14 protein-coding genes (1 of these 14 only partly in view) are annotated in these 52811 nt (G+C 47.5%); 1 reads left to right on the top strand and 13 read right to left on the bottom strand.

Annotated elements, in window-relative coordinates; genetic code table 11:
- A partial coding sequence (locus tag Xbud_RS13010; protein ID WP_244589952.1) for a condensation domain-containing protein occupies positions 1-1220 on the bottom strand: 1220 nt, incomplete at its 3' end.
- A gap of 1017 nt (positions 1221-2237) precedes the next feature.
- Here Xbud_RS13010 and Xbud_RS13005 point away from each other — a divergent pair.
- Complete coding sequence (locus tag Xbud_RS13005; protein WP_099136459.1) at positions 2238-9830, top strand: TcdA/TcdB pore-forming domain-containing protein; 7593 nt, start codon at positions 2238-2240, stop codon at positions 9828-9830.
- A 471-nt stretch (positions 9831-10301) separates the two neighbouring features.
- On the opposite strand, the gene Xbud_RS13000 is transcribed toward Xbud_RS13005, so the two are convergent.
- From Xbud_RS13000 to Xbud_RS12945, 12 genes are all read right to left on the bottom strand, one after another.
- Positions 10302-11399: an ABC transporter permease gene (locus Xbud_RS13000; protein WP_099136458.1), complete on the bottom strand. Its 1098-nt coding sequence runs from the start codon at positions 11397-11399 to the stop codon at positions 10302-10304.
- A complete protein-coding gene (locus tag Xbud_RS12995; RefSeq protein ID WP_209028465.1) occupies positions 11392-12339 on the bottom strand; it encodes an ABC transporter ATP-binding protein in 948 nt (315 codons plus the stop codon). The genes Xbud_RS13000 and Xbud_RS12995 overlap by 8 nt, the downstream gene beginning before the upstream one ends.
- A gap of 10 nt (positions 12340-12349) precedes the next feature.
- A complete protein-coding gene (locus tag Xbud_RS12990) occupies positions 12350-13936 on the bottom strand; it encodes a condensation domain-containing protein (RefSeq protein ID WP_099136457.1) in 1587 nt (528 codons plus the stop codon).
- The gene (locus Xbud_RS12985; RefSeq protein ID WP_244589950.1) at positions 13933-18942 is read right to left on the bottom strand and encodes a type I polyketide synthase; all 5010 of its coding nucleotides are present in this window, start codon (positions 18940-18942) and stop codon (positions 13933-13935) included. Before Xbud_RS12985 ends, Xbud_RS12990 begins: the two co-directional genes overlap by 4 nt.
- 29 nt (positions 18943-18971) lie before the next feature.
- Positions 18972-25841, bottom strand: coding sequence for a non-ribosomal peptide synthetase (locus Xbud_RS12980; RefSeq protein WP_169923070.1), 6870 nt, complete (start codon positions 25839-25841; stop codon positions 18972-18974).
- Between the two features lie 12 nt (positions 25842-25853).
- Positions 25854-38954 carry a non-ribosomal peptide synthetase gene (locus Xbud_RS12975; RefSeq protein WP_099136456.1) on the bottom strand — a complete coding sequence of 4367 codons (13101 nt, stop codon included), beginning with the start codon at positions 38952-38954 and terminating at the stop codon, positions 25854-25856.
- Positions 38955-39110: 156 nt separating this feature from the next.
- On the bottom strand, positions 39111-39908 hold the full coding sequence (locus Xbud_RS12970; protein WP_099136455.1) for an amidohydrolase: 798 nt from the start codon (positions 39906-39908) through the stop codon (positions 39111-39113).
- A 63-nt stretch (positions 39909-39971) separates the two neighbouring features.
- Positions 39972-41204 carry an SDR family oxidoreductase gene (locus tag Xbud_RS12965; RefSeq protein WP_099136454.1) on the bottom strand — a complete coding sequence of 411 codons (1233 nt, stop codon included), beginning with the start codon at positions 41202-41204 and terminating at the stop codon, positions 39972-39974.
- 112 nt (positions 41205-41316) lie between these two features.
- Positions 41317-42084, bottom strand: a complete 768-nt coding sequence (locus Xbud_RS12960; protein WP_099136453.1) for an SDR family NAD(P)-dependent oxidoreductase — start codon at positions 42082-42084, stop codon at positions 41317-41319.
- Positions 42081-45116, bottom strand: coding sequence for a PfaD family polyunsaturated fatty acid/polyketide biosynthesis protein (locus Xbud_RS12955; RefSeq protein ID WP_099136452.1), 3036 nt, complete (start codon positions 45114-45116; stop codon positions 42081-42083). Before Xbud_RS12955 ends, Xbud_RS12960 begins: the two co-directional genes overlap by 4 nt.
- Positions 45113-49588 (bottom strand): polyketide synthase family protein, encoded by a 4476-nt coding sequence (locus Xbud_RS12950; protein ID WP_099136451.1) that lies wholly within the window; start codon positions 49586-49588, stop codon positions 45113-45115. The genes Xbud_RS12955 and Xbud_RS12950 overlap by 4 nt, the downstream gene beginning before the upstream one ends.
- 203 nt (positions 49589-49791) lie before the next feature.
- A protein-coding gene (locus tag Xbud_RS12945; RefSeq protein ID WP_099136450.1) for a type I polyketide synthase crosses the window boundary here: on the bottom strand, positions 49792-52811 show its end. Its footprint extends 3052 nt past the window's final position; only the last 3020 of its 6072 coding nucleotides appear in the window; the start codon falls outside the window, past its right edge — the gene reads right to left on this strand; it ends in the stop codon at positions 49792-49794.

Raw genomic sequence — 52811 nt, 5'->3', positions numbered from 1 at the left:
TCACTAAAATATTCCTGTCGATAATCTATCGTTATTTTTAGTTCCTGATCATATCCATAATCTTTCAATCGAAAGACGATAGGATAAATATTAAATACTCCATCTATATGATAATACTGATTTTCAGAAACTTCAGAGGCTGACTCAGAAAAGCGCTCATAAAAAATAGATATATTAGGCAAGGAGAGCCTGTGTTGATTAGCTATTCGGATAAGATGAGATCGGGGGAATCTACAGTGATAGTAACTATTTTTCAGCTCAGATTCTATCAATCTAATCTGTTCAATCACACTTGCTGTATTAGAAATGTGACAATGTACTGGATATATATTTGCGCTCATGCCAACAATATATTTTTCTGATTTTTTCTTTCTTCCATGTGTGATCGTGTTAAAAGTTAACCCTTGTTGCCCGGTAAGTTCAGACATCATCATAACGACCAGGCCTGAAAAAATAGAAAGCAAATTAGTCTGATATCTTTTACAAAAAAAACGCAAATCCTCTTTAATTGAAAGAGGTAATATTAACGTTCCATAACTACTTCCTGTGTTTGAGTAACAAGGCGTTAATTGGCGTATCTCTTTTTCTTTTAGAAAATTAATCCAATAATTTTTATCTTTTTCATAGTGAGTTTTATTTAGATATTCTCTTGCCTTGGCTATTGCAGCCAAATATTGTGGAATGTCTGATAACCATGCTATTGATGTTCCATCCTTAAGACATTTGTATAATTTATGGACATACTCATGAAGCCGGTAAAAACCGACACCATCAATCATAATATGGTGGATTTTAGTGAAAAAGTAATACTTTTCATCAGCCAGACGGATCAAGAAAACCTGGTATGGTGTTTCCTTTAAATAATCTATCGGAATTTCAATTTGTTGCCGCATCCAGAGTTTTGCTTCTTTTTCAGGTTCAGCCTGCATGGCAACATCATGAAATATAATTGATTCGGGTATACTCTGTTCTTCAATGTATTGTATCGCTTCATTATCTGAATTAACCGATATGCGCAAGCGCAACATATCAATATGTTGATGCAGCACATTCCACACTTTTTGCAAAAGGTCTATATCAACCTCTTTTTCTATAAAAGTATACCAACCGAGATTGTGTATTGGACTATTTTCATAAAGTGCCTGTTCGTAAAATACATCCTCCTGAGAAGGATGAAGACTATATAAATTCGAATTCAACGCACTTTCAGGTATTCTCATAATAAATTATACGAATGCATTCCGTTCGCAAGTCACTTGCACTCTATGACACAAACGAGTAGATTGCAGCTCTATACCCAACCTAAATCAATTCATGCTTTGGTATTCATGTAATCCACTATTAGAAACCTAACGCTTTTTCACCTATCCCGGCCTATATTATTATTTAATCTGGTAAGTCTCGTTATTATCTATCGTTGCATCACTACAGAGATTCTCGCAATCTTTCAGCATTCTCCTTTATACAAAAATAGTTGATATTTACCAGTGTTAATGGTTAACGCTCTCCATTACTGATGTGAGTTACTTTATATTTCAGTTACTCTGAATAACTATTTATACCCTTCATCTCTTATTTTAATTATAACCATGATTTATTACTCACTATTAAATCAGCACAGTTATTTATCTGTATAATTTTGATTGTCATTTAGATTCAAGTCCACATTATTTTTTATTTAATATAGGGTGTTTTTTAATTATTACGGAGAGAGAAATAAAACAAATTATACAGTTCATAAATTACATACTGACATTTGATTTATTATTCAGAAGGTATAACAGGCAGGTGAATACTGAGGGATGGTGTAATTTTCAATTAAGGAATAACTAAGATATCTATTTTAAAGAAGGGAATATTTAGTGAAGGTTTATTATTCTTGAGGTAATAAAGAATTAATTTTGGAGAAAAACTTATGCTCTCATGCCGCTATTCGAAAATGACGAAAATACAAAATGTTCCAAATAGCATACCGTCATATCGGAACTGGCAAGGGTCGTTATAAAGCCTTTGACGTCATATCCAGATAATAAAATAAACGAAAATAACTAGATAACAAACATCATCATTATAAATCCACCAATTGATTTATAGACGCAATTATTTGCTTAAATCGCAATTGCTAATAGTGATCATTACTGACAATAATTATCAACACAGTTAGATATCCTTAGATATTCTGACTAACTTCCGCGACGCAAAAAGCTTCGCTCAAAAACAGACAAAGGATTACTGTAATGGTTTATATGTCCAAAGACTTCAAAAAATTGCTCAATACTCTGATCGATCGACAGATCAAAGCGACGGGTCGTCAGACCGAATGGTTCAACATGGATGCCGACGAGCGTGCCGACTATATCAGACAGGTAAACGAACGGCTGCAAGAAATGCAGCAAAGTACCCTGAGTGTATTGGCAGCCCAGCATTTTCAGATGCAGGACAACCCTGTTTCTATCGACGACCAGTTGCAGACGCTACAGCAAAGACGGCAGCAGATGAACAGTAAACCTGACACGCCGGCGATCAAGGCCTACAAGCAGCAACTAGAGCGCGATATCCGGTTATACAGCCGCCAACAGACGTCCATGACGCATTTTGAAAGCACCTGGAACAAAGCGTTGACTATGCTCAGTTCCGGCAAGCCCCAGGATGCCAAAAACCTGAGTGAGGGCAAGGCGGACAAACAGGCCAAACTGAATGCCAAGATCCAGCTCCTGGAACAGCGACTAGCCACACAGGTGGCCGACTCCACGTTTACCCCAGAATACGTGGTGCTGTTTTCCGAGCTGCAAGCTTACAGGGACGTCAATGCCCGCTACAACGACTTACTCAAGGCATCCCCTACGAAAGAGGCTGCGGCTCTCGACGCGCTGACCAAGGTGCCCCAAGCCTCCGATGATCTGCCGGTAAATATTTCACTACTGATGATGGAAGAACGTCCTGGCTACATCCGCATGAACGTCGCTCTGGTCAATGCCAGCACCGATGGACGCTTCAAGGACTTCTTTCTGGAGAACGGTAGGTTGGTCGTGCCGACGAATGGGGTACTCAACTTCTCCTTCGGTACCGCAGCCCGCTCCCTGGCCTGGCAACAACAATACCGGCTCAAGAGTGAGCCGCCATCATTTCGCTCGCCGACTTATGCGCCAATTCGTTCAGTGCTGGTCAAAACTGCATTCGTCGAGAAGTACTTCTCCAACTATCTGGTTTCGGAAAGTACCTTGCGCGAAGGCTTCAAGGCGCAGTTGCTGGATAATGGCCGCAAGATGTTGCTGACCAACGTTGACCGCAAAGTGCCGAACCAGATTGGGATTCAGGTGTCTGGTCAAGCTTTGAATACCACTATCACCCGTGAGGTGCCATTGCCAAGAGCCTTGAGTGATCTGATCAACCAGAATGCTGATATCTCCAGCTTCCAGACTATCGACCTGGAGGGGTTTCGCCAGAACAGTCACCACCCGGATCGTGACGGGCTTTTCGTCAATATCCATGAGCTGGAACGCTCGGTTGGTTTTGCCGGGCGCCAGTATTTGCTGGAAATGCCACCGGGCAAAACCCCGAGCAAAACTCACTTGTCCGCAACGCCCTTTGTGGTGATGAGCGTTGATGGCGACAAGATCAGCAGTAGTCACTTGAGTAAGACACAGGCCGCCGAATTGTATCAATACAACGCCGCATTTTTCGAGAAGCTGGATCAATTGCGAGACGATGGTGCGAAAGCCAGTCGTTTGTTTGAAGGCAGCAGCGAACGCACAGCGTTCGAGCAGCAACTGGTGCGTTTGCTCGAACGCAACCATATCACCCCCGCAGGGGTGTTGGAATCGGAGTACACCTCTGACAGAATGCGCGATATCAAGGGCAATAACCTGAACAAGTCACTGTGGGAACAGGCGTTCGCCGCTTCGGTCTGGCAGAACGTCAATAATGACCCGCTGTTGTTCGGATTAGCGGCGAGCTTGGTGGAGAACCCGGCTATGGACAAGGTTCTGCAAAATGGCTATGTGCAAAGTGACATTGCCCAGGCCAAGAAGCTGTTGGCACCACTGTACGAACAGTGGCGTATTCAGGCTGTCGAAGAGGAAACCCAGCGGGTCGCCAGCGCCAATATAGCACAGCATCCAAGCAACCCGAAAATACAGGTTTTCGATCAGGCTGCGGTTGAGCGCTTGCTGGATAGCAAGTTGCTCACCCTGTTGTTGGCTGATCCCAAGGTTCTTGAGAGCAATGATATACAACTGTATCTGACGGTTGAAGAGGCGCGAGAGGCACTGTTGAGTAATGAGGGCAGGAGCCTGCGCAAACAGGTCTTGTTCCATGTTCTGCGTCCGGTAGCCGATAGCTTTTCCAAGCTTGCAGTCCCGGTAAATCCCCATGCTGAGTTGATGTCGGAAAAAGGTGACAACAAGGTCATAATCAATAACCGGCTGAATCAACCAGACCCATATCTGATCCTCAATACCGGCCCTGAGGAGCTGGCGTATCACGATGGTCCGTACCTGCTCAAGGACGATAAGTACCGCAGCTACAACCAGTTTCGGCCGGATCCCAATAATAAGGCTACACTCTACATGAATGACCTGGATACCCCGTTCGTAGGCGGGATTTCAGGGACCACCCAGACTGTCAGCAATGTCTTACCGGAATTGTTCGGTCGCACGTTGAGCGTTAAGGAGTACTGGCAGTTCCAGATGGCCAATGCGGCCTTCATGATCCGTAACGGCTATCACTCGTTCTTTGAAACCTTCTATGTCGCTGCGCGTTACGAACCGAAGAGTGCGGACAGTATCGGCAAGGACATGTTACAGATGTTCGACAACTACCGCGCTGAAAGCAAAGAGAAAGCGTTGCAGGGTGAATTGTATAAGGGAGTGATGGAACGAGTCTTGCCGATCATCAATCAGGGCTTGCCAGAGGCTAAGAAGTTCCATTCACCGCTTTTTACCCGCTCTGGTCCAATGCCGGCGCTACCGGAACAGGAGAAAGGTCGCTACCATCATGAATCAGAGAGCATTGCTCCGTTCGATGAAAAACCTGTCAGTAACTGGGAAAAGCCGGTAGTTGAGGTTCACCATGAGGGTGGAATGTCCCGCTTTGATGGTCAGCTGATTATTCAGCTTGAAAACGACCCTGTAGTAAGAGCAGCGGCAGCAAAATTGGCGGGAAAACACCCTGATTCGGTGCTAGTGCAGCTGGATGCCCGGGGTCAATACCAAATGGTTCATGGTGACCTGACTATCCTGAAGGATAAAGAAAAAATCCGCTGGCAACTGGTTGGTCATAGCCGCAATGGTGAGGATAAAATTAATCACCAGACGCTGGCCAAACGCACTCCGGAAGATCTGGCGTCACAACTCAGCCAGTTCTGTACAGACTCCGGCGTTAAAACGCCCCCTGAACATATCAGCATGGTGAGCTGTTCACTGGCTGGTGAGAACCAGCAGGAAAGCTATGCGCTAAAGTTTGCTCAGTCGCTTGACCAGCGTATTCGTCCACTTTCTGTTAAGGCTTATACCACTCAAATTACTGTCAGCCCTGAAGGCCGGAAACAATTCGTGGAAAACGGTAATAAAGTCACGCTTGCTTTTAATCCGGAGAATAGTGTATGGGAGAAAACAGTAACGCCAGGTAAATCAGTCCTTACAGGGGATATGGTTAACCCGCCACTGGGAAACAAAACGGCTCCGGTTCCAGACAATGTGCAGGTTGACATCCGGTTGCTGGAGATGCTTAACCGTGCAGAGGATTTTCAGCAGGCCACGGAGCAGCTGTACAGCAAAAACGCACTGTCCGCAGAAGAATGGCAGCCAGTACTGGGCAGCCTCAGGGAGAGTGAGTCCCAGCCGGGAAGTTATTCTTTACAGTTTATTAATACGGCACGGTCTGAGCTTTCTCCCCAGACATTCACAACGGATGACCAACGTATTATTGATTTTATTCATTCTTATGATAAAGATCTCGAGACTGTCAGCAAAACTCACGAGTATACCAAAGGGAAACTAACCCTGCGTACAGGTATCCCTGAAGTAGATGCTGTTCACGGACTGAATTCCGCCTTTATGATTAAGACGCTGATCCCTTGGTTTGCCGATAGAAACCGCACCACCGTAGCCAGTGATGGGGTGCCCAATACAATGCCCTCTACGTTAGAGACCGCACTGCGGGTGCACACTTATGTTAACCTGGCGCAGATGGCTCATGGTGTGTTGGAAGACAGCGCCAAACTCGCCAATTTGTACAGGGCGGTGACCAATGAAGGCCGGGAAGTGACCAGCAGCCTGTTTTCATCGCTGTCTCATGTCAGCATTGGTGTCGGAGCGGGTTTAAATATCATCAGTGTGGTACTGGACGGCATAGAACTGGCGCATGCACAGAATGAATCCCAGAAGGCGGTTTATGGTACTCAGCTGGCGTTTGACAGTGCTGGCCTGGTTACAACTGGCGTGGGTATTGGTGCCGGGATCTTCGGTGCCCCGATTGTTGCTGGCTTTGCCTCCTCGCTGGCAGTACCACTGGCTGGTTTGGGTATTGGTTTTACGGCTCTGGCCGAGGCGTTCGGCAAGGTAGCCAGTGATGCAGAGGCGGTAGGTAATTATTTTGCCGATCTGGACGCAGCTTATCGGCAGGGTGGATACCGGCAGACGGAAAAAGTGGCAAAAGATGGCAGCCGTTATGCGGTGATGGAGCCGATCCCCGGCGCCGTGATCCGTCAGCTCGATTTACGCCACGGTCACCTGACTTTTGACAGTCAGTATCTCTATCGCAACGACCCGACCTACTCATGGGGTTCGGGTAGGAGTAATTACTTTTTCTGGTGGTCCGGCAGAGCGGCTGATACTGATAAAGAGCATGCAATTAATATCCGCGAAGGCATCGGTCACAAACAGGCGCAGGTCAACTTCCATTTCCGTCCTAGAAGCAGCGATATACTGATCCTGCCAGTTACCATGAAGTCCTACATTAATTACGAATATATGACCCTGCCCTTCGTCACTGCCCGCAACGACCGCGGATTTGATGTTCTGCGACGACTGGAAGAAGACGGACGATTCGACTTTGATTTTTATGCTTTTCCCTCAGAGCGCGTGGTACGCCGTATAAAGCCGGAATTTGTTGCGACGCCGATTGACATCATTCTGGATGATGAAGACCGGGATATTGTCATTCCGCAGTTGCCGGAAGATGTTCACGGGTTCTTGTCCTATCAGCTGACTGGCGGGAAGGGCAAATACCGTATCAGCTTGCAGGAGGGGGTTTCTCTGTCCTTGCAGGGAAACATCAGTACCCACTGGATACTGGATGCCCGTCATATCGGCTCTCATGTTAACCCCAGTCTCAGCAAAAAAGATAACAGACAACTACTGCATATCGGCAGTATAAAGATAATCCTGCCTGAAGAGTCGGATAATATTTCCATCATGAGTAATGCAGGGATATTTTCTGTCGAGCAGAACAAAGAGAATCCATGGCAGATAACAGAGATCTCAACGGATGCTGACCAGTTTAACAACCTGCATGCGTTGCATGATCATCTCAGGCAGTTAAGCAATTCTGAACATCACAACAGGCCATATTTAGTGGTGGAACACTACCAGCACTCACCGCAAAGCCGTCCTGTCGGCCGTGCATTCTATGAGACCGGTCGTGATCGTATGATTTACACCAACGTCCCTGACGCAGCAGATTTTCTCAGCTATGCAGAGCTGGCGAAAGTTGAGGATAATAAGGCATGGTTTTACCGGGATGCCACGCTCTGGCAAGTGGATATTGTCAGTGGCGAAGTTCTGCGGCAGTATCTGCCGATAAAATTTCCGGGGAGTGATCAGGAGAAAATCAGCAGTCATGTGATGCAGGGCAATGACCAGCTCTGGTTTGTGGTGGAACAGCAGCTGGATGAAGGCCGTATCTCGTATACTTATCAGGTGGCAGAGGAAGCACTGAAACTGGTGGCAGTTGACGGGAATACGTCCATGCTGGCTGGCCTGAATAAAATCAGTGAAAAAAACTTCGTCTCCCTCGATTCCAGTGACGGTGAGTTTAATGGCCTTCTGACACCACTGGCGGAGAATCAGTGGTTCACCGGCGATCTCTGTGCGCCGGAACGTCAGGTTAAAGGCAGCCCGTCGGAGGTGATCAGCCTTTCTGGGCGAGTAGCTGGTGTGGATAGACATTACTGGTTACAAACTGATGGAAAGCAGTTGCAGCATGTGGTCAAAATGAACCGGATAAATCCGGATCAGGAGGATGCCGGCATCCTGGATGAGCTGAAAAAGAAAAATTCGGATCGGCTGGCCCTGACGGCTGATTTCACCCTTGTTTTCACCACAACCGGTGATAAACCGGGTTATTATTTTTACAGCCATCAGAGACATCGTCTTTATTTTCAGCGGGATAATGGCCTGTCCGGCACTCCGGCCAGCAAGGTAGCTGTTGATGATATCAGATCCGTATCCATAGCGAACAAGCAGTTGGTTGCACTTTCCAGTAGTGGCCTGTTGTGGCTGGCAGATGATCAGGGCAGTATCCGTCTGATCGGGGTGACGGCAGACTGGTTTCAGCAATTTGACCAGAAGGATAAGACAACCGCACTGACAGCCAAACTGAGTCAGCTGGCGCAGGATAATCCAGATCGGTTCAGCACCCTGCTGCTGCTAGGGTTGCAGGATAGCAATGGAAAACCAATCAGTGCCTGGTATGACAGTACGGCAGGTCGGGTGGTGCAGGGCGGAGTTGGTCTCATTACAGAACACACTCTGACCTATCTGGGTTTAGCGGAGGATGGCAGTCAGGCATGGATTTTTGACACCGATAACCATCAGTTATATCGTCAGCCACTGTCGGCGGAGTCTGACCTTAAGTTGAGTGAAAAGCGGGTGCTCTCTGAGGAACCTGCCGCAGCGGAACTCTGGCTCCCCAGCCATCAATACCGTAGTGCAGTTCGTCAGGGCAATGCACTCCGGCTGGAAACCCCGGACGGCGCGGTCTTACTGCTGTCAGCTGATGCCAAGATGACAGACCGCCCGGTGCTGATTGCCTGGCATATTCAGGGTCGCCCGGACAGTCAAATTGCCTCAGCCATTGTGGCGCTCAGGAATGAAGTTGAATTACCGCAAGCCGTTAGACTGTTTTCTGAGCGTGGTTATCCTGCTTGGTATCTGCCGAAGGAAGGTAAAACACTTTGTTCCAGCATACTTAACTCGGATCATGTTCTGCATTACTTGGGTCAGGTTGCCGGGCAGGAGGCCAGTTATATCCATGACCAGACTACCGGAGAATTGTGGCAAGTCAGCGAAGGAAAGTCCGCCCCAGTGGGGAATTACCGTTTTGTTAACCGAACACCGGAGAGTCTGGTGTTACAGGTGGGTCAGGTTCCTTTGGATGAAAAAATCCGTCTGCCGCAACTGGCAGGCATCGATCGACTGGTCATCACCGGACATTCAAAAGAATCGTATTACTGGCTTTCCCCCTCCGAGGCGCTGACTCACTATCGGCATATCACGATAGATGACCGGGGTCAGGGTTCAGTCATCCGGTTTTCTGATACCTGCATAGCCAACCTGTCACTCTGGCGCAGTGACCAAAATCTAGTGCTGCTTCATCAGGCATCAGAAGACACCAATATATACATTGTCAATATTGAACAGGCGGCTAAACGCGATATGAAGCTTGAAAGCACCGGAACTCTGACGCTGAAGAGGACGAAGATAATTGACTTACTGGGAAGAATGGCCGAACTGACGAAATTAAACCCCGATGTCAGCCGTTTCGAGCTGGTATCAGAGGAAGGTAAACTCAGGATAAAACCAGCTGAGCGTATAGAGAAGCCAGAGTAGTTTTCATCTATTCCGGCGCATTCAGTACTTATACCCCGGTGTAGCGCTCTACCGCAGTTGCGATAGAACTGGAGTTGGTGAAAAAGGCTCCAGGGCGCAGTGTTAAGCAACTGGTCGATCTAATTGACCAGTTGCCCAATGTTGATCATTTCAAACTCATCCTCCAATTCATCATAAGCCTGCTTCACTTCTGGATTTTGCAAAAACTGATAACTGATGACATGGATGGCCTATTGGCCTGATGAGAAACCTAACATAAAAAATGGCTCTTTGAAGCCGAACACTTTTTAAGGTTCATCAGGCGCGAAACTCATCAAGGCGCGGGCATCCTTGCCTATAGTGACCATAGATTTATAGATGGATAAAGACTAATCTGAATAACAGCAATGGATTATCTGAATTTAAAAAATAAGCGGCCGCCAAAGCAGCCACTTATTTTTAAGTAATACCTACAAACCTGATACCATCCAATTAATACCAGCGAAAAATTCGCATTCCTAATATAAAGGCGATAATCCCAATCACAATTAACGCAATTGAAGCGGGCACAACTTGTAATAGATCCCCACCTTCAATAAATACCTTGCGCATATTATCTGCCAGAATAGTTAACGGCAGGTATTCAACGATACTCACCATCCATTGTGGAAAGTGTTTGTAACTGAAAAAGATCCCTGATACCAAAACCTGTACCAGAATCGAAACTTCCAGCAATCCATTCGCCGTCTGGGCTTTGCGCGCGCGGGATGCTACCAAAACCGCTACACCGGAGAAACAGATGTTTCCCGTGAACAGTAAAAGCAAAAAGGCGTAAAACGATCCCTGTATTTCTATGTCGAAGTAAATTTCGGCAAACAGGTAAATCATCAATATTTCAGCGAAGTTAATGATCAGACAGGCCAGAATGTGTGCCATCAGAAATGTGGATTTACGCATCGGTGTGATGCACATCTGACGTGTTACCCGTGCAATGCGTTTCTCTGCCAGTGCCCAACCGACCGCGATCAGACAGGTTTCCATAATTGCCATCGCCAACAATCCCGGCACCAGGAAATCCAGATAACGTAACCCCGGTGTTTCCAGTATGAAGAGGTTTTCGTCTGCCTGTTTTCCCTCCTGTTGATTGAGCAGGTAGTAAGTCAACAGTGCATTACTGTCCTGCGGATCAAGGTAGTGAACCCGCTTGCCTTCTGCATTCTGTTCAATAAACATCTGGATATCACCACGTTTCAACCCCAGAACTACAGCATCGTGATCAGAATAATATTTAATGCGATATTTCACCTTCACCAATTTATCACGTTTGATTTCATCCTGATTGATAATGCCGGAGATAATGTGCTCATGTGCTGCAAGCTGCTCTCCCCATTGTTTGATCTTATGCTGTTCCCCAATTTCTGTAGGCAGGACGATACCGATATCCCTTTCCGGGATATCCTGAGATGAGAATGAAACGCCTAATAACCAAACCAGCAACAGCGGAAAACCAAATGACCAGAACAGTATTTCCGGTTCACGGAGATATTGCCGGAATTGGGTTTTCATCAGATTGACCAGTGCACTATTCATGGAATCTTCTCCCTGCCAGAATCATGAACAAATCATCTAATGTTTTTTTCCTGACCATAAACTCATTGATATCTGCATTGACTTTTTTAGCAAACTCAAAAAGATAGGCTACAAAACTGGCAGAGTCGTTAATCATCATACGAACCTTGTGTTTTTTCTCATCGTACTCATAACTTAGTACCTGGCCGTGTTGACTCAGTACCTGCAAACGTTCAGGAAATTGGGTGCTCAGTTCAATCAGGTCGCCGTTACAGTGTTTTTTCAACAATTCATCCATACTGCCCTGTGCAATGATTTCCCCCTTGTTCATGATACAAATGCGATCACATAAGTATTCAGCCTCTTCCATATAATGGGTTGTCAGAATCATTGTTGACTGTTTTTCCCGGTTAAGTTTACGCAGAATATCCCATGTATCATGGCGGAAACGCGGATCAAGCCCGGTCGTAGGCTCATCCAATATCAGGATTTCCGGCTCATTCATAATGGCGACACCCAGTGCCAGTCGCTGACGCTGTCCCCCCGATAAACCCTCCACATAGGTTTTGTGTTTTTCCGTCAACTCAACCAACTCCATAACATCTTGTACCCGTTTACGTGAACAGCCATAGAAACTACCGAACAGAGTCAGAACTTCTTCCACTTTCAGTTTATTGATGAACAATGTTTCCTGTAAGACACCACTAAGACGTTGACGCAAGTAATGTGCGTCATGCTGCCAGGTTTTTCCCAATACCTGTACAGAGCCTGAATCCGGTTTTTTCAGGCCTTCCAGTATCTCAACCAGTGTCGTTTTCCCCGCACCATTCGGGCCAAGCAGGCCAATAAACTCCCCACGATACACATCCAGAGAAATACCTTTCAGTGCTTGATAATCTTTGAAGTGTTTCTTGACTTGGTTAAACTCAATCACTTTCTCTTCTTGATTCTGAATACCCATTCTCTGTATCTCATATGGTGATAAATTGGGAAAGGGAGGATAGTTTCGCTTTCAGCAACCCGGTAAAACGTGTGATCCCGTCTTGATTGAAACAGCAACAATTGATTTGCATAATTGGTTTCCCATCTTCAGAGAGTGTGACGTAAATATTGATGGAATCATTTTCCCATCGAGTGGATATTGATTGACTGGATAAGGTTTGTTGTTCACGATGTTCACTTTTCCAATAGCCACTCAGACGCAATCCACCCGGTTTGTTATCAGCTACCGTAGATTTGAACGCATCCTGCAATATATTGATGTTAATCGTTGGTTGCGAAATTTCCACACTGTGTTTGTTTCGGCGGATGATGGACTGCGGCGGTCTCGGCTCCATAAACAGAAAATCAGCCAGAAAGCTCGGGTAAAGTTGAGCACGCCGGAATATTTTGCTATAGAACCAGCTACCTGTTCGGATTGCCAGAGAATACAGCCGGGGACTGTTGTGCCAACGCTGCTTAGCCATAACACCAACAGGCAGGCTCCACGGGCATTCCATATGATCATAGGCACACAAAATATTTTCCCTGACCTGTTCCAGCAAGGCGACCGTTGCCGCCCCCTGTTCTGCTGCTTTAGTTGTGATCCTGTCCATGTTGATAGGCACTGGCATGATACGCAACATGGGTGCCATCAGCGTCTCACTTCCGGGTTGGTCCCGGCCTTCCAGCACCGAATTGAGTGAGAAACGTGACTGCCCTGTCATTTCATGAACAACCTCACCAATCAATGTCAGAAAGACCATCTGTAACGTTGCTTTGTGCCGTTTCGCCAGAACGTCCAGCAATGCGTAGCTATCATCGGGAAATGGCAGATAGAACTCATGATCGATAAAGTTCTCCTGATTAAGATCACTGGCGGGAAAACGTGCATAGGAATATCCCATCAAATGACGCCGCCAGAAAACCAGATCCTGCTGCCCCTGACGTTGATAGATCTCCCGCTCATAGCGTACCCATTCATCAATCTGCATCTGATCCGCCATGCTTTTAGCTAGGCTTAACGGATTTTTCTTCCCCTGACACCTTTGTGCATAAAACCACCATAGTTGTTGTTCAAACAGGTACATGGCTCCTCCATCTGCCACAATGTGAGGAAAACATAAAAACAGCAGATGCTTTGATTCCTCCAGCCGGAAAAGCTGCGCCCGTAGATGAGGTGGCGATTTCAGGTCAAATGGTGTATTCAGGAATTGCCGGGCATTTTTGATAATGAACTGCTCCTGCTCATCGGCATCATACCCTGACAGATCTTGTAGGGGTAAGTCGAACTCCCGGACATGGCAAGTCCGCTGCATCGGCGCATAATCCAGAATTTCCGTACGCAGGGAGATATGCGACTGAATCAGGTTATTGATGGCTTGTTCCAGCAAGTTTATCCGCAAGTCCCCTTCAATCAAAATACCTACCTGATTGTTGGCTGTATCCCCAAGTGCAGTGGATACAAACCAGAAACAGAGCTGAGAATACCCCAACGGGAACCAATTTCCTTTCCCTTTATTTTTTCCAGAATGATGCGCAGTCAGAGCTGTCTCGCGCTTCTGAGTATAGGCGGTCATTTCCTTCCCTCCGGGTTATCTGTCAGATTTTCCGTTTTCTGCCTGTTGCGCAGATTGACCTGTTCAGCTAATTGCTCAATGGTGGAGTGTTCATAAATAAAACCTACGGGAAACGTTACTTGCAGCCGTTGTTTAATTTTTGCGATGATCTGCACCGCCATGAGCGAGTGACCATGGAGTTCAAAGAAATCATCAAATACGCCCAATGGGCCAATACCCATTTTTTCCTGCCAGATATCAGCAATAATCTCTTCTGTCTGGTTACGCGGCGGTTGATAATCGACACTCAATACCGGGCGGGGATACAATTTCTGTTCATCTGTTTTCTGGGTAGCGGTCTTCTGTGTGGAAGCTGCGTCACTTTGCCATGAGCTTGTCTTCGCCCCATTTGGATCTTGCCCTGACGCAGTATTTTCTTCTGATCCGTGGTCAATATCCGGCAGCGGTAAGCCACGGGTAGAAATAGCATAAACACTGTCACCATGGGCCAATAGTGACTCCAGTAATTGGCAACCTTCTTCCGGCAGGATACCGTGTTTAATACTTTCCTGTTCCTCATCATCCTGATACCACTGGCGCAAGCTATCCACCGCCATTCCAACTTCACGCCATGAATCCCAGCCAATGGCAAGGTAACGGGTATGGTTTTTACTGCCTGAGTTTTTCTTGCTTGAGTTTTTATTGACTGAATAGTGTTGATGACGTGACAAGGCATAAGCATCTTCAAAAGCATTCGCTGCACAATAAGCAACTTGCCCCATTGATCCCACGGTAGATGCCAACGATGAACACAGGACGAAGAAGTCCAGTGGTTGACGTTTAAACCAGTTATCCAATACTTGTGTTCCCACCACTTTTGATTGGAAAACCTGAAGCGAGTCTTCGAGTCTGCGGTTTTGAATCAGTCCGCCGTCCGCAATACCGGCACAGTGGAAAATACCGTTGATCTGTCCATGCTGGAGTACAACATCTGTTAGCGCTTTACCGACTCTGGCCGCATCCGCTAAATCGGCTGCAATGACAGAAACAGAAGCCCCCATCTGTTGTAACTGTTGCAATAAACGGATATGACGTGACCGTTTATTGTCGGCATCATGATTTTCCAGCCAGTCTGACCACTCATTTTTAGGTGGCAATTCACTGCGGCTAATGAAAATTAAATGAGGCTGATAACGGCTCGCCAGATGCGTGGCTATCGTGGCGCCAATGCCACCAAATCCCCCAGTGATCAGGTAGTTGCCTCCCTGTCTGAATAATGGCGGTGACGCAACCGGCTGTGTGACGGTTTCAATCAACGGGACATAACGATGTCTGCCACGGAGTGCGACGATATTGTCTTGTTCGTTCTGTTGCTCTGTATTCTGCTTTTCCGATTGCCCGAGGATCTCCGTCAGCAATGTTGACATCATCGTGTTGGCCGGAATGGGATTGAGTAAAGGCAGTGACCATCGGGTAGCGGGCAATGCAATATCAATACTCTTACACTGTACCTGCTCAAACTCTTTTGGGATCACGCGACAAGGGCCAATAAGCAACGCCTTAGCAGGATCATTACAATCATGTTCAGTAATGGCATGCAGTCGGTTAGAGAGAATGTTTATTCTTAATGGGCTAATTTTTAAGACATCTGTTTTTAAAACATCTGCTTGCAGTCCATCCTTTGTTTCCATTCCATCGGTTGAGAAGCTATCCGATGAAACGTTATCCACCGCAAATTGCCGGGCAATATGCAGTAAGGATTCATAATTTGTGAAAGCTGTTTTCAATGCAATGGAGGGCGAACGAGTTATCGACCAGGCATGAATAATGTTATTCACCCGCACTTTCTGCTGCTTAAGCAAATCTGCCAGAGCCTGATAGTCTTCACTGTGCTGCGGATTAATCGTTACCTGACGGGAAGTGGTATCAGTATGGAAATGCTTGCCCTGTATCACCCGCCAGACTTCACCCCCCAATTGTGTCAGTGCAGTCGTTAACCGCTTTCCTATCCCGGCCCGATCCATAAAAATCAGGAAAACCTGACCGTTCAAACTGACATGATCCAGCATTGGTACGGTCATCTGTTTCCAGCGAACCTGATGGCTCCACTGTTCCAGTGGTAATCGTCCATTATCTGGTACAAATTGGCTGGAATGAAGATGGTTGTGATATGAATCATCACCAACCAATGTATCCAGACTGTAACGCTGATGCTGGAATACGTATCCGGGCAGAGGGAGGCGATGACGATTCTGTTGCCGATAAAACGCAGCCCAATCTACAGATATCCCCTGCTGCCACAACTGCCCCAATATATTCAGCAAATGCTGCCGATCCTGAATATCTTGTTTGATCCCACGTGTACTGCTGAGCACTCGTTGATATGCCGATATCCCCGTACTCTGTATTTTTGCCAGTCCGGCCAAAGTACTGCCCGGTCCGACTTCTAATAAGACCGGTGTTTTTGGCGATGAGGCTTTTTGAGACTGAACTTTTGCAGACGCCATTTGTTGGGACAACAAGCACGCAATACCTTGACTGAATGAAACCGGCTCACGTAACTGACGAACCCAATAATCCGGAGATGTTGCCTGTTCAGCGGTGATCCATGTTCCTGTTACACAAGAGATAAATGGCAATCTGGGCGCTGATAACGATATGCCATCAAATGACTGCCTGAACGGTTCCAGACAACCATCCATCATGGCACTGTGGAAAGCATGGGAAGTATGCAGCGCTTTTACTTCGATGCTATTTTCAGTTTCTTCCGCAAGACGGCCTTCCAGCGCTAATATGGCGTCTGTTTCGCCGGATACGACACAAAGCTCAGGAGCATTATAAGCTGACAGTGTTACGCCTTCGCTGAGATAGCCCTGTAATGTTTTCGCATCAAGTCCCACCGCCAACATTTTACCGGCAGGCATCTGGTTCATTAATCCTGCCCGCCTGACCACAATCTTCAATGCATCCTCTAAGGTAAATACGCCAGCAAGGCAAGCGGCTACATATTCACCTATACTGTGACCGATACAGGCTGTCGGGCGGAGCCCCCATTCCATCAGCAACTGGCTCAAAGCATATTCAACGACGAACAGAGCGGGTTGGGTATAGCGAGTTTGATACAGAACCGATGTTTCATCACGCTGAGTGGAGTCGAAGATCAGCGTACGGATATCTCGTCCCAGTAAGGGAAGCAGGATCACCGCACATTTATCAACGGTTGTTTTAAATTGTGGCTCCTGCTCATAGTATCCCTTCATCATGCCGGAATACTGAGCCCCTTGCCCACTGAACATAAAGACAACTGATGAGGAAACTGTACGTACTGTATTTTCCTGTACCACATTTTCCTGTGCTGTCTGGGATAAATAATTGTCCAGCGCCGCAATGGCGCTTTTGTGATCATGGCATACCAGACTATGTCGGTAATCCATTTCGTGACGTCCGATATGCAGGGTGTACGCGATATCAGCCAACAGCAATTGAGGCGATTTTTCCAGCCACTGACGAAATTTCAGCATATTTGCCCGTAATGCTGCCGGAGTTTTGGCTGAGAAACAGAGTAGCTGCTGCGAATGAGCAGGGCCTGATGAGGGAACACAGGGTGCCTCCTGTAAAATCATGTGGGCATTGGTTCCTCCGATGCCGAAGGAGCTCACCCCTGCGCGACGAACACTCTGACTCTGCCATTCCTCTCCTTCTGTTGGAATATAAAATCTTGAGCCTGTCAGATTAATTTCCGGATTCAAGCGGGTAAAGTTGACCGCGGGTGGCAGGTAGCGATGTGTCAGCATCTGTGCAACTTTCATGACTCCCGTTACACCCGCAGCAGAATCTACGTGCCCCAGATTGGCCTTCACAGAAGCGACTGCACAACGTATCCGGTCGGTTAACGGCTCTCCGACTAATTGCTCTTGAGATAGTTGCTCCTGAGATAATCGTTCCTGAACTCTGACAGCCTGTTGATCATAAGCATTAAGCAGAGCTTTCATCTCCATAGGATCACCAAGATGAGTGGCTGTGCCATGTGCTTCTATATAACTGATACTCTCTGCCGGAACATCTGCCGCCAATAATGCGCGCTGAAGTACCGCAGTCTGGCCTGCCACTGAAGGCGCGGTAAAACCGATTTTCTCCGCCCCATCGTTATTTACCGCAGAGCCTTTGATAATCGCATAAATATGATCGCCGCTGTCCAGTGCATCCTGTAACCGTTTAAGCACCAGAATCCCGACACCATCACCACCCAATGTACCGGACGCTTCCGCATCGAAAGTACGACAATGTCCATCATGGGATAGAATGCCACTACCATCAAAGTGATAACCGCTGTGGGATGGAAAACCGATATGAACACCGCCACCTAGCGCGATGTCACATTCTCCCGCCAGCAAAGACTGACAGGCATAGTGCAAGGCCACCATTGAACTTGAACAGGCAGAGCCGATAGTAAAACTCGGCCCCCGCAGGTTAAGTTTATAAGACACCCGTGTCGAAAGCAGGTCGTTATTATTGCCAAATAACAACACGTCCGACAAAAAGCGCCGCATTACAGTGGGGTAATTCAACAAATAGTGCAGTAAATAGCTGCTGCCGGAACTGCTGGCATATACACCGATTACCCCGTGGAATTTCTCCGGTGTATAGCCGGCATTTTCCAATGCCAGCCATGCGGTTTCCAGAAACAGACGCTGCTGTGGATCAATAGCCTGCGCTTCCCGTGGCGAATATCCAAAAAATTCCGCATCAAAATCTTCCGGATGGTCTAATACTGAAGCATTGCGAATGAAGTCGGCTCGCGAACGAGCCTCCATTGATATTCCTTCTGCATCCAGTTCAGCATCACTCAGCGGCCTGATGGATTCAACGCCGGCAGCGATATTCTGCCAGAATTGTTCAATATCATTAGCACCGGCAAATTGCCCGGCCATACCAATAATGGCAATTTCAAAACCATGCATTGATTCCATTGGTTGTGTCATCTGAGAGTGATCCACCTGAACTTTATTAACTTCGGTGTTATTCATAATCCGCTATTCCTCTTCCCGTTTGCCCGCTATTCCTTTGCCTGTTTCTGCTGCATTTTTTTCTGCATTTCAGCCAGACGTTGACGACCATCAGCGATATTGCTCTGACTCACCTCGTTATTTTTCTGTCCTGTGTTCATGGCTGATGACGATAGACTGTGCTCATCCTGTTCACGCCCGCCGTTGATAAACTGAGCAAGCTGGTGAATAGTGGAGTAATTCAGCAAATCGATAATGGACAGGCGGTTATAACCCAACGCATGCAGTTTCAGATGGACACGAGCCAGTAGCAGTGAATCGCCACCCAGATCGAAAAAGTTTTCATCACAATCAGGGAATTCCATATCCAGAACTTCGGCCCAGACTTGCTGAATGGCCTGTACAGTCGGATCGGATGATAATTCCCATTGTGTGTTTTCTTCTTCCGTAGCCTCCGTAGTAACAGCTGCTGTAGTCGTGGCATTTGTAGTCGCTATATCTGTAGTAGCAAAATCTATAGTAGCAATAGTTGTCGCAGTAAGCGGAGTTTCCCCATTATTCGAGACATCATGGTGCGGCAGCCGCGCAATATCGATCTTGCCGTTGTCATTCAGTGGCAGAGAAGACAGTGCCCTAAAATAGGCCGGGATCATGTAGCGTGGTAATCTTTCCGCCAGATAACTGCGCAATTCCATCGTATTCAGTGTTTGTCCGGCACGAAGAACAACATAAGCAGCGATCCGTTTGCCCCGGTTTTCCTCAATCACACGAACAACAGCACGTTCAACATCAGGATGTTTACACAACACGGCTTCAATTTCGCCGGTCTCCACCCGATAGCCTCTGATTTTGTTCTGGTTATCAATGCGTCCCAGATATTCAATATCGCCATTAGGAAGATAACGCCCACGGTCTCCGGTTTTATACAGCCGGGCGGAAAGGGATTTATCGAACGGGTTTTCAATAAACAGGTCTTGATAAAGACTTTCCTGATTCAGATATGTCATTGCCAGACCATCGCCGCCAATGTACAACTCACCCGCTGTGCCAATAGGTACTGGTTGATGGAAGGTATCAAGAATATAGACCAGATTGCCTTCATTCGGTTTGCCGATTGGTACACTGTTACCTTCTGTGGCACGGTAACAATGGCTGGTGGTGAAAGTGGTATTTTCTGTCGGGCCGTAGCCATTGATCAGAAGCAGCTCAGGGTAGCGCTCCTTAATACGGGCTGCATGCCATGATGACATCGCCTCCCCACCGGAAATAAGTTGTTTTACTGTTTGCAGTGTTTGTGGCCGCTCATCAACAATCAGATTAAACAATGAAGATGTCAGGAACAGACTTTCCACTCCCGACTCCTTAATGATTTTTTCCAACAGGAGTACAGAAATGGCACCCTGCGGGTAGATCACTATAGAACCGCCATTCAGCAACGGTCCCCAGATTTCCCATGTTGAGGCATCAAAACTGACAGATGCCAATTGCAGGCAACGACCAAAGGTTTGGAAGTCAATATAACTGACATCTTTGACCAGACGAATAATGCCTTTCTGCCCGATCAATGCCCCTTTAGGTTTACCGGTAGAACCTGATGTATACATGACATAGGCCGGTAAATTGGCTTGGTTTTCGGCGTGATGGCTGAGATTGTCCGGCAGATCGGTGACCGGCATCTGTGCCAATGCGGACTGCTCTTCATCCAGCCACAAAATAGGGGGAAGATGAGGTGAAATCGAAGGCAACAACCTGTCTGTTATCCGCCTGTCAATAATCAGCAGATCACATTGTGTATCTTCGATCTGCTCAATCAGACGGATATCGGGATCTTCGGTATTAAGTGGCAGGTAAACCGCGCCGAGTTTTACCAGCGCCAGCATCGAAATAACCAACTCGATACTGCGTCCCAGTAACAGAGCAACATACTGCCCCTGTTTTACCCCTTTTTGTGCCAGTAAATGGGCCAGTTGGTTGGATTGTTGGTGTAACTCCAGATAACTGAGTTGCCGATCTCCGTATTCAACCGCGCATGCTGAAGGAGTACGGGCAGCCTGTTCAGCAAACAACGCTGCCAGTGTTTCTTGCCCTTGATAGCCCGGCGCTCCCTGATTGAAACTTTCAATCTTCCGTTGTTGGATTATCGGCAGGAAGTGGCTGGCACAGTGCAGTGCCTGTGGATCTGCCACCATAGCAGCAAATACAGCGGCATAGCATTCAGCCATGTTCGCCGCTAATCCACGGCTGATTTTATTTTCGTCATAATCAAGCTGGACAGAGATTTGATCACTCGCCAAAGCAGACGAGAGAGTCAGATGCTGAAAATGTACATCTAATGTAAAGTGAGTGCCCTCATAAACATCCTGAGTATGCAGCCTGTCCACAACCTCCAACCCTACTTCCGGCACCATCTGATCGTAAATATGGAAATCAATATAATTAAACAGGACTTCATCCAACAACGGTTGCTGACCGAATTGACGCTGAATTTCCGCTAGCGGGTAACGACGATAAGGGATCGCTTCAATTTCGTTAGCAAAGACTTGTCGGATCAGTTCATGCCAGGAAACGGGTGTCAAAATCTGGCGGAACGGCAGGATATTAAGGAACAGGCCATACAGGTGATCGCCGCCCTGAGCTTCCGGGCGACCATTGGCAGTGATCCCTGTCAGGATGTCATGCTCTCCGCTGAAAATACTCATCACTTTGATATGTCCGGTCAGCAGGATACTTTTCAGCGGCACACCCAGTTGTTGCATCAGGTGGCGCAATCCCTGATAGACAGTACTGTCCAGTATCAGCGAAAAGGATTTCAATTTCGGACTGGTTGCAGATGCGACAACATCATTAATCCCGTCCGTATGCTGTTTACGGGGTAATTCAAGGATAGTGCAATCATCCAGTTTCTGAGCCCAGTAATCTTTTTGTTTCTCATCAGCAATGGCCGCTTGTTCCAGTGCAATAAAATCACGGTATTCCAGCGATTTTTTATCCGGTGCCTGCCAGCTGGCTTGTCCTGTTAACGTGGCATAGCGATTGAACACTTCCACGATCATGGTGTTATAACTCCAGCCATCAAAGACCGGGTGACATTCGGTCATCGTAAACTGGAATGAGTTATCCGTACGTAATTGAATGAAGAAACGCAACAGTGTCGGATTCAGCAGATCAAATGGATTGACCCGTTCCGCTTCCAGTAACGCTTTTGCCCGCTCATCCTGCTCTTCTTCTGACAAATGACGCAAATCTTCAACAACAATGGGCAATTCAGCAAACTGATAAACTAACTGAAGAGGTTCGCTGTAATTTTCCATATCGAACGCAGTGCGCAGTACATCATGAGCCGCCACGGTCTGAGCTGTCGCCTCTATGAATGCCTTCTCATCAAACCGTCCATTCACGCGCAGATGGGAAGTTCCGGTACAGTGATACACATTGGCATCAGGAGACATGTTCATGTGATAGAACATACCGGCCTGCATCCGGCTGAGCGGATAGGCATCAATGATTTTTTCCCGGTTTTCCCCTAAACGCTGGCGATCTTTCTCTGAAATCTGACTGAACGGAGCAATTCTCTGTACCGGCTGTTGATGTTCTTTATTCGGTTCATTCGCCCCGCGTTCATCAATCAGGGCTGCCAGTTCTGCTATAGTCTGGTGCTGGAACAGATCCACCAGCGTCAAGGGCCAGCCACGATTCTGGGCTTTACCGGTCAATTGCACACCACGCAGAGAGTCACCCCCTAAGGCAAAAAAGTTATCGTGAATACCAATCTGGGATACTGGCAATGTTTCCTGCCATAACATCAGCAATTCTGTCTCTGTTTCATTGCGTGCTTCCTGATATTCACTGGCTAGCTGCGGCCGTACTTGCTGCGGTGCAGGTAACGCCTTACGATCAATCTTGCCATTACTGGTCAATGGCAGAGCATCAAGGAAAATAAAGGCCGATGGCAACATATAGTCCGGCAGTGTCCGTTTTAACTCAGCTCTTATTGTTTCAACTGATAACGTTTCAGCGGACGATATAGGACTTGAGTGAGAAGCCGGTACGATATAAGCCACCAGATGAGAAGCCTGATTACCTTCATATTGGTGAGCCATCACGACAGCCTGTTCTATGACGTCAATGCGTTTCAGGGCTGTTTCAATTTCGCCCAGTTCAATACGGAATCCGCGGATCTTCACCTGATGATCGGCACGTCCAAGGTATTCCAGAGAACCATCGCGCCGTAAACGGGCCAAATCCCCACTCCGGTATAACCGCTGTCCGGCCTCCGCCTGTGGGAAAATCTGCCGTTTGTCGATAAAACGTTGTGCTGTGAGTTCAGGACGGTTCAGATAGCCCCGTGCCACACCCGCTCCACCGACGTACATTTCTCCCACTGCGCCCAACAGGGACAATTTGCCCTGTTTATCCAGCAGGAAAATTTCCAGATCATCCAGCGCTTCACCAATCGGGCTTTTGCCGCCTTGCAAGGCATCAGCCTGCCTAATTCTGCGGTAAGTCACATGCACTGTGGTTTCGGTGATACCGTACATGTTGATGATTTCAGGCTTTTCATCCCCGTGTTTTTTGAACCAGCCCAGTAAATTAGCCGGCTCCAGCGCTTCACCGCCCAAAATCACATAGCGCAGTGACAACGAAGGTTCCATTTCGTTCTTTTTCGCTTCACTCAACTGATCATCTGCCGTAATAAAGAGCAGGAAAGCAGACGGTGTCTGATTCAACACCGTGACTTTTTCTTGTTGTACCCATTGATAGAAGTGCCCCGGTGTACGGCTGACCCAATAAGGCACTATGCTCAGACGACCCCCGTACAATAGCGCCCCCCATATTTCCCATACGGAGAAATCAAAAGCACAGGAGTGGAAAAGTGTCCAGACATCATTTTCTGTAAATGTAAAATGGCGTTCACTGGCACTGAACAACCGCATGACATTGGCATGGGATATTTCCACCCCTTTCGGGACACCAGTAGAGCCTGAGGTATAAATGACATAAGCCAGTGCATCCGGTTGATAAGGCATATCAGGGTTAGCCAGAGACATGGTCTGGATAAAGGTTTTTTCCGTGTCGATGCAGAGATAGTCCACTTTTTCGTGGTCAAACAGGGTTCGGTATTGGGGGATACCAATCACCAACTGAACATTGGCATCTTCAACGTAGAAACGCACCCGTTCCGGCGCGTGGCTGCCATCAATCGGCAAATAGGCCAGTCCGGCTTTCAGTACAGCCAGAATAGCCACCAGCATCTCCTCATCACGCTCCAGACAAAGACCAACCCGCGGTGTAAGCTCTGTGGTTGCTTCTATTTGCCGTCTGATTTGCAGAATATAATGTGCCAGTTGGTTGGCACGCTGATTAAGCTGTTCATAAGTCAGCATCCGGCCATGATCAGCACTCAGGGCAATAGCCTGCGGACGACGCAATACCTGTTGTTCAAACGCCTGATGCAGAGTCTGTGTCACCGGATGATGACTCAGTTGGCGCGGCCATTCATGCAGAAGCCAATGTTTTTCAGCCTCATTGATACACTGATAATCCGTCAGCGCGGTTTGGGCGTTCCGGGCGATTTCCTGCAACAGGAAGTGGAAATTCGTCTCAAATTGCCTGATGGTCGCTTCATCGAACAGATCACTGCTATATTCAAACGCACCCTGCAATTGTTCTGCGCCATCGGCCGTTGACACTTTTTCCATGGATAAGGTCAAATCGAATTTGGCGTAATCGCCTAATAAAGTGAATGGCGTCGCTTTCATTCCATCAAACTGCCATCCGGCAGAGTCAGAACCATCGAAAGCGAACATCACCTGAAATAACGGGGAGTAGCTCAGGTCACGTTTGGGATTGATCGCTTCCACCAGTTGTTCAAAACTCACCTGTTGATGCGACAGACTGTCAAGGACCGTATCAAAAACCTGCTGCTGCAATTCGGCAAACGTGGCGTGGGGCTCCAGTTCAATCCGGTAAGCCAGCGTATTCACAAAGAAACCGACAACGCCTTCCAGTTCCAGTTGTCCACGTCCTGAGACCGGAGAACCCACAACCAGATCGGTTTGACCGCTATAACGATAAAGTAACAGGTAAAACGCACTTAACAGGGTGGAGAATAGCGTCTTATTCTGTTGTTGGGCCTGTTGTGCCAAGGCGTTAGTCAATTCAGCCGATAAAGTGAAGCAGTGAGTTTTACCCCGCAGGCTCAAACGATTAGGGCGTGGGTAATCAAAAGGCAGAGCGATGGGTTCAACACCGGACAGTTTTTCTTTCCACCATGCCAGCGATGTATCAAATTCAGTATTTTCATGCTGTTGGTGCTGCCATTCCGAGTAATCAATGTACTGAATAGGTAACGGCGGCAGTTCAGGGACATTGCCCTGCCGACGGGCGTTATAACACGCGGTCAGTTCACGACTGATAATACCGGCAGACCAGCCATCAGAAATAATATGGTGTAGTACCATCACCAGATAATGGCAATCTTCTCCGTGTTTATCTCCACAACGATACAGGGTAAAACGCAACAAAGGAGCCTGTTGTAAATTAAATGGCTGCTGGTTATCCCGCTGTAAGCGTTGCTTTTGCTGTTCTTCACTCAGCATGGACAAATCAACCGTTACCAGCGGTAAAGAGATCGATTCATGACAACGCTGATAAAGCGTGCCATCTTGATAAACAAAATCTGTACGGAAAGACTCATGCCTGTCCACCATATCGCTGATAGCCTGCTGAAGTGCCGGTATATCCAATTTCCCCTCAAGCACCAGCGCAGTCGTAATGTGATAAATAGCCGATTGTTGTTCGAGTTGTTCATGCAACCACAAACGTTTTTGCGCTAGGGATGCCTTAAATTGAAATGTATTTTCCTGCATAAAACCTCCGGCAAAATACCCTTCACTTTGCAGGTGTCGGGCATATTTCATTGTTATCGTTCTTTATTTCCGTTCCCGTGCGACACGTTTTATGGTGTTTTGAGGGCTTGTGTTATGAGAGATCGTGTTGTGACGAACGCTATCTCCCCCGGTCATACGAGACTCCAGTAAATGAGCAAGCTGTTTAATTGTCTGGCATTGCAAAAGTTCAGCCAGAGAGATCCTGACTGCCAGTTGCTGTTCAATACGGGCAGCAATGCGTAAGGCGTGTAATGAGTGCCCTCCTAAAGCAAAGAAATTCTGGTCACATCCAATCTGTTGTTGTTGCAGTACCTCACTCCAGATATCCCTGAGACGGCTTTCCAGCGGTGTTTGCGGGATATGTAAAACGCTGCCCTCCTGTTTTTTCTGCTGTAATGCTTTCTGCTGCAACTCAGACAAATATTCCGGCAAACGCACCAACAAAGCCTGATAATCAATCTTGCCATTCGTGGTTTGAGGCATCTCATCCAACAGTACAATGGCGCTCGGCAGCATATGCGTGGGCAATTGTCTGCTGAGAAAATCAAGTATTTGTTCTGACATCTGTCCTGAAAATGGCTCTGAAGATACAGCATTGGCTTTCGCTGCTGATTTAAGGGACACGCAAGCTATTAGCTGTATCTCGCCCGGTTTGTCAGCATTAGCAAGTCCTGAATAAGCCAGCACAGCACTTTGCTGAACGTGGGGATGCTGCATAAGTTGAGATTCAATCTCTCCCGGTTCAATACGATAGCCACGCAGTTTGATTTGTCGGTCACAACGACCGAGATAGAGCAATTCACCATCCGGCAAGGCGCAGACCCGATCTCCTGTGCGATAAATCCGCACTTTTTCGTGTGGCACTTCCTCTTGTGACATACCTTCTTGTGAGATGCCCCCCTGTGGAATTGATATCGTGATGAATTTTTCTGCGGTTAATTCAGGGCGATTCCAATAACCTCTTGCCACACCCAATCCACCGATATACAACTCTCCTGCCATGCCGAATGGGGTTGGAGACAAATCTTCATTAAGTACAAACAGGCGAGTATTAGCGATTGGCAGACCAATCGGCATCGTGCCCTGTAAGTCCTGATGTTTATCTGCACGATGAACACAACACCCGACAACCGTCTCTGTGGGGCCATATTCGTTGAACACACCAATATCTGCTACATCAGTCAGCCATTCCTGTACTGTTTCACAACTCAGCGCATCTCCCCCGATTACCAATGAATGGACACGGGATTTCGCGGCAGCATCCAGATATTCCCCCAAAATGCCAAGATGGGCAGGCGTGATTTTCAACAGATGCCCACCCTGCTTTTGTGTTAATGAGGACTGTGGTAATGAAGACTGTGGTAATGGTTGCTGTAATATCTCCGCCATTGAAGCGATATCCGCATCATCCCGTATCACGGTGATGGTGCCGCCATGCAACAGAGGCAGATAAAGGCTGGTTAATGTGGCATCAAAACTGACGGATGAATGGAACAAGCTTTGGGTATTCTCAGTTACCTGATAACGCCAGCAAGTATCGGTCAAGTAGTTAATCAGACTACGATGTTCAATCATGACGCCTTTCGGCATTCCTGTAGAGCCGGAGGTGTAAATCAGATATACCAGTCCATTTTCATCATCAGTCACGGGCGGTAAAGATTGTTGCGATAAAGAACACGTCGGAACAGGCTCTGGTTCCTGATCCAGTGCCAGTACAGCAATTTCAGGAACAAGAGCCGCAGCCAACGCCTGATGGGTCAACACCAGACAGCTTTGGCTGTCAGACAACAAATAAGTGACCCGCTCTGGGGGGTAAGAGATATCAATTGTCACATAACAAGCCCCCATTCTGCTGACTGCCAGCATGGCAGCGATATAATCCAGACTGCGTGGCAAATAGAGCGCAACTCTGTCGCCCGCATGAATCTGACTGTGATGCAGGCGGAGGCTGATCTGTTCAACCTGCAGCTCCAATTCCGCATAACTGACTGGCTTCTGTCCATCAATCACGGCAATCTGTTGGGAAGAACGTTGCACCTGACGGGCAAACAGGCTATACACATTACCCGCAAAAATCGGCAATACCGGCCCCTGCCATTGGGTCAGCAATTGCTGTTTCTCCTGCTGATCCAGTAATGCAATATCTGTCAACACACCAGCCATATTATTCATTAACTGGGTCAGAATGCGGATAAAGTGCTCTGCCAGACGAGCTACGATAGTTGCATCATACAGACCCGTGTCATAGACCAGCTCGCCATGCAGGTTGTCAGAGAACGCCGTGACCAATACCAATGGGTAATTCGTGCTTTCCGTGGCCTGTGTGAATTGAAACAGGTTTTCCTGTGCACCGGATTGCGGATAATTTTCAAACACCAGCAAGGTATCAAATGTCGGCAGACCACAAGTGGATTTCAGATCCGCCAGCGAGATATCACTGAATTTTTCATGTTCCCGCTGCTGCTGTTGAATGGCACTCAGCCAATTGACAACGGGTTGATTCATATGACTGGTGATATGAATAGGCAATGTACTGATTAACAGTCCCACCATTTTATCGATCCCGGCTAATTCTGCCTGACGGCCGGATACTGTCATGCCAAACAGACATTCATCCTGCTGGCTGTAACGTTGTAACAGTAATGCCCATGCCCCCTGAATCAGGGTGCTGATGGTTAAACGGTGACGACGTCCGGTTTCTGCCAACTGACCGGAAAGTTCTGTAGACAGACTAAATGAATGTCGCTGTTTCAACTGACTGGCTGTTCTGACCGGGTGAGCCGCGGGCAGCGGTGTTACTGCATTGACATCAGCTAATTGCGCCTGCCAATAATCCTGACATGCTTTACGGCTCTGCTGTTGCCAGCGAATAAAGGATTTAAATGCCGGAGCAGGTGACAAGATATCAGCCGGACGATAGTAGAAGGACTCAACCGTTGTTAATAACAGTCTGACTGACCAGCCATCAAGCATGGCATGATGATGGCTGAACAGAAGTTGTATTTGTTCAGCCGGGAGTTGCAGTACGGTAATACGGAATAACGCACCATGTTCCGGTATAAACTCTTCCGCCAGATCTGCCGCCAACAAATTTTGGCGATGCTGTTCCACATCAGCCGGATTATGCAGCCGTAGATCATGTTGCCGCCAATCCAGCTCCTGCTGAGGCATCACGATTTGCAATGGCTCACCGGCAAGGCTCATTTCAAAACGGCTGCGCAGGATAGGATAGTAAGCCACCGTCTGCTGCCATGCTTGCTGTAGACGGGTAATATCCACACCATAAGACTGATTCTCATCAGATTTTTTATCAGATAAAGTAAAACACAACTGTTCGTGATACAGCCCGCTGCCTTGCCCAGCCATAGAGTGGAACAGCATTCCCTCTTGGGTATAAGTCAACGGGTAGATATCTTCCATCACGCCATACCGTTGCTGCAACTGGCGCAATGTTTCGGCATTCAAACGGGTAAGCGGGAAATCAGATGGTGTATAAGTGGTCTGAGTCTGTGCCATACAATGTTCAGTCAGCCGGATAATCTGCTCTTTCATCGCCATTGCCAACTTATCAATGGTTTCATGCTGATAACACTGGTGGTTATACCCCCACTCTATCTGCAATTGTCCCTCATCAATGTAGCAATCCACTTCCAGCGCATATGACCTTGAGTTATCCGCCGCATGACGATGCGCCAGTCCGATATCCTCAGCGCCCTGTAATGGTGTCTGATGGAAGGTACGGGTAAATTGTCCCAGATAGTTGAAGCAGACATCTGCCGCGGGGATAACGGGCAACTGATTATTGGTGGATGTCTGGGTATAGCGGGAATAGCGCAGTGCGCCATAACCTGTTCCGCTATAAGGCACCTGACGCACCGCTTCTTTTACAAGCTGGAGCAGTTGATCAGGCGGACAAGATGCAGGTAGTGACAGCAACAGAGGATAAATGGCCGTAAACCAGCCGACTGTCCGGCTGACATCCACATTTTCATGCAGGCTTTCCCGTCCGTGTCCTTCCATATCCACATGCAGTAATTCAGAACCACTCCAGCGTTGCAGTGTTGCTGCCAGCGCTGCCAGTAACAAGTCACCAACATGGGTACGGTAGGCGTGTCCGGTGTGCTGAATCAGATTTGTGGTGGCTGTGAGATCCAGTGCTAACCGGTATTTAGCCGACTCTTTAACTAAGCCGGGGAAAGGTTTTTCTCCCCGATCACAGGGCAGCGGAAGTACAGTTTGATTCAGTTTTTGTTGCCAGAAATGATATTCATCCTGTGACTGTTCAGATTGAGCATAATCCGCAAGGTGAGATGACCACTCAATCAGAGAGGCACTTTTTGCCATCAGACGCGGGTTTTCCCCTGCCAGTAATGTCCGATAGTAATAACTTAAGTCCTCCGTGATAATGCGCCATGAAACACCATCTATCACCAGATGATGAACTGCCAGCAGCAGATAATCCCCTTCTGTGGTAATAAAATGGGTTGCGGTTAATAACGGACCATGTTCAATATTCAATTGTGCCTGACGTTCAGCAACAGCCTGTGCCAGAGCTTCCCTTGCCGGGTTTTCTGTGATCTGACATTGTTCTATCTGCCAGTCTGTAACAGGTTCTCCTATCTGCCCATACCCCGGCCCATACCCGTTTGCCAATGCGAAACGAGAGCGCAAGCCATCATGTTGATTGACCACCAGAGCCAGTGCCCGCGCCAGAAGTGGTATGTCGGTTCCCTCCTCCAGTGCATACAGATAAGACTGGTTATAGTGGTGCGGATTAGCATGATGATGTGCAAAGAACCAATGTTGAATTGGCAGTAAAGCGTATTCTCCCTGCACGGGTTGACTATTGTCCTCAGCGTTGCCATCAACATTATTTACTTGTGTCACCACAGCGGCTAATCCCGCAATAGTAGGATAATCAAACAGCATTTTCGGCGCGATCCGCAGACCGATCTCCCGTACTCTGAACACTATTTGCAGGCTGAGAATGGAATCTCCTCCCAGAACAAAAAAATCATCATCAATCCCCAGATTTTCCTGATCCAACACTTGTTGCCAGATTTCTGTCAGTTGTTTTTCCAGTGCCGTCACCGGCATCCGGCGAATAGTGTGACGGAGTTGCTCAGTTAAAGGGATTTGTGTCAGAACCTTACGATCAATTTTGCCGTTAGCTGTGAGTGGTAATGTTTCCTGCAAGATCCATTGGGTAGGACACATATGTACCGGCAGTCGTTGATTCAGTTCCTGCCGCACATTTTCCAGATCTGCCACAGCAGGTGTGTTCATCACCAAATAGGCCACCAGATGCTGGCGTCCATAAATGTCCCGCATACCCGCTGCCGCCTGAGCAACGCCCTGACAAGCTGCAAGCTGAGCTTCGACCTCTTCCAGTTCAATCCGGTAGCCATGCAGTTTAACTTGCTGGTCTTTACGACCGAGGAACAGTAAATTTCCGTCTGGCAGGTAACGCGCCAAGTCTCCTGTCCGATAGAGTTTTTCCTGTGATAAAGGAAAGAAAGGATCGGTGATAAATCGGCTTTCAGTCAGATCAGAACGATTGAAATAGCCCAGACCCACTCCAGCCCCACCAATGTACAGTTCACCCACTGAACCGAACGGCACCAGTTGCTGACACTCATCTAACAGATAAAGCCGGGTATTAGCTATCGGACGACCAATCGGCAGTGCACCATCCCCTTTTACGTCTCCGGCCAGTATGTCGTAAATACAGCAGCCCACGGTGGCTTCCGTCGGGCCGTATTCATTGATGATCCTGACCTGCGGAGCATGTTGCCGCCAGAAACGCAATGCGCTGGCAGAAAGGCTTTCTCCACCAATCACCAGCAGTGGTATCCGGCCTGCGTGTTCCGGCAATAATTGCTGGCTAAAGAGTTCCAGGTGAGCGGGAGTGATTTTCGCCATTGCCAGATCCGGCAATTGTTGCCATGCCTGTACCAGTGCCGGAATATCATCCTCTTCAGGCAGGATAAACAGGGTTTGCCCCTGTAATAACGGCAGGAACAGGCTGGTAATCGTCGCATCAAAGGAAATAGAGGCATGGAAAGTATTTCCCCGTTTAGTCAGATCACCATAATGTTCACAGGCATGTTGCAGATAGTTTCCCAAGCCCCGGTGTGGAATGATGACCCCTTTTGGCCTGCCGGTAGAGCCAGAGGTATAGAGAATATAAGCAGGTTGTTCCGGTGAAATCGCAATATCAGGATTGGGGATAACAGCCTGATTGTCTGTTACTGGCTCTAAGGTAACTGGTTCTAAGGTAAATTGCCCCGGCGTCAACAATACAATATGATGCGATGGCAACGCTAATCTAGTGGCCTGTTCATGAGTCGTAATCACCTGTGCCACTTGTGCATCTTCCAGCATAAAACGGGCACGTTCTGCCGGATAGGTACTATCAACCGGTACATATGCAGCTCCGGTTTTCAGTACCGCCAGAATCGCTACCACGAGCATGGCTGAACGTGGCAGGCAGATCCCTACCTGTGAACCCTTACCAATCCCCTGGGCCAGTAAATCACTCGCCAGCCGATTAGCGTGTTGGTTAAGCTGGTCATAACTCAATGCTAACCCTGTTTCATATTGCTCACACAGGGCAATCGCCTGTGGTGTTCTGCACACCTGTTGTTCGAACCATTGATGCACCACCGGGTGCAACAGAGGTTGTGCTGTGGCATTGAGATCACTCAACTGCTGTTGCCGTTCCTGTGGTGACAACATTGCCAACTGATAGACAGGCTGGTCTGGCGCACGACACAGGCTATCCAGCAAACGGGCATAATGTGTCACCAATTGCGCCACAATTTCGGGTGCAAAGCACGCCTCACGATATTCGACCGACAATAACAGGTTATCCGCTGTTTCCTGTACAAACAGGGTTAAATCGAATTTGGCTTCTGGATTGTCTATTGGCTGACTGTCTATAGCGTAAGTACGAAGTTGTTGATTGGCCTGTTGCTGGTGCGCATTAAACACAAACATGATCCGGAACAGAGGAGCAAGCGAACGTTTCTCTGCTGGCAGAACAACATCCACCACCTGTTCAAACGGAACGTCTTTGTTAGCCATTGCCTGATTCAGCGTCTGTGCACTATCAAACAGAAATTCAGTAAACGGACGGTTGATATCGACATTCTGACGTACCGCTAAGGTGTTCAGCAGAAGCCCGATAACCGATTGCAGTTCTGGCCTGTCACGCAGAGAAACAGGTATGCCAATAACGATATCTCCCGTTGTGTCACCTTCACTGCTGTAGCGCTGCAACAAGATCTGGAAAGCCGCCAATAACAGGGTAAACAGTGTCGTATCCTGCTGTTGTGCCAACCGGCACAGCGCTTTGGTCTGCTCAATGGACAGCGGCAGGCGATGGTAAGCGGCTTTCGATTCTTCAACAGGTGCATGATACTGCTGAGGTAATGTCACCACTGGCGGTAATTGCTGATATACCTGACGCCAATACGCTAATTGGCTATGCCAAATTTGTTGCGCTTCAGGGCTGCGCTCCCATGCTGCAAATTGCAGGTAATCAGGAACAGATGCCTGCTGGATGCTCTCTTCTGACAGATTATTTTCTTCTGGAAGACCATTCGCTTCTGACTGGTATAGCGACAGTAATTCATCATCAAGCTGTGCCAGTGCCTGTTCATCTACCAAAATATGATGCAGACAGACAATCAGGGCACTTCCCTGCCGTGCATCCGTCACCAGCAACAGGCGGTACAATGGTTGTCCAATTAGCTGGAACGGTGTCTGCATCATACCAGCGGCTCGCTGCTGTAACTGCCGCTGCCACTCCTGTTCATTCTGTACTTCAATAATTTCATGCGGGCAGGCCGGTGACTGCTCACTGTAATATTGCCGGGGCGTGGTTCCCTCCATCCGCAGACGCAGATTGAGCGACGGATAGCGACGGAACAGCAAGTTTACGCTTTTCTGTATCCGTTCAACCTCCACGTTAATTTCAGCCACATTACCGTCATTCTCCTTGCCGGCAAGCGTTTTTATACTGGCAAAGGTTTTGATACTGGTGATGTGGTAACGACAGCTATCAGGATAAAGTTGGTCAAGGAACCACATCCGTTGTTGAGCAAAGCTCAATGGTGCATCGTGGATCACAGACAGATTTAATGAACCCGTACTGGCTGTTGAATCTACTCTCTCAGCCAACCGCATTGGAGTTCGGCAGATAAAAACATCGCTGACTTTGAAATGCAGCCGGAACTGGCTGGCAAGTATAGCTACCATTTTGGCTGCTAATAGAGAGTGCCCACCTGCGGCAAAAAATGAGGTATTACGGCCAATCGCCTGATGCCCCAATAAAGTCTGCCAGACCTGGATAATCGCCCGTTCTGTTTCATTCTGAGCGGGTTCAACAATGGCTTCGCTCGCCTGCTGCATCGGTGTAGAGAAGCGTTTTCTGTCCACTTTATTATTCGGTAATCGGGGGAATTCGTTCAGAAAGACGTAGCAGGAAGGGCGCATAAATTCCGGCAGAGATCTCCCCAAATGTGACTCGATCTGTGACTGGTCAAGCGTGGTATCAGGTTGGGTGAGTATATAAGCAACTATAGCACTGGCATTCAGGTAATCTTCCCGCACCATCGCCACCGCATCAGAAATAGCCGGATGCTGACGCAGAGCGCTTTCAATTTCTCCCAGTTCTATACGATAACCCCGGATTTTTATTTGTTGGTCAATACGTCCCAGATAATCAATATTACCGTCTGCCTGATAACGAGCCAGATCGCCGGTACGATAAAGGCGGGCATCAGGCCGGGAGCTGAACGGATCGGGGATAAAACTGCGTTCAGTCAATTCTGGTCGGTGCAGATAACCTGTAGCGACTCCAACACCGCCAATGCAAAGTTCACCGGCGACGCCAATCGGTAATGGTGCGCCATATTCATCCAAAATCCAGACCTGAGAGTTGGGGATCGGACGGCCAATGTGAATATGGTCATCGTCCATCGTCAATTCAGCATTGGTTGTCCCTACTGTTGCTTCTGTCGGGCCATAGGAGTTAATAAAGCGGCGGTTTTTGACCCATTTATGCAGCAGATCCACACCACAGGCTTCCCCGGCTACTAACAGTACCTGCAAATCAGGTAATTCAGCTTCAGGCAGTGCGGCTAGTGCCGATGCAGGCAATGTGACATGAGTAACACGTCGCGTAATAAGTTGTTCCAGCAGATCTGGGCCAGGCATGATTGCGAGACGGGGAGCCATTAATAATGTGCTGCCAGTACAGAACGCCATCAGGATTTCCCAGATGGAGGTATCAAAACTGAAAGAGGCGAACTGGAGGATCCGGCTGTTCGGTGGTACAGCCAGAAATTCAACTTCTGTTTCTGCCAGATTGCACACACTACGGTGTCGGATAGGCACGCCTTTCGGTTTGCCGCTGGAGCCTGAGGTATAGATGATATAGGCGGTATTTTCTGCCCGGACATCTACCCGTGGATTTTCAACACTGAATGCTGACAGTTGAGGCATCAGGGTCTCAAGGGAGAACAAAGGAAGGTTGCAATCCTGATAACGTGCCATAAATTGATCTTGTGTCACCAGCAGATGCAAGCCGGCATCTTCAATCACATAACGACTGCGATCCAGCGGATAATCAGGATCAATCGGTACATAAACTCCACCCGCTTTCAGGATAGCCAGAAAACAGATCACCAGTTCCAATGAGCGTTCGACACTTAATCCGACACAAACTTCTGGCCCTACCCCTTGTTGGATCAGAAAATAAGCCAGTTGGTTGGCACACTGATCCAATTCAGCATAAGTCAGCGACTGCTGACCGAATTCAACTGCAATGGCTTCTGGTACACGCTGCACCTGACGCTCGATAAGCTGGTGAATGCCGATATTATCGCTGAATGGGCGTTCAGTCTGGTTCCACTCAGCCAATTGCTGTTGCTGTGCAGGACTGAGCAGAGAAACCCGCCCGATGGCCTGTTGCGGTTGTTCGATCAAGTGCGGCAGAAAATGGCAGAAGTTTTCCACCATGCGGGAAATCGTCTCTGGCAGAAAACGATCACTGGCATACTCAAATATTCCCTGTAATTCCCCCTCTTCACGCCACATCTCCAGTGTCAGCTCATACTTGGCGATTTGCATATCCCACTGGCGTAACGGAGAAAGTTGTACAGCCCCCATTCGTTTACCGGTAACCGGTATATTCTGGTAGGTAAACAGAGTCTGGAACAGCGGAGAAATCCCCGGATGATGATTATCTTCCCCATTATTTTGTAATAAATTGCCTTTTAGTAGAGGTAGTAATTGGCTAAACGGCATATCCTGATGCGCAATGGCATCAATAAAAGTGGATTTAACTTGGGCCAGCAGTTGTTCGAATGATTGGCTGGTATCAACCTGATTGCGCATCACCAATACGTTGAATAACAGACCAACCGGCTGTTGCTCCTCACTGTAGTGACGGTTGGAAACGGGTGTTCCCAACAGAATGTCGCTCTGACGTGAATAACGTGCCAGAAATGCAATAAATCCGGCCTGTAAGATCAGATAAGGAGTGACACCATACTGATAGGCTAATGTATCAATCTGTTCATGGAATGCGGTGGGCAGGCTGAATGGCAAACGCCCTCCCTGATAACTACGTATGGCCGGTGTCGGAAAGTCATAGGGTAATTGGATCAGCGGTAGTGTTCCTGCCAACTGACGCTGCCAGTATTGACGGGCTGCTACGCCCGCAGTCCCATTGATCCGCTGATGCTGGAGGCGTGCATGTTCCCGTTGACCATAACGAGCGGGCTGGATCTCAAGTGCTTTCCCTGCTTGCAGCAGGCTGTAATTTTCCAGTAACTCATCCCACAGTCGTTTCACTGACTCGTCATCCACAATTAAATGGTGGAAGACCAGTACAATCAGATGACTATGTGGCCGGAGTGTCAGCCCTGTCATGCGTAGCAATGGCGGCTCAGTTAATTCAAATGGCAAGGTCGCAAATTGGCTGATAATGTTTTCTGCTTGCGCTTGAGCCTGTGAGCCATACTGGCTCAGATCCTGCCAGATTACCTTCGCAGTAACCGGGCTGGCAGAAAGCTGTTCTGCTACCTGCGCAATGATATCCCCTTTTTGCATCAGAAAACTGGTTCTCAGTACATCATAACGAGCGATCAAAGCGTCAAGGGATTGTTGTAACCGCTGATGATTCAGTGCTCCCTGCCACTGGACAGCATAGGCCATGTTATAGATCGGGCTGGAAGAAGCAGTCTGTTGGATCAGGTAAATACCCTGCTGTTCATAGCTGGCAGTATGCGGGATTACCGTTATCTCCTCTGCTATCCCTTCTGACCGCTCATCAACATTCAATATTGCTGCACACTGGGCAAGCGTGGGGTGCTGGAACAGTTCACCAAAACGCAAACTCAACCCCATTTTTTCCCGCACTTGTGCAATCATGCGAATTGCCTGTAAGGAATCCCCTCCCAGTGCAAAAAAACTATCGTCACGCCCGATTTGTTTGATATGCAACAACGATTGCCAGATAGCTGCCAGCTTTGTTTCCCGTTCTCCCTGTGGGATAACAATATGCTGTCGGTTTTGGTATGTCTGGCTGACAACTGGTGCTTGCAGTGCCTTGCGGTCAATTTTGCCATTGGATAACAGTGGGAACAGTGACAAGAACTGATAGTCAGCAGGGCGCATAGCGGCTGCCAGATTGGGGGCCAGATAGCTATCTAATGCTTCTGCCGTTACTGTCATTTCCGGTGCCAGACGGATAAATGCCACCAGCCGCACACTTTGTGACGGTTTATGCGACTGTTCAAACGCCTGTACAATCGCTTGTTGTACCGCAGGATGTTGTTCAAGCAGACTCTCTATCTCTGCCGTTTCAAGGCGCTGTCCATTGATTTTGATCTGAAAGTCATTACGGCCAAGCAGGATCAGATCCCCCTGCTCATCAATACGTCCCAGATCACCTGTCCGGTAAACTGGCTGACCAGCCAGTTCCCCTTTTTCCGGGGTGATAAAACGTAAGTTATTTTCAGACTCGGCTGACAAGTAACCCGCACTCATAAAGGGAGTGCTGATCCATACTTCCCCTTCGGTGCCCGCCGGAATTGTTTCGCCCTGCTCATCAACGACGACAATGGTGGTATCGTCTATGGGTTTACCGACAGGGATCAGCGCACGTTGAACATCTTTCTCTGTAACACGATAGTAGACTCTCGCCAGTGTAGTTTCTGTCGTCCCATACAGGTTGATTAATTGGGTGTGTTGCAACTGACGCTGGTAAAACAGCTCTACCAGTGATCCTTTGAGCATTTCACCCGACAGAACGGCATACCTCAGAGATTGCAGGTCATCACTGGATTGCGGACACTCCAGCAGAACTTGAAACAAAGAAGGAATAAGGTGGGTAATGCTGATCTGTTGCTCACGTATCCAATTCAGCAATTCTTGCGGCGAATAACGAATATCGTGGGCAGGAGGAATGCACAGTGTTGCCCCGTTGAGCAAAGGCAACAACATATCACGCAGGAAAGGATCGAACATCTGGTTTATTAATTGGCTGACTTTGTCAGCGGGCGTCAGATTCAGTTCACGGCTTTCCCAGCGGATAAAATGCAATAAGCTGTCTTCGCGCCCTAATATGGCTTTAGGTTGCCCGGTTGAACCCGATGTAAAGTAGACATATGCCGGTTTGTTATGATGGATACCACTGTTGTTATGTGTACTGGCAGGCTCTCCCACAAATAACGAAGGAATTGAATGGTTTTCCTGTACTTCATCAGCCAGCACCAGCGAATAATCTTCTGACAAATGCTCCAGCAGGGGCAACCATTGACGGCAAGTGATAATAGTTGCACCACGGAATTGTGCCAATAATGTGGCAAGGCGCTGTTCCGGTAACTTAGGAGATAATGGAACAAACACTTTGCCAGTTTTCATGATGGCTAATGCTGCCGTTATCAGAGAAATACTCTCTTCCATCAACGTTATGACGTACTGACTCTCAGCCTGATGATGCAGCGTATGGCTGAGTCTGGTAACGCGCTCTGACAAGGTACGATAGGTCAAGCTTTCGTTTCCCTGTGTCACCGCGATATTTTCCGGGAAACGTACAACGATTCGCTCAAATTTGGTTGAAATCACCATTAGCCATCTTCCTTCAATAAAACACGATTACATGACAAAATAGCTTTGATACGTGACAAAACAGCCCCGGGCGTCATGCCAGAAAAGGCATATCCCCTAAATCCATTCTTTCAACACTTATTTCTGCAATTTCCTGCAAAATCTAAATTCGGAACGTCACTCCCTCAAAATGCTTTCTTTTAGAACAAAAGGATCCGCATCTTTCAGGAAAGGGAAGCGTTCTCTGACATCCCGCACATGAGCAAGAGAGATAGTCATGGTGTTTACTGCCTCGTTATCCCGCTCGTGCAGTAAGATTTCACCCAACGGATCGATCAACATGGAATCACCTGTATAGTCGAGTTGATTACCATCCTGCCCCACACGATTGACCCCGATAACATAGCTCTGGTTTTCAATTGCACGAGCCTGCAACAGGGTACACCAGTGCAGAGAGCGTCTGGCAGGCCAACTGGCGATATAAAGCGCTACATCGTAGTGACCATTGATATTGCGTGACCAAATCGGGAAACGCAGGTCATAACAAATAAAAGTGGCAATCTTCCAACCTTTGAAATCCACAATCAGCGGGGCATTACCTGCTGTGTATTCATGATCTTCCTGAGCGAAAGAGAAGAGGTGTTTTTTGTCATAGTGAGCAATGGAACCGTCTGCATTGACCCACAGCAAACGGTTATAGAAATGCTGGTTTTCAGTGATAATCATACTGCCGACAATCGTACACCCCTTCGCGGCTGCCTGCTTTTTCATCCACTGGATACTGGGGCCATCCATCGTTTCAGCAATGGCTTGTGGCTTCATACTGAACCCTGTAGTGAACATTTCCGGCAAAATGATCAGATCACTATCAGTCACTTGCGCAATGTGGCGTTCGATATATTCACGGTTTTTTGTTGCATTTTCCCAAACCAAATCGGTTTGAATCATCGTTACCTTAAGATTCTGAGCAGTCATTGCAAACTCCGTTTCAATATATGTTTTGTATATATTTTGTTATTTATTTTTTATCAACATTCATTACAGGTCAGCATCAAACAGATGTTCCAGATAACCACTCTGTGCCGACATTTTGCGGATTTCGCCCTTTTCTCCCTGCTGTTGAGGAGGCGGAATGAAATCGGATTCAATTAAGTAGTTGAAATAACGGAAAAGCAGTGTTTTATCTGATGGTGGGCATTGAATACCGCTGCCACTGAGTAAATCCATTGTCATCTCTGTGGCATATTTGGCTTTTTCATTCATTTCTATGCCGCTATGAGCGAGTGCCAATATGTCAGTAAAAACTGAACGGTAAGGTTTCCCATTGAGATACAAACAGTTTTGTGCCAACGCTTCCATGTAGTCATCGTTGTCAACGGTTTCAATGTGATAACCGAATTCCCTCAGGAAGAAAACAATATCGTTGAAAGTGATTGGGTCGGGAGCCGTCAGATGAAGGGTTTTTCCATTAAATTTTTCGATATCTAAAATGGCATACAATGCTGCTTTCGCGACATAATCCACCGGAGAAATATCAAAATCTTCCTGTGAATTGAACGTGAGCCCGGTCTCCACCAATGCCCTGATCATTTCATAATAAATGCCTTTGACTTTAGTTTGCCGCAATGGGTAGCTGCCATCGGTACTATCGCCCCAAATATTGCCCGGACGCACAATGACCCACTTAAGACCTTTTTCCCCCGCACGATGGACAGCCTGTTCCGATTCAAATTTGGTACGTTCATAATCCATGTCATCAAATCTCTGCCCCACATCAAGATCCGTTTCATGCAGGACAAAACCGTCACTATATAGATGTTCTCCCGCTACACTAAAGCTGGAGGTATAAAGCATCGGTATATTGCCCTGTAGGCAGAATTCAATGATATTCTGTGTTCCCAACACATTAACAGGCGCAAGCCGGCCATAAGATGCCACTAAACTGGTCCAGGCAGCACAATGGATCACTCTGTCAATTTTGCCGGTTAATTCTGCGTAAAGCTCTGCTGTCAGCCCAAGATCTGTTTTCGTAATATCACCCAATACAGGAATAATACGGTGAAGCTGGTCTCGACTCCGTTTTTCCTGATCGTAGGTGAACAAAAAATCTGCCAAACGCGCCAGTGCCTGTGAATTATTTTCAGCTCTTATTAGGCAATATACACTGGCATCAGTTGTAGTCAGTACTTCAAGTAAGACCCTGCCCCCCATGACACCTGTTGCGCCGGTAACTAAGATGTTTTTGGTATCTTTTTTGGTATGGTTGAGCATGTTTATCCCCTACACCTAATGATTAAATGTGTTACTTGCTGTTTTTTCATACCTGTTATCTTTCAGGTAGCAGCTTTACTGGCTGCCCCCTGAGATCTATCGGTATACGCTCTTATATGGTGCCAACACGCATTCCACCATCCAGTGAGATCACTGCGGTATTGAGATAATTGGTTTTACAACTCGCCAAAAATCTCACAACTTCAGCCACATCATCTGATGTTCCCCAACGCCCAACAGGCACAATCGAACGCACAATCTTATCTTCTGCCGCAGATTCCATCGGACCAGAACTGACGAACTGCTCCAGCATGTCAGTTTTGCAAATCCCCGGAGCAACGGCGGTGACACTGATATTCAACGGTCCCAGCTCACGCCCCCACGATTCTGTAGCAGAAATTAATCCCGCTTTTGATGCACCATAAGCAGCACTTCCCGCCGCTCCCCAAATGCCAGCAACGGAAGCGATATTGATAATGCGCCCATATTTCTGCTGCGCCATATGGCGAACAAAAATCGTTGTACAGTTGAAAGCACCGACCAGATTGACATCGATCACTTTGACGGACTCCGGCAACCCTCTGCCCGACAGACAGAAAGCCCGGTGGATAATGCCTGCATTGTTCACCAGAACGGTGATCGTCTTGCCTAATGTTTCCGTGATCTGTTGCTCCGCCCGTTCGACGGAAGCAATATCAGTCACATCCATTTCAAAAATTGCCAGGGATTCAGGGTGCCCGAGGCGCTCCTGAAGGAGCGCCAGTTTTTGTATGCTGATATCCGTTGCGGCCACCAGATAACCAATATCCAACAGTGTTTTGGTGATCGTGGTGCCGAATCCCCCTGCCGCACCGGTTACAACAGCAATTTGCCGACTCATCCAACCAGCCCTTCTTTAAATGTGATATCAATCACCTTGCGGGCATTTTCCATTGCATCGAAGATCCGCTCTTCGAAGAAACGTACATCATCCTGTGACATCAACAGGTTAGGGTACATGCGGGACAACGGAGAGAACTGGATACCATAGCGTTTGGAAATTTCACGAATGATGATGTCGCAGAATTTAACCTTATCGCTGTAACCTTCAGAAGAGTTGACTGGCGTGTCCTGAGAGTGATAAACCAGTGCGGTCGGCATTCCCTGTACAACCAGTGGCAGGTCAACAGCTTCTGCGGCTTTCACAAAGACATTGGAAATCTGGCGCATAACGTCACCCATGCGTTCATAACAGCCGGGATCTTCCTCAATCAATCTGAAAGTTGTCTGGATAGCAGCCAGCCCAAGCGGATAACCATTGAAAGTTCCTGCATGGATGACTTTCCCACGGGTGTACAGATTCATAATGTCACGGCGACCGGCAATAGCGGAGATTGGTATAGCACCACCGCCCAATGCTTTACCGAAAGTTGCCAGATGAGGGGTTACACCCAGTATTTTCTGTGCGCCTCCCAGTCCCAAACGAACACCGGTGATGATTTCGTCGAAAATCAGCACAATGTTATATTTCTCACACAGTGCCTTGGTTTTCTCCAGATAACCTTCAACAGGGAAAATACCCCCGCCGTTAATGCAAAGCGGCTCCATCAGAACAGCAGCGATTTCATTGTGGTAACGCTCTACGGTGGCAGTTAATATATCGATGTCATTCCACGGCAGCATAAAAGACTGATCGGTAATGACTTTAGGATCACGCCCCAATGTATCTAACAAGTCACCTTTGAACTGCTCTGGCACCGGGTAAGTCAGATCCTGCTTCTTGCGCCAGCCCATAATGTTGTCAGCATTGCCATGATAGTGACCGTGGAAACGAATAAAACGGTTTTTGCCAGTAAAGGCACGGGCAAGACGCAGCGCGTTTTGTACCGCTTCTGTTCCGCTCAGGCAAAAACGGACCATTTCAGCACAAGGGATGTGTTTGACCATCGTTTCACAAACACCGACTTCCAAATCACAGGTGTCAACGGAAGTCACTTTATTCATGTATTCGATCAACGAACTGTTGTAAGCCTCATTATGATGCCCAACCAGTAATGCCCCAAATTTGCAGAACAGATCCAGATGTTCATTACCATCCAAATCCCACACACGGGATCTTTCCCCACGATTAAACGGGATCACCAACGGACGTTCAGGATCACCAAAGTTATAGTGTGACCCGCCGGGCATCAGATCCCAGCATTTTTTATAAAAGCCTTTTGAATTGTCCAAACATAATTTTGTTGAAGCATCCATAGATTCTTTACTCCTCACCTTTGATTCTTGCTCATATTTTTGGTCGGGTTGTTCGTGATCGGATTGTTTTTGATCAGATAGCTCGTGATTAAGCAATACATGCCGTTTCACTTGTTCAGGTACAACAACATTGAATAATTCGAGTAATGCTATACGGGTCAGATAGGCCGCCCCATTCATCAATAGTTTGGCGATATCACTAACATGTCTGTTTTCAACCGCTTCAAATGGAGTGCCTTTCAGCCATTCGTTCATGGCACCCATGGCCGCGCCACACCAGATTTGGTAATCCATATTGCGTACAGGATCACCAGTAATCGCCCAACGGGACGATTGACCGAGATACCACTGGAAGACCAGCGCCATTTTTTTCTTCGGCTGTTTTTCTGCTTTGGTAATGGTGTCGGGTTGGTTGAGGGTATGGAAATAGTGGATAGTTTCCTGCCAGATATCTGACAGTGGTTTATGAAACACCTGTTTTTCCAGCAGGGTAATTTCTTGTTCAGGTATGTCATCCAGGCTGTCGTATTGTTTATATAGGTTGTACAGTTTCTGTGCCCGCACAGCGTACATACTCCCCTGTTTCAACACCTGTACTTTGGCACCCAGTTCAAACATATCCGCTGACGGAGCAGTGGCAACATCGTTGATCCGGGCTTGTGCCAGCATTTTTTTCACCGCATCAGATGTTCCCGATTCCACACAGCTCTGGTTGATTGAACCAGTGACAACATAAGCGGCTCCCAGTGCAAAAGCCGCCAGAATGGCATGAGGTGTTCCCAAACCACCCGCAGCGCCAATCCGTACTTGGTAGCGATTATGGGCGCCGTTTTGGGTTTCATCTGCGATTTCATCCCGTAACTGCACAATGGAACGGAAAATACAGGCCAATACACCTTGATCGGTATGTCCGCCGGAATCGCCTTCTACGGTGATGTCATCTGCCATTGAGACTTGTCGTGCCAGCTCTGCCTGTTCCGGGGTGATAAGCCCGTCTGTCAGTAATTTTTGTAGCATGTTTTCGGGAGCCGGACGCAGGAAGTGTTGTGCCACTTCCCGACGGGAAACTTTGGCAATCAGGCGGTGGTGACGCAGGATTGTGCCATCAGGCTGTTGGGTCAGACCACTGACACGGTAATAGACCAGCGCCGGGCTGAGATTGATATAGGCCGATGCTTCAATTACCCGCACCTGATTTTCTATACACAGACGCACGCAAGCCATTTCCCATTCAGGATTGCCGGGGTTGTGCAGCAAATTAACTCCGAATGGCCCTTCCGGCAATGCCTGCCGGATACGTGCAATTGCTTCTGCGATCCGCTGGATACGTAAGCCACCGGAACCAAAGATCCCCAGAATGCGCTGTTTGCCTAACGCGATAACCATCTCTTCCGAGTGGATACCGTTAGCCATCGCACCGGCATAGTAGGCGTAATCCACGCCATAATCCGCCATGAAGCCGGCATCTCCTAAACTGCCTGCCGTTATTGCCGGCAGGCTACCCAGAACGGAAGCCTTTTCTGCCACCGGCTCATCTGCTGATAATAGTGAAACGGATGTGCCGGATTTTATAACCCGCAGTTCGGCAGCCAAATCTTGCAAATGGGAGAGGCTTTCCATCAACAGATGTGCTTTTGGCTGGTGACCCGATAAATTGACAGATAAGTGCTGATTCATTTTGTGGCGTCCTGTTCCAATTCTGCTACACCTGCTCCGGTCATTTGCTGGGGCTGACGACGGACATACCGCACTCCCATGTTGTCACTTATCCCCACCACACTGCCGCGGTATAAAGTTTCTGCAATGAAAAACAGGGTGACAGATTCCAGTTTGTCGTTTATGTCCGTATAGCGGGCTTCAATGGACTTACAGGTCAACCGGTATTGCAGCACATTCCGCTCACATTGCACTTCACCACGGAATTTGGCATTGGTTGTATGATCGGTCAGCGTCTGTACTTCCAGATCAGGCAGGGAATTTAATCCAAGATAGAATAGGTAGAATTTCATCAATTGTTCCGAACCTTCCACCAGCAGGGTTCCCGGCATAACAGGATCATTTTTGAAATGCGCCTTAAATGCCCAGTGTTCAGGATCGATATCAAACTCACCCACTATCTGCCCCAGACCAAACATTCCCCCCATTGTGTCAACGCTGAGGATCCTACTTAACATACGGGTATCAGGTGTACACAGATTTTTGCCATAGATACGACCATATTGGGAACCGAAACAGGCCGTCAGATCACCATTCATCACGTAGGTGATGTCCTGCTCGGTGAATGTTGTCCGGCCACAATGCAGCAGTTCCTTATGTAAGAATTCGGCATATGACGGCTCATGTTGTGATTGTTTGTTTTTTGATAACAGCGTGAACGGTTTTGCCGCTCCGGCTGGTTTGGCTCTGGTAAAATAAGCTCTGGTATCAAATTCCCCCGCTTTCTCAATTTCTTTACGGCTAAAGAAACCGGAAGCCGCTACCAGTCTGAATACCAGACGTTCCCCCACGTAGCAAAGGTATTCATAATTCGCCAGAAAACGGCCACCTATCCGTATAACTGAGGTGATATTGACACGTCCGCGCAATACTTCGCCTGCCTTTGGCATTTCGCTGTAAATTGTCGTGCTGCAATCCACTGCCCGGTAGCAAAGCTCTCCTTTGAACATCATGTCACAGCCTATAACTGTAAACGCCACGATCATCGCATGAGATGACTCCAGCGCGACAAAGGAAGGAACATGATCATTCACGACATACCACGCATCTTCGGGAATATCGTACTCCCATTCAATGTAGCAGGGCTCCAGTTTGTCTTTTACAGCAGAAAGCGCCGTAATGCGGGAAACAAACATAAACGGTGGCGATGGCATACGGGTACGTATCGGATAGCTGTCCACTTCCGCATAATCAGGCCCCAGAATCTTCTCCACGCTGCCGTCGGTCAATTCCAGTAATTGTTGTTCGTCAAAAATTACCGGCAAAGTTATCTCTGATTTTTTCGGCATAACCGATTTGGGCATAGCCTTTGTAACAACAGGTTGGATAACTGGCATGGGTTGCGAATTTATTGACGGTGTACCCGGCATTTCTACCAAATGCTGTTTTATCAATTGATAAAATGTCTGTTCCAATTGCAGATAACGCAGTTGGGTATTGGCATTGCGGATGAAATGGTTAACTTCCATCGACAGTGGCATTTTCTGCGCTGTTTCTGCCTTGCTTAGTTCTGCCTTGTTTGGCTCGTTTGACGGTACAGCAGCCGCAGCCAACGCTGCGAAACGATCCACGGTCTGGGCGTTGAGAATGAATTCCTCTACTGTTTTTTCTCTCGCAGTATAAACTGTCACTTTCAGGCTGGGCTGATCTGACGCCGGTAGCCTGGTTGGACGTGCACGTTTTCCGTTCTGGGGTTCACTTAAAATCACATGATTGTAGGAGCGGTCGATACCCAAGTGACTGATTGCAGCACGACGAGGGGCTTTGAACGGCGCTGGCCACGCCTGAGTTTGTACTGGTAAGTGGAATTTTCCCTCTGCATAATATGCCAACTCCTGACGATGAGGGTAATCCGGCAATACCGGTAAGTATCGTTGTGTCAGTTGCAGGGCCGATTTAATAATGCCGAACAGGCCAGCAGATGCAAACAGATGTCCGTAATTGGCTTTCAGAGTACCGATAGCCGTCGTTGGTTGCCCGTCTGTCGCACCATAGACCCGCCCCAACGCAGACAATTCAGTTGCAATCTCTCCAGATTTGCCGCCCGCATACAACTCAACATAACCGACCTGATCTGCGCTACAACCGGCTGCGGTCAGGCTTGATTGCGCGGCTGCCACAATGGCATCTTCATTTACTGTGAAATCAAGGGAGTGATCAGGCAAATAGCAAGTACCAATCCCATCCAACACGGCATAAATCGGTGTATTGTCACTAATGGCATCCTGCTCGCGTTTGAGAACAATCACTCCGCCACCATCCCCGACTATCTGATTTCCGTGCTCAGACTGGTGATCCCACAACACATTTTCCAGAGTGCCGCCGAAACTGGTACAGGCAACTATCACTGCATCCACATGTTGTCTGGTCAGCATAAACTGAGCCAGTTCCAGTGCTTTAAACGGAGAGTTTTCTTCACCATAAAGCGTAAATGCCGGGCCATTTAGTTTCAAATGTGCCGCCAAACGGCTCGCCACAATATTACCAATCCCCCCGGTAATACCTTCGGGATAAGGTTTCGGGAACAGGCTATCTTTTACGATCTCCTGCAAAGCAAGGGTATCTTCTGCCGACAATTGAATACCTTGACTATTCAGGCTCTGTTTCAATTGCCAGCTAATTTCATTACGTACCTGATAACGCAGACAGCTATAGTCGATACCTCCCGCCACAATTACGGCAATATTACGCTTACTGCCATCCAATCGATAACCGGCATCAAGAAATGCACGTTCCGCGATAGGCAACAGGAACAGATGACAACTTAAGTGTGCTCCGACAACATTCGGTGGCAATTTGAATTTCTTACAGTCAAATTCAAATGTTTCGATATAGGAGCCTAAAGGTGGCTGACTCACTCCACGCATTGCCAACACATCAGAGCGTTCCTCCATGCCAATCCAACGGGTTTTCGGCAGTGGATAAAAGTGCTGAGTGCCTTGCTGTAATACCTGATCCAGCGTCTGGTTATCCTCAGTTTTCGCCATATGTACGCCAATACCGACAATAGCCAGTGGATCAATTTTCTGCGTTTCTTCTGACTGGAATGATACACAGGCAGCCCGTCGTTCAGGGGTATCCTCACTGACAACCATATGCCCGTTGACACCACCGAAACCAAAGGCATTAATCCCGGCGCGTTTAGGGCGCTGACTTTCGGGCCAGGGCCTGGCTTTCCGCACAATATAATCGATATTGAGCTTCCCTTGGGGTGTTGAAACCAGTTGATTGACCCGTGGCGTGGCAGGGATCAGGTTATGCTGCATAGCTAACAAGACTTTCAGCAGACTCCCCATACCTGACGCAGTGAGCATGTGACCATTGATAGCTTTATTAGCACCAATTAATGGAATTTTTCCCTGTCCATCAAGATTATGTTCACCAAAAAAGGTTTCAATAGTCGATAGCTCGATTTGATCCCCGATATTAGTGCCGGTTGCATGACACTCAATGTAATCGATGTTCCGCGAACTATTCCGATAAGCACGTTCCAATGCAACATTTTGTCCTTGCTGATCGGGTACTAACAAATGCTTAGTACCCGCATCGTTGGACAAGCCAATAGATTCAACTATGCCATAGATTTTATCGTTATCACGGACAGCATCGGCATAACGCTTGATAGCAACGACGCCAACACCTTCACCGGCTTTTACGCCTTTGGATGCTTTGTCAAAAGGAATAGACTCACCCTTTTCAGGGAAAACCTGCAAAATATTAAATCCGTGGTCGATATAGATATGGTCTACATGGCAAATTGACCCAACCAGCATCATGTCTGCCTTGTGGCTGAGAAGATAATCAGCGCCCAGTTTGATGGCATACAACGCTGACGCACATGCAGCATCAAGGCAATAACGGGGACCTGCCAGTCCAAGTGCCAATGCCGCAATTGTGGCATTGTACCCGCCGGTTATTAAATTCTGGTCAGAATGATTATCTTGTGGCCAGAATTGATTAAATTGAAAATCCGGTCGCCCAATTAATTTTTGAATATAGGGTTGTAATATTTTGTGATAGAACGGACTCATTAATTTTTTAGTTGAATGAGTCGGCATACCGATACTACCGAGAATTAGTCCTGTTTTTTGCAATACATTTTTATGCTGGCGATAGCCACTGTCGTTTAATGCCTGATCTGCTGCATAGATTGTCCATTTAAATAGATCATCCAGTGTATTTAATTCTTCTTCCGGCAAGTTATATCCTTTGCCATCAAAATGAAAATCACGAACGTGACCATTATTGACATAATTAATGGTGTCAGGTGTACCGGCAACCGGAGAATAATAACAGGCCGGATCAACCCCCAATTCCAGAGCCGATAAAGGTGTGGAACAATCCTTTTCGTGTAACAGGTTATCCCAATATTTTTCAGGGGTATCTGCTCCGGGAAATAAACACCCGACCCCAATAATTGCAATATGTTCCATAAAGGAGAGACTCCTTAATATGATAGCGTTCCCCTGAGCGAATATTTTCACTCAGGTATATTAGCAACCTGAATTTTATTATTTATAACTCATGATTATTTTTCGTTATTCAGCATAATTCTTTCACTATTTAATTTATTCATTATTTAATGACTCCATTATTTAATGGAGTCATTCTTTTGTGATTTTTATACTTTCACTTTTCAAATTGCAGCGTTATTGATTACATTACGTAATTTATTAGGTATCGTTTTTTTCGGAGCCATATAAGTTTTCCCTCCAATAGTAATTTGACGCGAACGGGGATCACTAAACTCACGTACAAAACGTTTTATTCCCTCGTCAAGCGGAATAATCACCATGTTCTGAGCCTCATAAGCCCGTTTGAGAACATCGCTGACCATACCGCCATCCCACGGCCCCCAATTCACTGAACGGATTATCTGGCTATTTTTGCCACCGAAAGGCAGGTAGGCAAATTTGTTCAGCGTCTCGTTTGCCAGTGAATAATCGGTTTGCCCCGCGTTACCAAAGAAGCCGGAAACTGATGAAAACAGCATGATATGGCGCAGAGATGTGTAATCCAACCCACGACATACGTTTTCAAGCCCTTTGACTTTGGCATTAAACACCGAATGTAAATCCGCCAGCGTTTTCTTTTCGATCCGCTTATCCGCCAGATTTCCGGCACCATGAATTAAGCCTGTTATTGGCCCAAACTGCTGCCGGGCTTGCTCCAATACCCTCTTCACCTGTTCCTGAACAGTGATATCGCAATGCAGATATATAACACGCGCCCCTGCTTGCCTGATCGCCTGTAATGTGGCGTTGATTTCGTCAATATGGATAAGGCGGCTCAACATACTATTGACCTTAACCGGTGTCGGCTGAATCCCTTGTCCTTGCAGATGGGCAATAGCTGCCGTTTTGCGTTCAGCCAAGGTTGTTTTGCCTACAGACCATTCCGGCAACGGTGTAGTCATATCGGTACGTCCGAGCAGAATAAAAGCCGCCTGACTCTGTTTTGCCAGTTCAATAACACAGTGTGCTGTAATACCACGGGCTCCCCCTGTCACAACTAGTACATCATGGGGACTGACCTGCATGGCTGATGCCGCTGATAATACTTTTTCTTCCTTCAGCGCCAATGTCATGCGTTCACCATTTACACTGCGTCCAATTTCTGCCACATCAGTCCGGCTATCCTGAAGCTCTTCTATCACTACCTTTGCCACGTCGCTGTCTTTCATTCTGGCATCAATGTCTACGGTGCGGCAGAAGACATTCCCCCATTCAATATTCAGCGATTTGGTCAATCCAGTGATGCCCGCAGAAACAATCGGTAAGTATTCACGCCCGGAAGTCAGCAGTTCACCATCCCCCCGCATAATTACCATGAAGTATCCCGGCAGTTTCCCGTCACGGGTAAGGCTGCCTTGCAGGCGTTTTGCCAACAGGAAAGTGGTTTCAACTGAGCGGTAATCCTGCTCATTGAATACATCAGCCAATGCCTTAACCCCCTGTTTCAGAGCCTGCAAATAGATGACTCCTTCAATAGTGCCATGTTGCTGTTCAATATCTGCCAATACAGCATCCAGCACAGATTCGTCACCCATTGCGGCCTGATTTTGCTTCAGTGACAGAACGACCACTTGCTGTCCCCGCTGTTCCAGTACTTCCACGATGTTCTCTACAACCGTCTTATCTGCGACCAGGTTATCCACACTGGTTGTTCCCTCTTCCACCACCAGCCAGCGTTTGGGGGATGAAAAAACATCCTGCAAACAATCCGGCATTGGCAGAGGTTGTTTCACCACCGCAAAACGGGAAACGGGCGAGTCTGCAAAGAGCTTTTCTTCATCTTCTTTATTTAGTGCAATATTATGATTCAGTTCAGGCTGAACCGCAGAGGACACCATCCGTTGCGATTCAGCTAGCGGCTTTTTTACGTTGTAGCCCTCAGATGAAGCCGTTGTCGAGGTGACAAATCCCAATGACCGCAATTTGTCGGATGCCCCTCCACTGCCTTCCGCAACAACAACTTGCTCTTTTTCATGGTGTTCTACAGGTGGCTGTACCTGTTCTGGCTCAGATCCGAGCCCCTTGTTATACAAGGCACTCACTGCTTCATCGATCATGTGCTTGAAGAAGTCACTCATCTTAGCAATAGTGCTCAACGAATCGACTTCGAAGTTTTCCATATCTTTATTTCTTGCTGTCTCACTATAAAGCCCCATGTTCGCAGAGAATGCATCAAACATCGCCCCGAAGATTTCCAGCCGCTTAATGGAGTCAATACCCAGATCCGCCTCCAGATCCATCTCTGAGCTGATCATATCCTGCGGATAACCGGTTCTTTCACTGACAATGTTGATCAATTGGCTGATGATGCTTTCTTCAGTGATCCGCTCAAGATGTTTAATCAGTTTTTCTACTTCAGGATCAAGTACTTTCGCCTGCAATTTGACGACCGCTTTTTCCGGTTCTGGCTCAAGCTTAATCGGTTCGTTAGCCGATTCAGAAGAAACCATTGATACCACTGACGTAACCGGAACTTCCTCAGTCTTAGGTATTTCTGGTATTTCTGGCATTTCTGGCATTTCTGGCATTTCTGGCATCATTGGGCGCACTGCCTCAATTTTTTCCACCATTTCTACTGGCTGTATGTTAGATACAGGGGCAGAAATAGATTCAGCAGGTTTTACCGGGGCAGAATATTCGACAACAGATTGAGTCAGACGGCTAACCGATGCCATAACAGGTGCTGCCTGCCCGGACTGGAACAGGCTCTGTTGCGTCATAAAATAGCGTTCATGATTGGTATGGTATAATTCGAGGTTTTTGTCCAACAATTGAACACTTTGACTCAAACTGGAGAGCATCGTTGGCAGGTTCTGGTGATCTTTGCAACTTTCCAGCAAACTGTATTGTTTCTCCAGTAACATACTCAACAACTGGATGTACTCTTTTTGATTCGTCTGAAATTGCTGGTGTAGTTGACTCATTACCTGTTGAGCCTGCAACAGTCCATTTAATGTTTCAGCATTTTGGCTTTCGCTCAATTTATTATTCTGTTCCATGGGGTTATCTCGTCGTTGAATAATTGTCAGAACGTTCTGTTGGAAAAATTCGGCTGAAACAGGTTGCTTGTGTTCAATCACCTTTTCAGTCTTCTTTTCAATCTTGCTTTCAATCTCGTTTTCAATGTAACTTTCAACGGCAT

It is taken from the genome of Xenorhabdus budapestensis, from assembly GCF_002632465.1.
In the GTDB taxonomy this organism is placed as follows: domain Bacteria; phylum Pseudomonadota; class Gammaproteobacteria; order Enterobacterales; family Enterobacteriaceae; genus Xenorhabdus; species Xenorhabdus budapestensis.
Note: the sequence above shows the minus strand (reverse complement) of the source record. Positions and strands in the feature narration are given on the sequence as shown.

Coding starts and splice junctions, on each gene's coding strand:
- Xbud_RS12985 (WP_244589950.1), bottom strand. CDS start 18,942: ATGAATAACACCGAAGTTAATAAAGTTCAGGTGGATCACTCTCAGATG.
- Xbud_RS12965 (WP_099136454.1), bottom strand. CDS start 41,204: ATGCTCAACCATACCAAAAAAGATACCAAAAACATCTTAGTTACCGGC.
- Xbud_RS12980 (WP_169923070.1), bottom strand. CDS start 25,841: ATGAAATATGCCCGACACCTGCAAAGTGAAGGGTATTTTGCCGGAGGT.
- Xbud_RS12995 (WP_209028465.1), bottom strand. CDS start 12,339: ATGGGTATTCAGAATCAAGAAGAGAAAGTGATTGAGTTTAACCAAGTC.
- Xbud_RS12955 (WP_099136452.1), bottom strand. CDS start 45,116: ATGAATCAGCACTTATCTGTCAATTTATCGGGTCACCAGCCAAAAGCA.
- Xbud_RS12970 (WP_099136455.1), bottom strand. CDS start 39,908: ATGACTGCTCAGAATCTTAAGGTAACGATGATTCAAACCGATTTGGTT.
- Xbud_RS12975 (WP_099136456.1), bottom strand. CDS start 38,954: ATGGTGATTTCAACCAAATTTGAGCGAATCGTTGTACGTTTCCCGGAA.
- Xbud_RS13005 (WP_099136459.1), top strand. CDS start 2,238: ATGGTTTATATGTCCAAAGACTTCAAAAAATTGCTCAATACTCTGATC.
- Xbud_RS13000 (WP_099136458.1), bottom strand. CDS start 11,399: ATGAATAGTGCACTGGTCAATCTGATGAAAACCCAATTCCGGCAATAT.
- Xbud_RS12990 (WP_099136457.1), bottom strand. CDS start 13,936: ATGACCGCCTATACTCAGAAGCGCGAGACAGCTCTGACTGCGCATCAT.
- Xbud_RS12950 (WP_099136451.1), bottom strand. CDS start 49,588: ATGGAACATATTGCAATTATTGGGGTCGGGTGTTTATTTCCCGGAGCA.
- Xbud_RS12960 (WP_099136453.1), bottom strand. CDS start 42,084: ATGAGTCGGCAAATTGCTGTTGTAACCGGTGCGGCAGGGGGATTCGGC.